The organism is Burkholderia sp. Se-20373 (genome assembly GCF_017104705.1).
In the GTDB taxonomy this organism is placed as follows: Bacteria; Pseudomonadota; Gammaproteobacteria; order Burkholderiales; family Burkholderiaceae; genus Burkholderia.
This window is the reverse complement of record NZ_JAAGPH010000038.1, coordinates 1-57,671: the sequence shown is the minus strand read 5'-3', so window position 1 is coordinate 57,671 and position 57,671 is coordinate 1. Positions and strand designations below refer to the sequence as shown.

The window sequence follows — 57,671 nt, the reverse complement described above, 5'->3', positions numbered from 1 at the left end:
GCCGGCAAGCAGGTGGGCGGCACGTCGAGCCAGCCGCTCGTCGGCGACGTCGGTCAGCTCGTCACCGCGGTCGGCAACACCGTGACCAACGCGGGTGGCCTCGTCAACCCGAACGGCCCCAACGGCGCGGCGCCGATCCCCGGCCTGATCACGAGCCTCGTCGGCGGCTCGACGGCGACCGTACAGAACGGCACGTCGTCGGGTTCCGGCTCGACGAATCCGCTCGGCGGCCTGCTGTCGGGTCTCGGCTCGACGCCGCTCGGCTCGCTCACGGGCGCACTCGGCGGCGCGACCGGCGGATCGGGCAGCAGCCCGCTCGCGCCCGTCACCGGCCTCGTCTCCACCGTCACCGGTGCACTGAGCGGTGCGGCGGGCGGCAGCGGCGGCCCGCTCGCGCCCGTCACGAATCTCGTGTCGACGGTCACGGGCACGCTCGGCGGCGCAACAGGTGGCGCAGGCAGTGCAAACCCTCTCGCGCCTGTCACCGGTTTGCTGAATACTGTCACCGGAGCAGTGGGCGGCGCAGCAGGATCGGGCGGATCGAGCCCGCTCGCACCGGTCACGTCGCTGGTTGGCAGCGTCACGGGTACGGCAACGTCGGGCAGCGGCTCGACGGGGCTGCTGGCCCCGGTAACGGGGTTGCTGGGTACGCTGGGTAGCGTTGGCAAGTAAGGAGGACGGTCGCACCTTCGCAGCCGGAGCGAATGGCGCGGCCGTACAAACACAACCGGCATTGCGGCACGCGGCGCGCGGCACCCTGGTGTCGCGCGCCGGCATTACAAAGAAGACGAAGAGCAAGGCCAACGAGGAAGAACAATGAAATCCAGACTCGACAGATGGATGATGCTGCTCGCCATCGCGGCAGCAGGCACGGCACATGCACAAACGCGCGTCGGCGGTAACCCGCTCGACTCCCTGCCCCAGATCAACGCGCCGAAAACCGGCCCGAACGTGACCGTGCAGGTCGCACCGCAGGCGCCGCAATTGCAGGAGTTGCTGTCGCGTCACCTGACGCCGACCACATTCCAGGTCGAAGGCGTGAAGTCCATTCCGTTCGAGGAGATCTCGCGTCGCTTCACCCCGCTCGTCGGCAAGGACATCACGATCGGCGACCTGATCGAAACGGCCAACGGCGTGACGAAGCTGTACCAGGATCGCGGCTTCGCACTGTCGTTCGCGTTCGTTCCTGCGCAGACGTTCGAGAACGGCGTCGTGCGCATCACGGTTGTCGAAGGCTATGTGTCGGACGTCAAGGTCACCGGCAAGCCCGGTGCGATGGAATCGAAGATTCGTGCAATTGCCGCTCACATCACGGCCGACCGCCCCCTGCGCCGCGCGACGTTCGAGCGCTACGTGAACACGTTCGGGCTGCTGCCAGGCCTTACGGTGAAGGCGAACGTCCCGCCGCCGCAAACCACCGACGGCGCGACGACGCTCGAGCTCGCGGTGGATCGCAAGCCGTTCAACGTCAGCACGGGGATCGACTTCAACCACCCGGGCGTCCAGGGTCTCATCACCGCGACCGAAAACGGCCTTACATCGTTCGGCGAGCAGTTGAGCATCTCGGCGCTCGCGCCGCCGGGACGCGACAAGCAGACCTACTTCGCGTTCAGCGGCGCGCTGCCGGTCGGCAGCAGCGGCCTGATCACGCGCCTCGATGCCAGCACGTATCGCGGCAAGCCGACCGACAACCCGGGGTTGCCGTCGACCGTCGAGCGCACCGTGAAGAGCGAGAAACTGGGTCTTTCGGCATCCTATCCGATCTTGCTGAACAACCAGCGCAGCCTGCTCGGTACGGTGTCGGGATACGCAGCGCACAACGAAGACCGTTACCAGAGCAAGCTCAATGGCAACAGCATCGACACGCGTTCGCAAGTCCGCGTGCTGCAGATGCAGCTCGACTACACGAGCGTCCAGCCGAAACAGGTACAGAAGCTGAGCGTCAACGTCGCGAAGGGCTTCAACATCCTCGGCGCGTCGAAAGCGCAGGACATCACCGTCGGCACGACGACGACGTCGGTGGACAGCCCGATCTCGCTGACCTTCGTTCGCACCGGCGCGACCTTCACGCAGACGAACGAATGGCCGTTCCGGATCGGCACGTCGGTGTCGCTGACCGGGCAATACAGTCCCGACTCGCTGCCGACGTCCGAACAGATCTCGTTCGGCTCGACCCGTTACGCGCTCGGCTACCAGCCGGGCGAAACGTCGGGCGACTCGGGCTGGGGGATGTCGCTCGAAGTGAACCGCGGCTTCACGCCGGGCTGGACGTATCTGAAATCGATCACGCCGTACATCGCATACGACATGGCGCGCGTGTACCTGCACGCGGGCACGCCATCGCCGAACCGCATGTCGTCGGTCGGCATCGGCGTACGGCTCACCGACAGCCGCTTCTACAGCCTCGACCTGAACGTCGCGAAACCGGTGGGTGACGCACCCGTCGAAAGCGCGTCACGCAGCCCGCGCATCAACGCCGCATTCTCATATCAGCTCAACTGATCGGTCACCAAACAGCCCGCGCCACGCGGGCAGTTTCGATTAGAGTCCCCTCTATCAAACGTGGCGCACGGTTTCACGTATTCTGGCGAAGCTCGCAACATGCCCGCCCCATGCAGACGGTCGTGCGAGCGAATCGAACAGACATGCAAAACAAGGAGGAAGACAATGATTCAACTGACCCGCCCGTTTCGTGCCATCGCCGTCGCCGGCGTACTGCTCGCTTGCGCCGCTCCCACGTTCGCACAAGCAGACAGCCCCATCGGCATGTGGCAGACGATCGACGACAACACGCATCAGCCGAAGGCACTCGTGCAGATCGCCGAGGACGGTGATGGTGCGCTGACCGGGAAGGTCGTGAAGGGCCTCGGCGCGAACGATACGCCTGATCGCCGCTGCACCGCCTGCACGGACGAACGCAAGGATCAGCTCATCAAGGGCATGACGATCATCAAGGCCATGAAGAAGGAAGGCGACCACTGGGACGGCGGCAACATTCTCGACCCGGAGAACGGCAAGGTCTACAAGTGCAAGATGACGCTTGAAGACGGCGGCCAGAAACTCGTCGTGCGCGGTTACATCGGCGTGTCGCTGCTCGGTCGTTCGCAGACCTGGGTTCGCCAGCAATAATGCGACTCGCGCTTGAATGCGCGGCGCAATGAAAAAATCGGCCTGCGACGAAGTCGTCAGGCCGATTTTGTTTTGGTGCATGCGTGGCGGGAGCTGATGAACATCACGCTGCATGCTTCAGCGCGTCCGACGCGTAGCTGCCCGGTGCGCGATACGCGGGTGCCGCATTGCTGCGTGCTTCCGCCGCCTTCGATTGCGTGTGCTTGCGCATCCGCGTGGACAACTCGTTGCACAGATTCACGCCTGCGTCGCCATAGAGTTCACGCATGACACTCATCAACGTGCCCGTCTCGTGCCAGACCTTGAAGCGACGATGGCAAGTTTGATACGAAGGGTAACGACGCGGCATGGCCGACCACGTCGCGCCGCTGTAGATGACCCAGAGCACGCCGTTCAGGACGGCACGCGTATTGGCCAACGGGCGGCCGCGCAACTCGGTGCGCGGCTGCATTTCGGGCAGAAGCGACGCAACGCAGCGCCACTCTTGATCGGTCAGATCGCGATACGGTGTCATGGACATCTCCAGCCTTAGTAACCATGACACAACGATATCGGCTCACCTCAACAATGAATATAAGACAAATCCGAAATTACCCCGAGATTGCTTTAATTTGACCGGAATTGACGTTTGAATCCCGTCAATTGCCGGAAATCGCACTCAGGTCAGCGACGTATCGACGATGCGGCGCGGCGATTCGATGTATTCCTTCGACTGCATCTCGACGATTCGCGAGACCGTACGCGCAAACTCGTTGGCCATCGGGCCTTCGATGTACAACTGCTCCGCCGGCACCGCCGCGGACATCAGCAGCTTGACCTTGTGGTCGTACAGCACGTCGATGAGCCACGTGAAGCGCCGCGCCTCGGACGCCATGCGCGGCGACATCTGCGGTACTTCGGACAGCACGATCGCATGGAAGCGGCTCGCCAGCTCGAGATAGTCGTTCTGCGAGCGCGGGCCGCCGCACAGCGTCGCGAAGTCGAACCATACGACGCCGTCCGCCTTGCGCAGCGCCTTCAGTTCGCGCTTCTCGATATGCAGGAGCGGGCTTTCGTCGGGAACGGCAGCGAGCTTCTGAAACGCATGCCGCAATTCGCGATCGGCATCCGCGCCGAGCGGCGTGTGATACATCTTCACCTGCGCGAGCGTGCGCTGGCGATAATCGACGCCCGCGTCGACGTTGAGTACGTCGAGCTTGGACTTGATCAGCGCGATCGCCGGCAGCATGCGGTCGCGATGCAGGCCGTCCGGATACAGGTCGTCGGGATCATAGTTGGACGTCATCACGAACTGCACGCCGTTGTTGAACAGGCGGTCGAGCAGACGGTACAGAATCATCGCATCGGCAATGTCCGACACGTGGAACTCGTCGAAGCAGATCAACCGGTAGCGCTTCGCGATGCGCCGTGCGAGTTCGTCGAGCGGATCGGCCTGCCCTTTCAGCTCCTCGAGCTCGCGGTGCACTTCGCGCATGAATTCGTGGAAATGCAGGCGCGTCTTGCGCTGCACGGGCACGACCGCGAAGAAGCTGTCCATCAGGAAGCTCTTGCCGCGACCGACGCCGCCCCACATGTAGACGCCGCGCGGCAGGTCGGGATGATTGATGAGTTTCTTGAATGCGTTCGAGCGGCGTGCCTTGTACTCGACCCATTCGTCGAAACATTGCTGCAGGCGATCGACGGCCGCGCGCTGTGCGGGATCGGACTGATAGCCGCGCGTGGTCAGTTCGCGCGTGTAGTATTCGGTGACGTTCATCGGGCAAACCGGAAAAAACGAAGGCGGACGGGAAACCCCGCCCGCCCTCGTCATGAGACGGCTGCGCCGGCCGATAGCCGGTCGGCGCTACACCGCGCTCAGCTGTTCAGCGAGCGCTTGTCGACGGCGAGCGCCGCTTCGCGCATCACTTCCGACATCGACGGGTGCGGATGGCAGATGCGGGCGATGTCTTCCGACGCCGCCTTGAATTCCATCGCCACCACGGCTTCCGCGATCAGGTCCGACGCGTTCGCCGCGATCACGTGCACGCCGAGCAGTTCGTCGGTCTTCGCGTCCGCGATCATCTTCACAAAGCCGTCCGGCGCGTTCATGCCGAGCGCGCGGCCGTTGATCGAGAACGGGAACTTGCCCGACTTGATCTCGCGGCCTTCCGCCTTCAGCTGCTGCTCCGTCTTGCCGACCCATGCGATTTCCGGGTACGTGTAGATCACCCACGGAATGCAGTTGTAGTCGATGTGCGGCTTCTGGCCGTCGATCACTTCCGCGACCAGCACGCCTTCGTCTTCCGCCTTGTGCGCGAGCATCGGGCCACGCACCACGTCGCCGATCGCGTACACGTTCGGCACCGCCGTGCGGCAGTGGTCGTCCACATCGATGAAGCCGCGCTCGTTCGCCTTCAGGCCGATTGCCTCGAGGCCGAGGTTGTCGGTGTTCGGCACGCGGCCGACCGACACGATCAGGCGGTCGGCGTCGAGCGTCTGCGCGTTGCCGTCCTTGTCCGTGTAAGCGATCGACACGCCATCCGCGGTCGCCTTCACTTCGCCGATCTTCACGCCGAGGTTGATGTCGAGGCCCTGCTTCTTGAACAGCTTGGCCGCTTCCTTCGCGAGCGCTTCGTCAGCTGCACCGAGGAACGCCGGCAGCGCTTCGAGCACCGTCACTTCGGCACCGAGGCGACGCCACACCGAGCCGAGCTCGAGGCCAATCACGCCTGCGCCGATCACGGCGAGCTTCTTCGGCACCGAGTCGAACGTCAGCGCACCTTCGTTGTCCGACACGATCTTGTTGTCGACCGGAATGCCCGGCAGGTGACGCGCCTTCGAGCCCGTCGCGATGATCACGTTCTTCGCGGTGACGACTTCGGTTTCACCTTCGCCGCTCACTTCGATCTGCACGCCGGCGTCGGTCTTGCCGGTGAACTTGCCATGGCCCTTCAGCCAGGTGATCTTGTTCTTCTTGAACAGGAACTCGATCCCGCTCGTCATCTTTTCGACGATCGCGTCCTTGCGGCCGAGCATCTTCGCGACGTCGATCTTCACGCCGTCAACCGTGATGCCGTGGTCGGCCAGGTGGTGCGACGTGTTCTCGAACTCTTCCGACGATGCGAGCAGCGCCTTCGACGGGATGCAGCCGACATTCAGGCACGTGCCGCCGAGCTTCAGCGCGCCGGCCGGGTTCTTCCACTTTTCGATACAGGCAACCGTCTTGCCGAGCTGCGCGGCGCGGATCGCGGCGATGTAGCCGCCGGGGCCGGCGCCGATCACGACGACGTCAAATTCCTTGGACATGACAATCCTTTCTTCTTGTGCAACCGCACGGGCCGCGCGTGTCGCGCGCCCGTGCGGTGCGGGTCAATGCGGTGAAACTCGGCTTACAGGTCGAGCAGCAGGCGTGCCGGATCTTCCAGCGCATCCTTCATCGCGACGAGCGACAGCACGGCTTCGCGGCCGTCGATGATGCGGTGGTCGTACGACAGCGCGAGGTAGTTGATCGGACGGATCACGATCTGGCCGTTTTCGACGACCGGACGCTCCTTCGTCGCGTGCACGCCGAGGATTGCCGACTGCGGCGGGTTGATGATCGGGGTCGACAGCATCGAGCCGAACACGCCGCCGTTCGAGATCGAGAACGTACCGCCCGTCATTTCCTCGATCGACAGCTTGCCGTCCTTCGCCTTCTGGCCGAATTCGGCGATCTTCTTTTCGATCTCGGCGAGGCTCAGTTGATCCGCGTTGCGCAGGATCGGCACGACGAGGCCGCGCGGCGAGCCGACAGCGATACCGATGTCGAAGTAGCCGTGGTAGACGATGTCGTTACCGTCGATCGATGCGTTCACGAGCGGGAACTTCTTCAGCGCGTGGACGGCCGCCTTCACGAAGAACGACATGAAGCCGAGCTTCACGCCGTGTTCCTTCTCGAACTTGTCCTTGTACTTGTTGCGCAGTTCCATGACCGGGGCCATGTTCACTTCGTTGAACGTGGTCAGGATCGCGTTGGTCTGCTGCGACTCGAGCAGACGCTCGGCGATACGCGCGCGCAGGCGCGACATCGGCACGCGCTGTTCCGGACGGTCGTTCAGCCAGGTCGCGGCCGATGCCGGCACCTTCACTTCCGGCAGCGACGGCTTCGCAGCGGCCGCCTTGGCCGGTGCGGCGGCCGGAGCGGCCTTCGGTGCGCTGCCTGCTGCCAGCGCGTCGCCCTTCGTGACGCGGCCGTCGCGGCCCGAACCTGCGACGTCGCCCGCCGACAGGCCCTTCTCGGCCAGCAGCTTCGACGCGGCCGGCGATGCGGTGGCCGACGATGCCGCTGCGGCGACCGGCTGTGCTGCCGGTGCGGCTGCAGCAGGCGCTGCTGCCGGCTTGACTTCGGCGGCGCCTGCCGCGGCTTCGGCTGCACCTGCCTTCGCTTCGGTGTCGATCGTTGCGATCAGCTGATCGGCAACGACGGTGTCACCGTCGTTCTGCAGCACTTGCGCGAGCACGCCCGCGGCCGGTGCCGGCACTTCGAGCACGACCTTGTCGGTCTCGAGTTCGATCAGGATTTCGTCTTGAGCAACTGCTTCGCCCGGCTTCTTCTTCCACTGCAGCATGGTGGCTTCCGAAACCGACTCCGAAAGCTGGGGGACTTTGACTTCTACGATAGCCATGTGATTTTCCTGGATGCTTAATCTGGGGTGTGACGAGGTTCGTGCGATTCCTTCGGCCGGTGCGGCGCGCGACGCGCCCGGCGGGCCAAAAGAGACGGGAAAGCGCATGGCGCCTTCCCGTTTCGCTTCCGTCGGTTATTTCGCGATCGATGCGCTCTTCAGGCGACCGAAAGCACCTTCGATGAGGGCCTTCTGCTGCTCGTAGTGCTTCGCGTAGTAGCCAACCGCCGGCGAGGCCGAAGCCGGACGGCCGCTGTATGCCAGCTTCTGCCCTTCCTTCATGCCTTCCTTCAGATGGTGCTCGACGTAGAACCAGGGGCCCTGGTTCTGCGGCTCGTCCTGCACCCAGACCACTTCAGTCGCGTTCTCGTACTTCTTCATTTCGGCTTCGAACTGCTTGTGCGCGAACGGATACAGCTGCTCGATACGGATGATCGCGACGTCGTTCGCCTTCGCTTCGCGGCGATGGGCGACGAGGTCGTAATACACGCGGCCCGAGCATGCCAGCACGCGCTTGACCTTCTTCGCGTCGATGCCGCCGTCGGTTTCGCCCAGCACCGGCTGGAACGAACCCTTCGCGAGTTCCGACAGGTCCGACACCGCTTCCTTGTGACGCAGCAGCGACTTCGGCGTCGCGACGATCAGCGGCTTGCGGAACAGGCGGATCATCTGGCGACGCAGCAGGTGGAAAATCTGCGCCGGCGTCGTCGGTTGAACGACCTGCATGTTGTGATCCGCGCACAGTTGCAGGAAACGCTCGATACGCGTCGACGAGTGCTCCGGACCCTGGCCTTCGTAGCCGTGCGGCAGCAGCATCGTGAGACCCGACACGCGGCCCCACTTCACTTCGCCCGACGAGATGAACTGGTCGATCACGACCTGCGCGCCGTTGACGAAGTCGCCGAACTGCGCTTCCCACAGCACGAGCGTGTTCGGCTCGGCGGTCGAGTAACCGTATTCGAAGCCCAGCACCGCTTCTTCCGACAGCACCGAGTCGATCACCGTGAACTTCGCCTGGCCTTCAGCGATGTTCTGCAGCGGCACGTACGTGCCGTCGTTCCAGCGCTCGCGGTTCTGGTCGTGCAGCACCGCGTGACGGTGCGTGAACGTGCCGCGGCCCGAGTCCTGGCCGGTCAGGCGCACCGAGTAACCCGATGCGACGAGCGACGCGAACGCGAGGTGTTCGCCCATGCCCCAGTCGAGCGGCTGGTCGCCACGCGCCATGTTGCGACGGTCGTTGATCACGCGCTCGACGAGCGGGTGAACCTTGAAGTTTTCCGGGACTGTCGTGATGCGTTCGCCGAGGCGCTTCAGTTCCGCGAGCGGCACGGCCGTGTCGGCTGCATCCGTCCACTTACGGTTCAGGAACGGAACCCAGTCGACCGCGTACTTGCTCTTGTAGTTCGACAGGACCGGGTCGACCGTGTGGTGACCGTCGTCCATCGCCTTGCGGTACGCCTTCACGAAGTTGTCGGCGTCTTCCGCGGTGATCACGCCTTGCTGCACGAGCTTCTCGGCGTACAGCGCACGGGTGCCCGGGTGCTGCGCGATCTTCTTGTACATCAGCGGCTGCGTGACCGCCGGCGTGTCCTGCTCGTTGTGGCCCAGCTTGCGGAAGCAGACGATGTCGATCACGACATCCTTGTGGAACTGCATCCGGTAGTCGATCGCGATCTGGATCGCGAGCACGACAGCTTCCGGATCGTCGCCGTTCACGTGCAGCACCGGCGCTTCGATCATCTTGACGACGTCGGTACAGTACAGCGTCGAGCGCGCATCGCGCGGGTCGGACGTCGTGAAGCCGATCTGGTTGTTGATGACGATGTGCAGCGTGCCGTGCGTGCCGTAGCCGCGCGTCTGCGCGAGGTTCAGCGTTTCCATCACGACGCCCTGGCCAGCGAAGGCTGCGTCACCATGGATCTGCACCGGCAGCACTTGCAGGCCGTCTTCGTCGCCGCGACGGTCCATCCGTGCCTTCGCGGAACCTTCGACCACCGGGTTCACGATTTCGAGGTGCGACGGGTTGAACGCGAGCGACAGGTGGACCGGGCCGCCTTCCGTCGACACGTCCGACGAGAAGCCCTTGTGGTACTTCACGTCACCGGCCGGCAGGTCGTCGACGTGCTTGCCTTCGAATTCGGCGAACAGGTCGGCCGGCATCTTGCCCAGCGTGTTGACCAGCACGTTCAGACGGCCACGGTGGGCCATGCCGATGATGATTTCCTGCACGCCGCGCTTGCCCGCGTGCTGGACGACTTCGTCCATCGCCGCGATGAAGCTTTCGCCGCCTTCGAGCGAGAAGCGCTTCTGGCCGACGTACTTGGTATGCAGGTAACGCTCGAGGCCTTCAGCGGCCGTCAGGCGATTCAGGATGTGCTTCTTCTCGTCTGCCGAGAAGTTCGGCGTCGCGCGGGTCGACTCCAGGCGCTCCTGCCACCAGCGCTTCTGTTCCGGGTCGCTGATGTACATGTACTCGGCGCCGATCGTGCCGCAGTACGTGTCGCGCAGACCCTTGACGATGTCACGCAGCGAAGCCTGGTCGAAACCGAAGTACAGGTTGCTTGCGCTGTACGTCTGGTCGAGGTCGCCTTCGGAGAAATCGTAGAACGCGGGTTCGAGCTCGGGAATGGCGGGACGTTCGCGACGCTTCAGGGGATCCAGATTGGCCCATTGCGAGCCGAGGAAGCGATACGCGCTGATCAGGGACTGGACGTGCACCTGCTTGCGTGCCGCAGCCAGGTTGGTCGTGCTTTCGCGCGGGATGAAGGCATTGGCCTTCGCGCGCTCGGCGAACGATTCGACGATCGGAAAATGGGCGACGTCATTGGCATTCGAACCGTCCGTTGCAGGCACATTCTGCAGCGCGTCGAAATACTCTCGCCAGTTTTCCGGCACCGATGCCGGATTGTTGAGGTATGCATCGTACAGTTCTTCAACGTACGAAGCATTGCCGCCGAACAGATAGGAGTTCAGCTGAAACTGCTTCATTACATCTGACATTTTACGCTCACCTTTCTTCGAGCTTCTCGAGAAATAGCGGGTTACTCAACCTTCCGCGACACGGCCTGACCGTTTAGCGGATTGCGAATCAAGTCTTGCTTGGAAGGACCTAAAACTTGCGTGCGCGCAGCATATCACAGAACCGATACCGGAGTTCACGGCGAAATGTGCCTGAAAGCACCGCGCGACGGGGTTTTGCCGGATTGCCACGACCCGCGGGAACAGTGTTTTGCAGACAACCCGATTGCACACTGCGCAGATGCAAAAAAGGCTGCCCGCAGGCAGCCTTTTCCGTGATGCAGCGAACGGCCGGAACGCTTAGTCGACCGCGCCTTCGCGGCTCGCGCGGCGACGCTCGTGCTCCTTCAGGAAGCGCTTGCGCAGGCGGATCGATTGCGGCGTCACTTCGACGAGCTCGTCGTCGTCGATGAATTCGACCGCGTATTCCAGCGACATCTGGACCGGCGGCACGAGGCGTACGGCTTCGTCGGTACCCGACGCGCGCACGTTGGTCAGCTGCTTGCCCTTGATCGGGTTCACGACGAGGTCGTTGTCGCGGCTGTGGATACCGATGATCATGCCCTCATAGAGCGCGTCACCCGGCTTCACGAACATGCGGCCGCGATCCTGCAGCTTCCACAGTGCATAGGCCACGGCAGCACCGTCGTCCTGCGAGATCAGCACGCCGTTGCGGCGCTCGAACACCGAGCCGTCCTTGACCGGTGCGTACGAATCGAAGATGTGGCTCATCAGGCCCGTGCCGCGCGTGAGCGTCAGGAATTCGCTCTGGAAGCCGATCAGACCACGCGCCGAGATCTTGTACTCCAGACGCGTGCGGCCGCGGCCGTCCGACGCCATGTCGAGCATCTCGCCCTTGCGGCGGCCGAGCTCTTCCATCACGCCACCCTGATGTTCGTCCTCGACGTCGACAGTCAGCAGTTCGTACGGCTCGTGACGCACGCCGTCGATTTCCTGCATCACGACGCGCGGACGCGACACGGCCAGCTCGTAGCCTTCACGACGCATGTTCTCGACGAGAATCGTCAGGTGCAGCTCACCCCGGCCCGACACTTCGAACACCGTTTCGTCGCCGGTGTCCTTCACGCGCAGCGCGACGTTGTGGTTCAGCTCCTTCATCAGGCGGTCGCGGATCTGGCGGCTCGTGACGAACTTGCCTTCGCGGCCGGCGAGCGGCGACGAGTTGACGAGGAAGTTCATCGTCAGCGTCGGCTCGTCGACGGTGATCATCGGCAGCGCTTCCGGCGTATCCACCGCGCAGATCGTTGCGCCGATGCCGACGTCTTCAATACCGTTGATCAGCACGATGTCGCCCGCTTCGGCCGATTCGACCTGCACGCGCTCGAGACCCGTGAACGACAGCACCTGGTTGATCTTGCGGTTCAGCACATCGCCTTCCGGGCCAAAGCGCATCGCAACCGGCTGGCCCGGCTTGATGCGACCGCGCGTGATGCGGCCGACGCCGATCCGGCCGACGTACGTCGAATAGTCGAGCGACGTGATCTGCAGCTGCAGCGGCGCGTCCGGATCCGCCGGGCGGACCGGCACGTGCTCGAGGACTGCCTCGAACAGCGGGCGCATGTCGCCTTCGCGCGCGGCCGGGTCGAGCGACGCATAGCCGTTCAGGCCCGATGCGTAGACGATCGGGAAATCGAGCTGCTCTTCGGTTGCGCCGAGCTTGTCGAACAGGTCGAAGGTCTGGTTGATGACCCAGTCGATCCGCGCACCCGGACGGTCGATCTTGTTGACGATGACGATCGGCTTCAGGCCGAGCGCGAGCGCCTTCTTCGTGACGAAGCGGGTCTGCGGCATCGGGCCCTCGACCGCGTCGACGAGCAGCAGCACCGAGTCGACCATCGACAGCACGCGCTCCACCTCGCCACCGAAGTCCGCGTGCCCCGGCGTGTCGACGATGTTGATGTGCGTGCCTTCATACTCGACCGCGCAGTTCTTCGCGAGAATCGTGATCCCGCGCTCTTTTTCGATGTCGTTCGAGTCCATCACCCGCTCCGCAATCTGCTGGTTCTCGCGGAAGGTGCCGGACTGGCGAAGCAGTTGGTCGACGAGCGTAGTCTTGCCGTGGTCGACGTGGGCGATGATGGCGATATTGCGAAGGGCGCGGGTCATAGAAACCTGGAAATCGTTTGAACGCGCAAAAGCGCCCGCTCGTTTTTCACGGGCGCGCGCATTGCAGCTTGGAAAGCCACAAATTATAGCACGTGCGGATGTCGGGAGCTGACGGGCACGTTGCGACGCAACACCAGACGACCGGCACCCCCTCCCCTGGAACCCGCCGGTCGGCCGAAACCCGCGCCGTTGGCAAGCCCAAAAACCTTATTGCAATAGTGGATTTATGGGACCCAAAGCGCGCCCTTTGCCGTTCGATTAACATTTGCCGCGGCAAGCAACTGTGCCTATACTGCTGCCTAGTCAACTATTGCAGCTTCAGGGTTTTATGTCGGATTCTTCTACCCAACCGCCCGTCTCGCAGCTGTCTTCATATCAGATGAACGACAGCGTCGGCTATCTGATGTCGCGCGTGAAATCGGTGATGACCAACCTCGTCACGCAACGCACGCAGGAAGAGCTAGGCATCACTGGCACGCAGGCGAGCATGCTGTTCATGATCGCGGTCGGCAAATGCTCGACGGCCGCCGAGCTCGCGCGCGAGTACGGGATCGACGCGAGCGCGGTCACGCGCCTGCTCGACCGGGTCGAGAAACGCGGCCTGCTGTCCCGCGTTCGCAGCATCGAGGATCGGCGCGTCGTGCGCCTCGAGCTGACCGACGAAGGCCGTGCGCTCGCCGAACGGCTGCCGCCGATTTTCCGCAGTGTGCTCGACCAGGTACTGGACGGGTTTACGCCGGAGGAAGTCGGGTTCCTGAAGAGCATGCTGCGCCGCATTCTCAGCAACTACTGCGAAACCGCCGGCGGCAGCATCACGTAATAGTTGCCATAACAATTACTTTTGACAGATTAATGTAAGGAAATCCTTGCAGTGTCCATCATTCATTCCGAGTCAGGGATCAGCGCGATGAAATCCTCCCCGTTGTCCGTGCGCGCCGGGTCGTGCCGCGCCGCCGTCGCCGCTGCGGTCGCCGCACTGGCGCTGGCAGGCTGCGCGAACTACATCGGCATCAAGAGCGACAAGCAGATCGCTCCCGCGTCGCAATTCGCATCCGCCCAGAGCCTGCCGGCCCAGGGCGGCCAGTGGCCGGCGCTCGACTGGGCCAGCCAGTTCGGCGATCCGCAGTTGCCGAGGCTGATCGACGAGGCCCTGCAGGGCAATCCGTCGATCGCGCAGGCGCAGGCGCGCATCGCAAAGGCGTCGTCGTACATCGAATCGTCGCGTTCGAGCCTGATGCCCAAGGCGGAAGCCAGCTATTCGTGGACGCGCGAGCTGTATTCGGGGAACGCGCTGTTTCCGCCCCCGTACGGCGGTCAGTGGTACAGCGAGAACAACGCGCTCGCGAGCGCGTCGTGGGAACTCGACCTGTGGGGCAAGAACCGCGAACGCCTGCACACCGCCGTGTCGCAGGAAAAGGCGGCCGAAGCCGACATGCAGCAGGCACGCATCACGCTCGCGTCGTCGGTCGCACGCAGCTACAACTCGCTCGCGCAACTCTATGCGCTGCGCGATATCGCGCAGCGCGAGATCACCAACCGCGAGACGGTCGGCAAGATCACCGACGGCCGTGTGTCCGCCGGTCTCGACACCAACGTCGAACGCCAGACTGCGCGCGGCAATATCGCGACGACCCAGGCTTCGCTGTCCGATCTCGATGGCCAGATCACGACAGTGCGCTACCAGCTCGCCGCGCTGCTCGGCAAGGGCCCGGATCGCGGGTTGCAGATCGCCGCGCCCGTGCTGAACCCGAGCGGCGAAGTCGCGCTGCCCGGCAACCTGCCGGCCGATCTCGTGTCGCGCCGCCCCGACATCGTCGCCGCGCGCTGGCAGGTCGAAGCCGCGATGCACGACGTGAAGGAAGCGAAGGCTGAGTTCTATCCCGACGTGAACCTCGCGGCCGGCTTCGGCTTCGATGCGTTCGGCTGGGGCAAATTCCTGAACTTCGCGAGCCGCCAGGCGCAATTCGGCCCGGCGATCCACCTGCCGATTTTCGACGCCGGCGCGCTGCGCGCACAGCTCAAGGGCCGCTACGCGGACTTCGACCTGTCGGTGGCGAACTACAACCAGACGCTGATCAGTGCGCTGAACGACGTCGCGACGCAGGTTGCATCGATCCGCGCGGTCGATCGCCAGATGGGCGATGCGCAACGCGCACTCGACGCATCGACGCGCGCCTATGACCTCGCGGTCATCCGCTACAAGGCCGGCCTGTCGCCGCAGCTGCAGGTGCTGACCGCGGACAGCAACCGCCTCGCCTCGGAGCAGACGGTGACCAACCTGAAGATGCGCCGCCGCGACATGCAGCTCGCGCTGATCAAGGCACTGGGTGGCGGGTTCGACGCGACCGGCACGCCGCTCGCCGCACCCGATGCCGACAAGCCGACAAAACAGGCCGCCAACTGATCCGGCGCCACCACTACGCAGACACTCGAAATAACGGACGGAGAAAATCGCCATGAGCGACCAACAAAACGCCGCCAGCGCGCAGCCGCAGAACAACGGCAAGCGCAAGCGAATGATGACGCTGCTCGTCGCGGTCATCGTGATCGCGGCCATTGCGTACGGCCTGTATTACTTCCTCGTCGCGCGCTTCCATGAAGGAACCGACGACGCGTACGTGAACGGCAACGTCGTGCAGATCACGCCGCAAGTCACCGGTACCGTGATCGCGGTGAAGGCCGACGATACGCAGACCGTCAAGGCCGGCGATCCGCTCGTCGTGCTCGACCCGGCCGACTCGCAAGTCGCGCTGCAGCAGGCCGAAGCCAATCTCGCGCAAACGGTGCGCCAGGTGCGCGGCCTGTTCGTCAACGACGACCAGTACCGCGCGCAAGTCGCGCTGCGCCAGTCCGACCTGTCGAAGGCCGAGGACGACCTCCGTCGCCGCGTGGCCGTCGCGCAGACGGGCGCCGTGTCGCAGGAAGAAATCTCGCACGCTCGCGACGCCGTTCGTGCCGCCCAGGCATCGCTTGATGCCTCGCAGCAACAGCTCGCATCGAACCGCGCGCTGACCGCGAACACGACCATCGCCTCGCACCCGAACGTGATGGCCGCGGCCGCGAAGGTTCGCGACGCGTACCTGGCGAATGCTCGTAACGTGCTCCCCGCGCCGGTCACCGGCTATGTCGCGAAGCGCTCGGTGCAGGTCGGCCAGCGCGTGTCGCCGGGCACGCCGCTGATGTCGGTGGTGCCGCTGAACGCAGTGTGGGTCGATGCGAACTTCAAGGAAGTCCAGCTCAAGCACATGCGCATCGGCCAGCCGGTCGAACTGACGGCCGACATCTACGGCTCGTCGGCGGTCTACCACGGCAAGGTGGTCGGCTTCTCGGCCGGTACGGGCTCGGCGTTCTCGCTGCTGCCGGCGCAGAACGCGACGGGTAACTGGATCAAGGTCGTGCAGCGCCTGCCGGTGCGGATCGAACTCGATCCGAAGGATCTCGACAAGCATCCGCTGCGCATCGGCCTGTCGATGCAGGTCGACGTGGACATCAAGGACGAACGCGGCGACCAGCTCGTGAACGCGCCGAACACCGTCTACGAGACCAACGTGTTCGCGAAATACGGCGATGAAGCCGACGCCGAAATCGCCCGCATCGTCGCCGAGAACGCAGGCGGCAACGCATCGGCGCCGGCCGCGTCGAAGTCGAATGCCGTCGCGAAGATGATGTAACCGTTCCGACTCCGGAAAAACAACCGACATGGCACAGGCTCCTGTCTCTCACCCGCCCTTGCAGGGCGGGCAACTCGTGATCGGGACGATCGCGGTATCGCTCGCGGTGTTCATGAACGTGCTCGACACGTCCATCGCGAACGTCGCGATCCCGACCATCTCGGGCGACCTCGGCGTGTCGTCCGACCAGGGCACGTGGGTCATCACGTCGTTCGCGGTCGCGAACGCGATCTCGGTGCCGCTGACCGGCTGGCTGACCGACCGCTTCGGGCAGGTGCGCCTGTTCCTCGCGTCGATCATCCTGTTCGTGATTTCGTCGTGGATGTGCGGTCTCTCGCCCAACCTGCCGTTCCTGCTCGGGTCGCGCGTGCTGCAAGGCGCGGTGGCCGGCCCGATGATTCCGCTGTCGCAAGCGCTCCTGCTGTCGAGCTACCCACGCGCCAAGGCACCGATGGCGCTCGCGCTATGGGCGATGACGACGCTGATCGCGCCCGTCGCCGGCCCGATCCTCGGCGGCTGGATCTCGGACAACTACTCGTGGCCGTGGATCTTCTATGTCAACATCCCGGTCGGCATCGCCGCCGCCGCCGCGACGTGGGCGATCTACCGCAACCGGGAGTCGGCCGTGCGCCGCGCGCCGATCGACGGCGTGGGCCTCGCGCTGCTGGTCATCTGGGTCGGATCGCTGCAGATCATGCTCGACAAGGGCAAGGATCTCGACTGGTTCGCGTCGACGACCATCATCGTGCTCGCGCTGACCGCCGTCATTGCGTTCGCGTTCTTCGTCATCTGGGAATTGACTGCCGAGCATCCGGTCGTCGACCTGTCGCTGTTCCGCATGCGGAACTTCACCGGCGGTACGGTTGCGCTGTCGATCGGGTACGGCCTGTACTTCGGCAACCTCGTGCTGTTGCCGCTGTGGCTGCAGACGCAGATCGGCTACACCGCGACCGATGCCGGTCTCGTGATGGCGCCGGTCGGGCTGTTCGCGATCCTGCTGTCTCCGCTCACCGGGAAGTATCTGCCACGCACCGATCCGCGCTTCATCTCGACGGCGTCGTTCCTGACGTTTGCGCTGTGCTTCTGGATGCGCTCGCGCTACACGACGGGCGTCGACGAATGGTCGCTGACGCTGCCGACGCTCGTGCAGGGCATCGCGATGGCCGGCTTCTTCATCCCGCTGGTGTCGATCACGCTGTCCGGCCTGCCCGGCCACCGCATCCCTGCGGCATCGGGCCTGTCGAACTTCGTGCGGATCATGTGCGGCGGTATCGGTACGTCGATCTTTCAGACCGCTTGGGACCATCGCAACAACTTCCATCACGCGCAACTGGTCGAGCAGACGAACGTCTACAATCCGACGTTCAACCAGGCCGTCACCCAGATGGGCAACCTTGGGCTGACACAGGACCAGGCGCACGGGCTGATCAACAACATGGCCACGCAGCAGGCCGCGCAGCTCGGCGTGAATGACCTGTTCTACATCTCGGCGGCGATCTTCGTGCTGCTGATCGGGCTGATCTGGATCACGAAGCCCGAGCGCTCGGGTGGTGGCGATGCAGGTGCCGCGGCATCGGCTGCACACTGAACACGCAGCCTGGACGCAAACAAAAAGCCCGGTCGACATCGACCGGGCTTTCTTATTCCAATGGGCGCGCGTTCGCGCAGCGCGCGTCAGACCGCCGTGACGACGAGCCGTTCCGGCGCCAGCACACCATTCGCCTTGCGCGCCACGCCGAGCAGCCGCGTGGCGTCATAGACGCGCACACGCTCGCCTTCGGCCGCATCGATCGGATCGAGCGCCGACAGCGGCAGACGCTGGCCGTGCAGGAACCGTTTCGCGCTGGTTTCATCGAGACGAACCAGTGGAAACGTCGATAGCAACGCGTCGACCGGCTGGAGCCACGCATCGCGCGACGCTTCGTCCGCATCGGACAGCGCATCGAGCGTCACCGCATGCTCGAGCGTCAGCGCGCCGACGCCCGTGCGACGCAGCATCGTCAGATGCGCGCCGCAACCGAGCGCCTCGCCGATATCCTCGGCCAGCGTACGCACGTAAGTGCCCTTGCTGCAGGTCACGCGAAACGTCACGTCAGGCAGGTCGCACGCGAGCAGCTCGAGTGCGAGGATCGTCACGTTGCGGCCCTCGCGCTCGACGGTCTGCCCCGCCCGCGCATATTCGTACAGCGGCTTGCCATCGCGCTTGAGCGCCGAATACATCGGCGGCACCTGCACGATCTCGCCGGTGAAGCGCACGAGCGCGGCCTCCACCGCCGCGCGGTCGCATTCGACGGGCCGCGTCTCGATCACTTCGCCTTCCGCGTCGCCGGTGGCCGTACGCTGGCCGAGACGCATCGTCGCCTCGTAGGTCTTGTCCGCTTCGAGCAGATCCTGCGAGAACTTCGTCGCCTCGCCGAAGCACAGCGGCAGCAGGCCCGAAGCCAGCGGATCGAGCGTACCGGTGTGACCGGCTTTCTTCGCGAGCAGCAGACGCTTCGCGCGAATCAGCGCATCGTTGCTCGACAGGCCGACCGGCTTGTCGAGCAGGAGGACACCGTCCAGCACGCGCCGGGGCACGCGCGGACGTTGGGGTGCTGCAGTCGTCATAGGCCGGTCGAGCTCAGTCGTCCTTGGCGGCCGAATCGGCCTCGTCGTCGTCCTTCGCGCGCGTCGAGTTCGCTTCCTTGATCAGGCGCGACATTTCCACGGCCTTCTCGATCGTCTGGTCGTAGTGGAAATGCAGCGTCGGCACCGTATGGATGTGCAGGCGCTTGAACAACAGGTTGTGCAAGTGACCCGACGCGTGGTTCAGCGCTTCCTGCGTCTTGTCCGGATCGCCGGTCAACGCGGTGAAGTAGACCTTCGCGTGTGCGTAATCCGGTGTGAGCTCCACGCTCTGGATGGTCACGATGCCGATGCGCGGGTCTTTGACCTCGCGCATGATGAGTTCGGACAGATCGCGCTGAATCTGGTCAGCGATCTGCACGTTGCGATTGGGGGAAGTACGTTTCCTGGACATGATCGATCCGTGATCCGTTTATCAGGATAAAGCGACGGCCGGTGTTGGCACGCCACCATGAAAATGGGCGGGACAGGCCCAAAGCCTGCCCCGCCCATGAGCCGATGCGCGAGGGTTACAGCGTACGCGCGACTTCGGTCACTTCGAAGACTTCGAACTGGTCGCCTTCGACGATGTCGTTGAAGTTCTTCACCGACATACCGCACTCGAAGCCTTGCTTCACTTCCTTCACGTCGTCCTTGAAGCGCTTCAGCGATTCGAGTTCGCCCGTGAAGATCACGACGTTGTTGCGCAGCACGCGCACCGACGACGAGCGCTTGACGATACCGTCCGTCACCATACAGCCGGCGACTGCACCGATCTTCGGTACCTTGAAGACCTGGCGCACCTCGACCATGCCGGTGATGACTTCGCGCTTCTCCGGCGCCAGCATGCCCGACATCGCCGCCTTCACCTCATCCACTGCGTCATAGATGATGTTGTAGTAACGGATGTCGATGCCGTTCGACTCAGCCAGCTTGCGCGCCTGTGCATCTGCACGCGTGTTGAAGCCGATGATGACCGCCTTCGATGCCGTTGCGAGGTTGACGTCGTTTTCGCTGATGCCACCCACCGCGCTGTGCACGATCTGCACGCGCACTTCGTCGGTCGACAGCTTGAGCAGCGATTGCACGAGTGCTTCCTGCGAGCCTTGCACGTCTGCCTTGATGATGAGCGGCAGGTTCTGCACTTCGCCTTCGCCCATCTGCTCGAGCATGCTTTCCAGCTTCGCGGCCTGCTGCTTCGCAAGCTTGACGTCGCGGAACTTGCCCTGACGGAACAGCGCGATTTCACGCGCCTTGCGCTCGTCCGGCAGCACAATCACTTCTTCGCCGGCACCCGGCACTTCCGACAGACCCTGGATTTCGACCGGGATCGACGGGCCGGCTTCCTTCGTCGGCTTGCCGTTTTCGTCGAGCATCGCGCGCACGCGGCCATAGGCCGTACCCGCCAGCACGACGTCGCCTCGGTTCAGCGTACCGGACTGCACCAGGATCGTCGCGACCGGGCCCTTGCCCTTGTCGAGCTTCGCTTCGATCACGATGCCCTTGGCCGGCGCCTCGACCGGTGCCTTCAGCTCCAGCACTTCGGCTTGCAGCAGCACGTTCTCGAGCAGATCGTCGATACCCGCGCCCGTCTTCGCCGAAACCGGCACGAACGGCGAATCGCCGCCGTACTCTTCCGGTACGACGCCTTCCGCGACCAGCTCCTGCTTGACGCGATCGAGATTCGCATCCGGCTTGTCGATCTTGTTGATCGCGACGACGATCGGCACACCGCCTGCCTTCGCGTGGGCGATGGCTTCCTTCGTCTGCGGCATCACACCGTCGTCGGCTGCCACCACCAGCACCACGATGTCGGTTGCCTTCGCGCCACGTGCACGCATTGCCGTGAACGCTTCGTGACCCGGCGTATCGAGGAACGTGATGACGCCGCGCGGCGTTTCGACGTGGTATGCGCCGATGTGCTGCGTAATGCCGCCCGCTTCGCCCGCTGCAACCTTCGCGCGGCGGATGTGGTCGAGCAGCGAGGTCTTGCCGTGGTCGACGTGACCCATGACCGTGACGACCGGCGGACGCGGCAGTTGCTCCGCATCGGTACCGGTTTCGCCTTCGACGAGCAGCGCTTCCGGATCGTCCAGCTTCGCGGCAACCGCGCGGTGGCCCAGTTCTTCGACGATGATCATCGCCGTTTCCTGGTCCAGCACCTGGTTGATCGTGACCATCTGGCCCATCTTCATCATCACCTTGATGACTTCGGAGGCCTTGACCGACATCTTGTGCGCGAGGTCGGCAACCGACACGGTTTCCGGCACGTGCACTTCACGAACGATCGGTTCGGTCGGCGCCTGGAACGTCGAGCTGTCCTGGTGACGGCCGCGACCCTTCGGGCCGCCGCGCCAGCCGCGGTCGACGCCGCCGCTCGAATCGCCGCGCGTCTTGATGCCGCGACGCTTCGACGCGTCGTCCTGCCAGCCGCCCTTGCCTGCGCCCGGCTTCTTGTTACGGTCGCCCGCACCTGCCGGCGCAGTCGTAGCCGGCGCCGCCGCACCGGCCGGCTTCTTCACTGCCGGACGCGCCTGCGCACCTTCCGGTTTTGCCGGCTTGTGCAGCGTGCCCTTCGCTTCGGCCGGCTTCGGCGGCTCGACCGGCTTCGGCGGCTCGACTGCCTTGACCACGGCCTTGCGCGGCGTGTTCATCATTTCGCGGATCGCACGCGCTTCGGCTTCTGCCGCTGCGCGACGCTTGCTGATCTCTTCCTGCTCGGCACGCGCCTTGTCCGCCGCCTCACGGGCAGCGTCTTCAGCCTTCTTCGCCGCTTCGCGCTGAGCCGCACGTTCGGCGGCTGCGCGTGCTTCGTCCTGCGCGGACTGCGTGCTCGCCGCTTCCTGCTGCTCAACTGCAGCAGCCTGCTGTGCGGCCGCCTGCTGCTGTGCCGCCGCAGCTTCGGCCGCGGCACGCTTCACTGCGGCCTCTTCCTCGGCGCGACGACGCTCGGCTTCCGCCGCTTCCTCGCGGGCGCGGCGATCTGCTTCCTCGCGCTCGAGGCGTTCCTGGCGCTCGCGAAGCTCCTGCGCCTGCTTCTCGAGCAGCTCGGCCTCACGGCGCGCTTCTTCTTCGCGACGCTTCAGTTCCGCATCGTCGTCCGCCTCGGCAACCTGCGCCTGACCCTGTTCCGCACCCTCGCTCACGTCGTCGCGCTTGACGAACGTGCGCTTCTTGCGGACCTCGACCTGAATGGTGCGAGCCTTGCCCGTCGCGTCAGATTGCTTGATCTCCGACGTATGCTTGCGGGTCAGCGTGATCTTGCGCTTGTCGCCGTCGGTTGCGCCGTGCGACTTGCGCAAATGATCGAGCAGACGCGCCTTGTCCGTCTCGGACAGCGCATCGTCTTCACTCGCTTTCTGGACGCCCGCTGCCTGCAGCTGTTCGAGCAGCACACCAGCAGGCATTTTCAGTTCCGCGGCAAATTGGGCTACGTTGTTACTCGCCATTCATTCCTCTTAGTGCAAGGACCGATTCCTTGCGGTTAGCATCGGGTCAGGCCATACGGCCGCCATCAAATCAGTGCGCCATGGTCATTTCTCACTGGAACCAATGTTCACGTGCTTTCATGATCAACGCCTTAGCGGCATCCTCTTCCATCCCGGTCATGTCGACCAGTTCATCAACAGCCAACTCGGCGAGATCGTCGCGCGTCTGCACGCCGTGTTCGGCCAGCTTCGCGAGCAACTCCGGCGTGATGCCGTCGAGGCTCTTGAGATCCAGCGCTGCGTTCTCGACCTTTTCTTCGTTCGCGATGGCCATCGTCAACAGCGCGTCGCGTGCACGGTTGCGCAGTTCGTGCACGGTGTCCTCGTCGAACGCCTCGATTTCGAGCATTTCGTTGAGCGGCACGTACGCAATCTCTTCCAGGCTCGTGAAGCCTTCGTCGATCAGGATGTCGGCAACTTCTTCGTCGACGTCGAGACGCGCCATGAACAGTGCACGCAGCCGGTCGCGCTCTTCACCCTGCTTCAGGGCGGATTCGTCCGGCGTCATGATGTTGATCTGCCAGCCGGTCAGTTCGCCTGCAAGACGAACGTTCTGACCGCTGCGGCCGATCGCGACAGCCAGCTCGTTCTCGTCGACGACGACGTCCATCGAGTGCTTTTCTTCATCGACGACAATCGACTGGACAGCTGCCGGCGCGAGCGCGCCGATCACGAACTGGGCGGGATCCTCCGACCATAGCACGATGTCGATGTTTTCGCCACCGAGCTCGTTGCGCACGGCCTGCACGCGGGAACCGCGGATGCCGACGCAGGTGCCGATCGGATCGATCCGCTTGTCGTACGCGATGACGCCGATCTTCGCGCGCACGCCCGGGTCGCGGGCAGCCGCCTTGATCTCGAGCAGGCCTTGCTCGATTTCCGGCACTTCCATCTCGAACAGCTTCATCAGGAACTCGGGCGCCGTACGCGACAGCTCGATCTGCGGGCCGCGCGCGGTGCGGTCGACCTTCGCGATGTAAGCGCGCACGCGGTCACCCACGCGCAGGTTTTCCTTCGGGATCAGCTGATCGCGGCGCAGCAGCGCCTCGACACGGCCCGATTCGACGATGAAGTTGCCCTTGTCGAGGCGCTTCACCGTACCCGTCATGATCTTTTCACCACGCTCGAGGTAGTCGTTCAGGATCTGCTCGCGCTCTGCGTCGCGCACCTTCTGCAGGATCACCTGCTTCGCGGCCTGCGCGCCGATGCGACCGAATTCGATCGACGGAACGGGTTCCTCGACATACTCGCCGACTTCGACGTCGGGCTTCTGCTCACGTGCCTCGAACAGCAGGATCTCGCGATCCGGCTCCTGCAAGCCTGCCTCGTCGGGAACGACGAGCCAGCGACGGAAGGTTTCGTGCTCGCCGCTTTCGCGATCGATATGGACGCGGATTTCGGCGCCTTCGTCGAACAGCTTCTTGGAAGCGGACGCGAGCGCAGCCTCGAGGGCGCCCAGCACCACATCCTTGTCGACGTTTTTCTCGCGCGCCAGCGCATCCACCAGCATCAACACTTCGCGACTCATTATTTGCGGCTCCTAAAGTCAACTTGCGGAATCAGGCGGGCTTTGTCGATATCGGCCAGCGTGAAATCCAGCATGGCCGCCTCGCCCTTCTTCCTCTCAAATTCCAAACCGATCGTTTCGCCATTCGGCGCGTGCAGAATGCCCCGGTACGTCTTGCGCCCGTCCAGCGGCTTTTTCAAGGTCACGGAAACTTCGCTGCCAGCGAAGCGCTCGAAGTCGGCCAGCTTCTTCAACGGGCGGTCGAGCCCCGGGGACGAGACTTCGAGCCGTTCGTAATCGATGTTTTCGACCGTCAAGACGTGCTGGAGCTGACGCGTGACCTTTTCGCAATCTTCGAGCGAGATGCCGGCAGGCTGATCGATATAGATGCAAAGCATGCCGCGCCCGGTGCGCTCGAGATCCACCAGCTCGTAGCCGAGCCCGGTGACCGTGGTTTCTATCAGTTCCGTCAGTTGCACTGTGTCCTCTCAGGTGTTCGCGCCCGCCGCTCGCGATTACACCCGCGGGCGCGCGCCTTAGCCGGCGCAGGAAGCGCTACCCGAGATGCCTAACCGTTTCAGCAAAAAAAAATGGGCGGAACGCCCATCTTCTTACTGGTGGTCGCACCTGAGCCGCACATTGAATCCGTACGCCCAGCGACTCCGCGATTATAGCGATTTTTGGCGCAAACGCCAAGCCAGCCGGTAAAAGCAGCGTGTCGCCTGCCTTTACGGGCCCAAAAATGCGAAATCGGGCTGCACGATCAACCGGCGCCATGAAGGCAGGCCGGAGATCGGTCATGCCAGCGGCCATCCAGCACCGCGTGACATATATACAGTCGAAAGCAATAAACGCAATGCCTCGCACCGACAGGACCCGCCGGATGCCGATCCGGCCGGCACATCGCCGACCTTGCGCCGCATGCCTGAATGCTCAGCGACTGCGGGCGCGGCTGCGCTGCGGACGCTGACCACCGCGCGGGCCGCCGCCGTTGCCGGCACCCTCGGCACGATTGCCGTTCGGGTTGCGGTTACCGCCCTTGCTGCCGCCACGCTTAGGGCCGGCGCCGTCGCGCTTGGGGCCTGCGCCATACGACGCACGGTTGCCATCGACATCGCCACGGCCACCGCCAGCGCGATTGCCATCGCGTCCGCCTCCGCCCGCACGGTTGCCATCCCGGCCGCCGCCGGCGCGATTGCCGTAGCCCGACGGTGCGACCGGCAGGCTGCCGTAGCCGCTCAGACCCGGCAGGCCCGGCCCGCCGCGACGACCGCCGCCGCGACGCGGCTGATCCAGCTGCCCGTGCGTCGTCAGCACCGGCTCACGACCGATGAAGCCCATCGACGTCTGCATCGGATCGGGCTGGCGACGCTCTGCCTGGCCGGCACCGCCGCGCTTGCCCTTCTCCTCGGTCGGCGCCTTCAGTCCGACGGTCGCCATCAGCTTGCGCACCTGCGCGTCGTCGAGCTCTTCCCAGCGACCGCGCTTCAGGCCGCGCGGCAGCGGAATCGGGCCGTGACGCGTACGGATCAGGCGGCTCACCATCAGGCCGACCGCCTCGAACATCCGGCGCACTTCGCGGTTGCGGCCTTCGGCCAGCGCAACGTGATACCAGTGGTTCGTGCCTTCGCCGCCGCCGTCGCGGATGCGCAGGAAGTTCGCCGGGCCGTCATCGAGCTCGACGCCGTGCAGCAGCTTCTGCCGCATGCCTTCGGCCAGCTCGCCGACGACGCGCACCGCGTACTCGCGCTCGACGCTGTAGCGCGGGTGCATGAAGCGGTTGGCGAGGTCACCCGAAGTCGTCAGCATCAGCAGACCTTCGGTATTGAAGTCGAGGCGGCCCACCGCAAGCCATTTCGCCGTCTTCATCGGCGGCAGGCGGTCGAACACGGACGGACGGCCTTCCGGATCCGCGTGGCTGACGATCTCGCCCGTCGGCTTGTGGTACAGCAGCACGCGCGGCGGCTTGTTCGGCAGCTTGCGCTTGACCGGCTTGCCGTTGATCCGCACCTGGTCGGTCGGCATGATGCGCTGACCGATGTGCGCGGGCTCGCCGTTCACCGACACGCGGCCGGCGACGATCAGCTCTTCCATTTCGCGGCGCGAGCCCATGCCCGCTTCCGCCAGCACCTTGTGAAGCTTCGGCGCGTCGTCGTCCGGCGACAGCACGCGCTTGTTCGCCGGCTGGCTACGGCCGCGACGCAGCATCGGCGCACGCACGCCACTGCCGCCCGCGGAGTTGTCCGCATCGAATGCCGGCGACGTCACGTAGGCGAACAGTTCGTCCTGGGACGCATCGCCCTCCGCCTTTGCCGCGCCGCCTTCAGCCTTCGGCGCGCTGCCGCGACGACCCTGGCCGCCTTGGCCGCCCTGAGCCTTGGCCGCGCCCTCGCGCTTGGCTGCCGGCTTGCGAGCACCCTTGGCCGCACCTTCCTTGCGCGGCGCACGCGTCGGCGGCTGCGCTTCGGCGGCCTCGGCCGGCTGCGCGTCAGCGCCTTCGCCGTCCTGAGGCTCGCCTTCGGCGCCCTTCGACTTGGCCGCCGCGCGACGCCGCGCGATCAGGCTGCGCGGGCCTCGCCGCAGACCGCGGCGGGGACGCTCGTCGCCGCCCTCGGCCGAAGCACCCTGCTCCGGTGCATCGTCGGCACGCGCTGCCTGCACGGCAGGCGCGGACGATTCAATATCGTGGATATCTGTCAAAACAACCTCAAAATGTCAGGTCTCGCGCCCGGCGCGGGCGCGGCAAGAAGTTGGCCGCGATCAGGCGCGACGCTGTTCAGGTTCTGCTTCGTCGTCCGGCAGCGCATCGGCACCGATGGGTGCACTGGCGCTTCGTACGGCATCGGCGAGACTGTCGGACGTGTCGTCCAGCATCTCGTCGTCCGCAGGACGGGAACGGGGGGCGTCGGCCTGACCAGCCTCGCCGGGCATGTCGCCGGCCGCTTCCGCTCCGTCTCCGGCAACCGCATCGGCAGCCGGCTTGCGATCTTCCTCGCTCCAATCCGCGCGCGGCGGCTCGGGCTGCACACCGGCTGGCACTGCTTCGGCGCCAGCCTGTTCCATTCGTTCCGTTTGCCCGCGAACAGCATCGAGCGTATCGCGGCTCGCGATTTCATGCGTCGACGCGACGTCCGCCGCAGGATCATCCGGCAATCCTGCCGATTGACCGGCGGATGCCTCGTCTGTTTGCGGCACGTCGCCCGTTGCGTCGCCGGCAACCGGCATGCCCTCGTCGAAATCCATCGCCTGCTGCGCCAGCAGCGCGGCCTCGATGTTCGCGGCCGGCTCTTCGAGTGCAGGCAGATCATCGAGCGCCTTCAGGCCGAGGTCGTCGAGGAATTGCTTGGTCGTCGCATACAGCGCCGGGCGCCCCGGCACGTCGCGATGACCGATCACCTCGATCCAGCCGCGATCCTCGAGTTGCTTGACCACCTGCGTATTGACCGTCACGCCGCGAATCTCTTCGATGTCGCCGCGCGTGACAGGTTGCCGATACGCGATGATCGCGAGCGTTTCGAGCACCGCACGCGAATATTTCGGCGGCTTCTCCGGATGCAGGCGATCCAGATAGTGGCGCATCGCCGGCTTGCTCTGGAAGCGCCATCCGGTTGCCAGCGCCACCAGTTCGACGCCGCGGCCGGACCATTCCTGTTTCAGATCTTCGAGCAACGTGCGGACCGTGTCAGCCGACACGCCGTCGGCAAAGAGCTTGCGCAAATCGCCGAGCTTCAGCGGTTCCTGCGCGCAGATCAAAGCAGTCTCGAGGACGATCTTCGCCTCTTGGGTATTCATGCAGCTAGGCCAGACCCTGTGGTCAAACGAACCGGATCAACAAACAGACGAAAGGAACGGAAGACGCGCTCGCCCGATTCTGATCGGTCATATTGATGGGAGCACGAACCGGGGGCGGCGAACCAACTTCAGGCCAGGCCCAAACCGGACGGAACAGCACGGCTCAACGACGGAACCGCGTGACTGAGCGCCATATTACGCAAAATTGCCCGGTGCGTAAAGATGAGCCGAACGGGGTGCCGCCAGCACGCCTTGCCCGCTCCGGCCCCGCTTCAGCGGTCGACCACGCCCCGTGCAAGGAACCGCCGCAACCGCTCGACACCCGCGTCGAGACGTGCCGGATCGCACGCGTAGCACCAGCGCACAAACCCTTCCCCCTCCGGGCCGAATGCACGCCCAGGCGCGAGGCCGAGCCCCGCCTCGCGCACCAGCGTCTTGCAGAACGCCAGGCTGTCTGACGCGCCCGGCAGGCGCAGAAACAGGTACATCGCGCCCGGCGGAGGCGGCACCTCGACACCCGGCAGCGTGCGCAGCGCGGCGACCAGGTGATCGCGCGCATCGCGCAGCGCCGCGACGAACGACCGCACGAACGGCTCGCCATCATGCAGCGCGACCTCACCCGCCGCCTGCACGAAGCCCGGAGCACACGACGTGTTGTATTCGACGAGCTTCGACAGGTCAGCCATCACCGCTGCCGGCGCGATGAGCCACCCCAGGCGCCAGCCCGTCATCGCCCATGCCTTGGAAAACGAATTCACGACCACGACCCGCTCGTCGCGTGACGCGATGTCGAGGAACGATGGCGCGCCGTCCGCGCCGCCTGCGTCGAAAGCGAGCCGCTCGTACACCTCGTCGGCGACCAGCCAGATGCCGTGGCGGCGGCAATGGGCGAGCACGGCTTGCTGGTCGTCGTGCGACATCGTCCAGCCGGTCGGATTGTTCGGCGAGTTGATCAGCAGCATCCGCGTATCGGACGTCAGCGCCGCCAGCAACCGCTCGACATCGAGCTGCCAGCCCGCATCGCCATAGCCGAGCGGTACGCATTCGACCTGCGCCCCAAGGATCTTCGGAATCTCGACGAGATTCGGCCACAGCGGCGTGACCGCGACGACGCGCTCGCCCGGACCGACCAGCATCTGCGCGGCCAGCATCAGCGCGCTCACGCCCGAACTCGTCACGGCCACGGTGTCGGCCGCCGTCGCACCGTGACGGGCGCTGACGTAGGAGGCGATCGCGTCGCGCAGCGGTGCAGTGCCGAGGTTGTGCGTGTAGAAGGTCGCACCATCGCGCAGCGCCGCCGCGGCGGCGTCCCGGATGAAGTCCGGCGTCACGCGATCGGATTCGCCAAACCAGAACGGCAGCATGTCCGGCACGTCAAAGCCGGCGTTTGCGACTTCCCGGATCAGCGACGGACGCAACGCGTGCACGGCGTCGCGGGTCGCCGGCGAACCGGCCACCGAAAGAAAATCTGCGGAATGCACCATCGAGAACCACCTTCGAGGAACACGATCCGCGTAGTGTACCGGCCCACAAGTAAAGCCGGCGCACGTCGATCCGCGTCAGTCGAGGTCCTCTGCCCTCGCCGGCATCTGCCGCACGAGTTCCCAGATCGCCTGCGCAGCAGGCGACAACGACCGGTCGCGGCGGCGCACGAGTTCGACCGTGCGCTCGGTGCGCGGCGTGAGCGGCCGCGCGACGAGCGTCGAGCCGGCTGGTAGCGGCAGCGACAGCCACGGCTGCACGCTCACGCCGACGCCGGCCTCGACGAGTCCGAACACGGTCGCCGAATGCCCGAGTTCCTGCATGACCGTCGCGTTGACGTGATGAGCGGCCAGCGCGGCGTCGATCAACGGCCGGCTTCCCGATGCATGATCGAGGAGTACGAGGCGCTCGCCGTCCAGCGCCGTCCAGGGCACCTCGGCACGCGCCGCGAGCGGATGGTCCGCGCGTGCGACCAGGCAGAACGAATCGGTCATCAACGATTCGCAGACGAGATCGGCCACCGTGAGCGGACCGATCACGACGCCGAAATCGACCTCGCTCGACTTCACCTTGCGCAACACGTCGCTCTGCACGTCGTCGCGCAAGCCCAGCGTCACGAACGGAAACTGGCGCTCGCACGACGCAACCACGCGCGGCATCAGCCGGCATGCGATCGTCGGACTGGCCGCGACGATCACGCGCCCGCGGCGCTGCTCGCCGATCTCGCGAATCTCGCGCAGCGTGTCGTCGAGATCGTCGAGCAGACGGGACACGCTCGCGATCAGGTTCGCACCGACATCGGTCAACTGCACGTCGCGCGTCGTGCGATCGATCAGCTTCAGCCCGAGCTCGGCCTCGAGCTCGCGCACGCAGCGACTGACCGCGGACTGCGTGAGCCCGATCTCGTCGCCCGCGCGGCTGAAGCTCTTGAGCCGCGCGACCTCGATGAAGACGCGAAGCTGGCGCAGCGTGACGTTCATCTCCTGACCTCATCAATCGTCGGTATCGATGCGCGATTTTAATGCGCGAATCCGGCTTCGAGGTGGGAATCAGGCACCTGCCCCACATGTTTCGCTGCGGTGCAATACATCCGCGAACGCACGTGGTGCGGGCGAACTGCACAAGATTGGTGATTGTCCCGATTTGCTGGCGGGTTATTTTGGCGTCTTATACGCCCCTAGCTGACTTAGCCGTTAGCTCGCTGCCAAGCGGCTCTCGAGGGAATTACCTCCGACATGGCACGCTTCGTGCATTACCTGGCGCACAGGGCGCAGGTTCGTCGGACGGAAGAGCAGAAACGCCGCTGCCGGCCAACCGGACGCCCCCACCCGGCACTCGACGATCGAGTGCCTGAAGAGTGCGCGGCGCAGGGCAGCGCACCGGAGTTAGCTTCGCTGAGGTGAGGACATGATGCTGTTCGACGATTTGAGAGATAACGAGTGGGCGCTGGTCGAGGGTCTGTTTTGCTCTGAACCCGCGCGGAGTGAGCGGCGTGGCCGCCCCCGCGTGGAAGCCCGCTCGGTGGTGAACGCCGTGCTGTGGGTGCTGTCGACGGGTGAAGGCTGGTCGAAGCTGCCGGGCCGCTATCCGTCGCCGCCGACTTGCCGTCGTCGCTTCGACGAATGGCAGGCGGACGGCACGCTCGCCGAAATCGTGAAGCGACTCGGCACGAGCGGCCGGCAGATTTCCCTGCGCGGGCGCATCGGCGCAAGCGCCGCGAAACCGCCCGCACCGCCGAGCCGCGACCGGTTGCGTGGCGCCTTCTGGACCAATCCGGAATCCTGGCGCGCGCCCGTCAAGATGGCGTAACGAATGCTCGATCGGGCGGCTTCGGCCGCCCGGTTTCTTTCAGCGACGCGACCTGTTCGCGACGCCCGCGTTGCCGTCGATTACCGTTGTCGTGCCGCGATACATCTATTTACCAATATTTACAGCAAGCCTGCACTCCCACGCTTACCTTAGCGAAATATCAACAGGCCGCGTCGACGGCTTGAAGGGAGCCCCGCCATGAAACCAATGTCACTGCTCGTTGCATGCGGCATTGTCATTTCCGTGGCGTTGTCGGCCCCAGCCCACGCCGACGATCGCGTGAAGCCGCCCCATCGCCAGCAGGATCACCGGAACACCCTCCGCCAGCCGCCGTCCGCCAGTCCATCCAGCCGGCAAACCGTGCCGCGTGGCGACCTGCGCGGCGACATCGCCAGCAATGCACGAGCGCGCATCGGCTCGCAGCCGGCCGACGTACCGCGTCATCCGTAGTCCTGCCAATTTCGGGATTTCGCCAAAGAAAATGCCCGCGGTCGGGAACTGCGCCGCATGCGACGAGTCACAACGTTGCCATGAGCACAGCGTGGCAACAGCAAAAGTATCCGGTACGCCCGTATCCTCGCGATACGGGCTTTTTTTTGGCGCATCGCCAGCCGCACGGCGTTGCGCGCGACGGGATGATCGACCGCTACAGGCGGCTTTCGAGAATCGCCACGGCACTCGCTTCGCTCAACGCGTAGTCGGCCATGCGGCGATCGGTCCAGGAAAGTAATTTCTCGTCGCGCTCGAGGCGCGAGAATTCGGCTCGACCGCTTTCGGTCAGCACGGCAATGTCGACCGGCGCATGGAAGCCCGGTGCGGGGGCAACGGTTTTCTGCCTGACCGTGTCCATCAGCCCGAGCGAACGGAGATACTCGAACACGCCCGGGCGGCGTGCCCACGGTACCTGGCGGTACTGCACTCGTCTCAATGCGTCGAGCACCGCTTCGTTGGAATACGTGGCCATCTCGATTCTTTCTTAAAGTGCAGCGACAATGCGAAGCGGCGCGCCGGGCGGTGTCTCCGCCCGCCGATACCGCCACCGATTCTGGACGCCGACGTTCGGCGTCGCGTCAGGGCCGGATCGTCAGCCGTCCATAAAAAGACACCATACCCCAATCAAATTGATTCTGTTCGATTCATTTGTACTTCTCTTCATCGGTTTCATGCTCTGCCGCAAGCGGCGACGAATCATCTCGATCGTCGCCGTTGCGCTGTTCTGGCTGCTCGCGACAGGCTGGCTCGCCGCGCCGCTGATCGCCTGGACCGAGGCGGGCGTCGCACCCGTCGAGCACCCGGACATGCATGGACGGACCACACTGATTCTCATCGGCGCAGGGACGAAGCACACCGACTCCGGGCTGCGGCCGCCACTTGACGGAACCGCCCGCATCCACAAGGTCGCAGCGCTCTACCGCACCTGCCGGCAGCAAGCCGAGCGCTGCACCGTGGTGATGTCGGGCGGCGACCCGCAGCATCACGGCGAAACCGAGGCTGCCGTATACGGGCGCCAACTCGTCGCCGAAGGCGTCGCGCCCGCGGACCTCGTTCTGGAACCGGATAGCCGCACAACCTACGAAAACGCGAAATTCACTGCGTCTATACTACGCTCACAGTATGACGACGCACGCATTCTCGTCACTTCCTCATACCAGATGCGCCGCGCGTTGCTCGATTTCCACCGTTTCGGGATCGATCCGCAGCCCGTTTATGCGAATCGCCGGCATGCGCAAACAGGCTGGCTGCCACGCTGGCGCAATGTAGTCAACGCCGAGCAGGCACTGCACGAACTGGTCGGCATCGCGCAGTTCCATGTCTATCGATGGCTCGGGTGGTTCTGACGGTTCCGGGGAACCCGGAGCGGAAATGACGGCGGCGACGACGATGGCAGCCGCGTGACGAAGCGTGTGAAGTGTTGCGCGACTTCAACGAGGCCTTGCGTCGCGCCACGATCCGGTGCACATTGATCCGTCACTTTTGTTACACTCGACACGCACTCGATTGCAGTCGCCAGACAAAACGGCAACACTCGGGTTCATCACCACTTAGCGGAGGTAAAGCAATGAAGAAGACGTCCCTGGCTATCCTGGTAGCGATGTCGGCGCTGACTGGCGCAGCGTATGCGCAAGAGAGCACGGAAATCAAGACGATTACCGATCCGGCCAAGATCTCCGAGATCGAGCAACGCGCACAGGCGCTGCAGCAGCAGCAAGCGGCTGAAGCCGCTCAGCCGGCGATGCAAGAAGAGCATCACCACGGCAAGAAGGCTGCTCACCACAAGGCAGCTGCGAAGAAGGCCGGCAAGAAGGCTGCCAAGGCCGCAGACGCTGCCAGCCAGTAAGTTCGGCGGCACCGCACAAGCGAAAAGCCGAATCCGGGCAACCGGGTTCGGCTTTTTTGGTTGCGGTGCCCGTGCGCTGTGCTAAAGTCGCGCACCGAAATTTTCCACCCGTGCGCACCCCGGTGCGGAGGACAGCATGAGCAACATTCAACTCGACATCGAGTGGACCGAAGCCGCCACTCGCCAGATCAAGCAACTGATGCCCCGCGGCTCGGCTGACGCGTTCCTCGCGCTGCCGCCGATCGAGTGCCTGCCGATGGAGGGCGACGTACTTTTCCTCGGTCCGCAAGGCAAGCAGCAACCGTTCATCGTCGCCGAGCGCCAGTACCATCATGACGGCGATGCCGACTGGACGATCATCCTGATCCTCGACGTACCCAACACGTCGCACTGACGCACCCCGCGACCGGACACGTCCGGTCGCCCCGCCCGTCTCAGACGAGCTTCGACAGCACGCGGATTTCTGAACGCTCGATCCAGTCCGCGGCCGCTTCCCGATAAGCGAGAATGTGCGCGGAACGCGCATGAGCAGCCAGTGCCTCCTCGCTTTCCCAGCGCTCGACGAATACGAATCGCGCCGGCTCCTTCAGATCCCGATGCAGGTCATACTGCAATGCACCGGCTTCGTTGCGGGTCGGCTCGACGATCGCCTCGAGCTTGGCACGCAAATTCTCCTCGGCGCCCGGCTTCGCCACGATCAGCGCCACGACTGCAATTTCCGCCATTCCCGCCCCCTCTCTATCTGGAAAAGTCCGAGAATACGCGAATCGTGCAGCGGCTGCGCCAGCACGGCGTCATGCGACGGCACCAAAAAAATAGCCCGCGCTTCAGAGAAGCGCGGGCGAAACCGTCGCCCTACGAGGATAGGCGACGGGGCCATCGAGATCCGCACGCTGGCGCGGATCGTCATCCGTTGCGCCGACGCTTGTCGCGTCGACATTCGAATACGTCGATACCGTTGATCGGGCGCTCGCGGCGCACCCCCGGCATCTGACGCTATCCTCCCTGTTTCAACAATTCCAACATATAAAGCAGGTTGCGTGCCAACTACCATAAACCAATCACCTCATTGATTTATAAGGATAAATTTTTGGCTTTCGACGATGGGACATGGGTTTTGCCGCCGTAACGCGCGGATGTTACGTAACGTCACGAGGAGGGACCGAACCTCCGGCACACATGTGCACCGGCGAGCGGCAATGAAAAAAGCCCGCCATGTGGCGGGCTTTTCATTGATGCGGAGAAACGCCGAGATCAGCGAAGCTGATTCACGAGCAGCCCCATGATCTGGCGAGCCGGCGACGAAGTATCGATCGCACCCGCATCGTCGACGACCGCGATGCGCGTCTGGTCGGCCGTGAGTGCCTTCACGTTGACACGGTACTGCTTCGCCTGCTTTTCCTTCTTGCCGTGGAACAACTGGCTCCAGAAGCCCTGTTCGGCCGAGGTCAGATCCTTCGGATCGACATAGCGCACGAAATACAGGCCCTTCGTGCGATCACGATCGTCGACGGTGAAGTTCGCACGATCGAGCGCGAGACCGACGTGCAGCCACGACCGATCGTACGGCTCGCCGAGCGTGACTTCCGACGGGACGGCAGCATCAGCCGCATCGTTGCCTTGCGCCGACGTGCGGGAGACGTTTTGCGCGGCAATCGCTGCAGCAGCCTTCGACGATGCGTCGTCGGCCTTCTTGTCCTTGGCCACCGGTACCGTGTTGTCCTTGATGTTCGCGATTGGCGGCTCGCCGTTCTTCGCGCGCTGCTCGTTCTGTGCGAGCACCGCCATCAATCGCTTCAGGTATTCGGTCTCCAGCGCCGGATCATTCGGCTTCGGTTCCCACTTGCTCGAATCGTTGTTCGAGCCCGTGATCGCTTCGCGCATCCCCTTCTGGCTGATGAAGACGTAGGTGCCGCCATTCGGTGCCGAATCGAGACGCGTACGGTACTTGTTGCGCTCGGCCGTCACGTACGAGTTGCCCATCGCCTTCGAGATCACGCTACGGATCAGGCCGTCATTGATCTGCGGATGGGTTTCGTTCCAGTCGGTTTCCATCACGCCCTTGTCGCGCTGGTCGACGACGAGCAGGAAGCCCTGCTCCTGCCAGAAGCGGCGAACCTGCGGCCAGACCGAGGCGGGCTGCTTGCCGTCGATCACGAGCCAGCTCTCGGTGCCGTCGCGCTGGATATGCATGCCGGCGACGGCCGGAGCAACGGTGTCCAGCGCAGGCGCCGCCTGCTGGACCTGCTGAAGCGCGGACAGGGAAGTCGCGCCGCCCTGGGGCGGCAGCGAACGCTGATCGGCCGTCTCGTCGAGCATGTTGGGCGGCACTGCGAGCGACGCTTCCTTCGATTTCGAATCGCTCTTGTAGTCCACTTTCGTGGGCGACGACGTACCGCAACCGGCGACGAGCGCGCCGGTGGCGAGCACTGCAGCGAACCGCATGGTAAGACGAAGATCAGTCATGTTCGGGGAATCCTCTTCCGCTAAATCACGGCGCTTTCCGTGGATCAACCTTGCATTTTACCGGGGCCGCGCCGCGATGTGCAAAAAAGCGACCGGCAAGAAAAAACCCGCGTCAGCTTGAGCTGACGCGGGTTCTTTGTCTGGTCGGGGCGAGAGGATTTGAACCTCCGACCACCTGCACCCCATGCAGGTACGCTACCAGGCTGCGCTACGCCCCGAGAGAAAAAAATTATAACAGACAGTTTTCCGATTTAGAACGGGGCGCATGCATTTTGTGGATATTCTTGTGAAATTTTTTGGCGTGAAGGCGCCAATGCGAGCAACGACGCGCGTGGCATCGACGAATTGCGCACCAACCACACGACTCCGCCTCGCATTCACCGCTTGCGCGCCACACAGATGACCGTCAGCCCGGCGACGCGGTTGAATCGGAATATCGGTAACTCGATCCGACAGATCGACTTGAGCAGGCCGTTGACGAACGGATGGTGACGACGCAATTGCGACGCCGGCTCACTCGGCTGCCGACGCACCCGCTCGCCGAGCCGCAACGCTGCTGCAAGCGGAAACGTGAGACCGAAATAATAGGCGCCGTGCTCGACGTCGAGCCCCGAGCGACGCACCACGTCCTCCAGACTGCCGAGCGTATATCGGCGCTTGTGCTCGAGAAAATCGTCATGACCGCTCCAGAGAAACTGGAACGCGGGAACCGTGATCAGAAAGCGGCTACCCGAAGGCGCACCCTTTACATACTGCGTGAGCAGACCGACATCGTCGTCGACATGCTCGAGCACGTCCATCAGCAACACGAGATCGGCGTCGAATCGGTCAACGGATCGCCGAAAATGGATGGGCTTGCCGGACGCTTCGCCGTCGGTATCGTCCGCATAGCTCGTATCGACACACCACGCCTCCGTCGCCTGCGTACGCTCCAGCAAGTGCTTCGAGAAAAAGCCTGAGCCCGCACCGACATCGAGTATCCGGTTTGCACCTGGCACCCCCAGGAACCGACGGATCGCACTCGCCTTCGACGCGTAGTACCAGTGGTCGCCCACGCCCGCACCCAATACGTCGACTTCCTTGAGATCCATGACGTTTCCCCGTGATGGCTACTGTGCTTTGGTCGATACAGCCACTGATGCCGATCTTACCTCGCTGCTGCCGCCGATCCTACCTGTCGACAACGCGCAGCCGACCCCGGCAACCCGCATTCCGACCTAATCGAAAAGGACGATGGCCGGCTCGCCGCAAATCGCTACCGTGCGGTTACCCGGCGCGAGATTGATGCGCACGGGCGAACCGTCCGACTGCATACCGATCGATCCGGCCCGCCCCGGCTTTGCCGCGTCGCACGTGATACAGGAGGCAACCTCGGTCACCACCGCAGTCGCGACCCCTTGTAACCGTCTCCGACACAGGGCATTGAATGCATCAGAAAAACGAAATTTCCCGTCGACAGTTTCTCCGGCTGGGCGCCGGCACGATAGGCATAGCGCTGGGAAGCGCATCGATTCTGTCGGCATGCGGAGGCGACTCGATTTCGGTCGCGCCGGTCACGACACCGCGGTTGAGTTCCGCATCGAATTTTCGCGACACGGCCGGGCCGGACGGAACCGGCTACGTGACAACGAGCGGCGCGAAGATGAAAAAAGGCATGATCTATCGTTCATCGGCGCTCGCGTTGTCGGCCGCGGACATCGCCATCGTCGGCACGCTCGGCATCAGGCAAGTCTACGACCTGCGCACACCCGCCGAGATCAAGACTCAACCGGATGTGCCGCTGGCCGGCGCCACCTGGCAAAACCTCAACGTGCTCGGGGCTGCCAGCATCGAGCCGATCCCGACCACCGGCGCCACCGCGACGGCATTCATGTTGAGCATGTACCGCGCGTTCGTCACGTCGGACACCGCGCATTCCAGCTATCACGCGCTCTTCACCGGCTTTGCTGGCTCAGGCGAAAACCTGGTGTTCCACTGCACGGCCGGCAAGGATCGCACGGGCTGGGCCACCGCGATCCTGCACACGATCCTCGGCGCGTCCGAACAGACGATACTCGCCGACTATCTGCTGACGAACGTCTACAGTGCATCGGAAATCGCGACTTCGGTCGCCCAGGCGCAGAGAGCCGGCGGGCAAAATGCGGCAGACATGATGACCGCGCTGCAAGGCGCACACACCGACTATCTGCAGGCGGCATTCGACCAGGTCACCGCGTCGTACGGCTCGATGACGTCGTATATCGCGAACGGGCTGCAACTCGACCAGGCGACGCTGAACGCAATCCGGCGGCACATGCTGGTCTGACCGGCCGCGGGCTGCTGCGACGGGGTCGGGTCGCCTCCCCGCTTCGACCGCTGCGGTCGCTGCCCGTGCATCGGGCGGAACCCGCATCGGCCAATGCTGCGGCGGATTTTCGCGGTCGCAGCAACGTACGCCGACGACGGGCCGCGCAAACCAAACGACCGTTTGACCCGGCCGCCCAACCACCCCGAATCCATTGTCCCGCAGCCCGCCGGTCGGCCGCACCCCGGCGCCCGTTGTTTGGTAACGCCGCTCTAGCGCGCTATGCCACACTGCACGGCATCGACGCTCGCGCCGTGCAGGGCGCGCGCCGCCGTCGATCACGACAAGACATGGAGACAGACGATGCGGAATGCGGTCCGGCGCGGCCATCGCTCGCCTTTGGCAATTTTCGACTGGATTTCCGGCCCGCCACGCGCGGCCCGCCCCCTCGCGCCCACGACGTTCCGCGGGTTCGGCTGCGGTGTGCTGGCGCTCGCGCTGCTGTGCGCCGGTTGCGCGGAATCATCCGCGCAGCGTGACGGCAACACGTCGGTCGCGTCGACGAAGATCGAACGCACCAAGGCCGAACGCCTCGCCCGCGAGCAACAGGTCGCACGCACCGTGCCGTCGCTCGCATCGATCAGCCTCACGCAACCGCGCCCGTTCACGCTGCGCGACTCGGGCCAGAACGGCGCGATGACGTTCTTGCGTGACGTCGATTTCCGCATCGTCAACAACCTCGGCTTCTTCATCCATCAGCTGTCGGCCACGCTCGTGCCGACGCAAGCCGGCGCGCCGATCGTGTTCGACGATCCGACCAGCTTCCAGATCGACGTGCATGAAGGCACGGTCACGCTCGACGACGCGAAGCTCACCGCCCTCTTCAACACGTACATCTTCGGCTACCGCAACGCGCCGCTGCGCAAGCTCGCCGTGTCGGCCGGCGACGGCGTGATCCACTTGCAAGGCGAGATGCAGCGCGACGGCTGGGTGCCGTTCTCGCTGACCGGTACCCTCGCGATCCGTGACGGCAGCCAGCTCGTGTTCCATCCGACGGGCGTGCGCGTATCGGGCATCAACGCGCAGCCGGTGATGCGCGCGGCCAACGTGAAAATGGCCGACCTGCTGAAAGTCCAGACGCCGATCGCGCAACTCGCCGGCGACGATCTCGTGATGTCGGTCGACAAGCTGATGCCGCCGCCGCGCCTGAAGCTCACGATCACCGCGCTGCGCGTGACGCCGGCCGGGCTCGACCTGAAGCTCGACGACGGCACGCATGCCGGCTTCGCGATGCCCGCGAACGCGCCGCAGCAAGCGATGTACATTCGCGGCGGCGACGTGAAGTTCATGCGCTCGATGCCGATGAACGCGGACATCCTGATCGGTCCGGTCGATTCCACGAAACGTGACCAGATTTTCGTGTTCGACCTGTATCACTATCGCGACCAGGTGTCGGCCGGCTACTTCAATTTCGACGAAAGCGGCGCGATGGCGATCCGGATGCCGTCGTATGCGGGCCCGGCCAGCGGTGCGTTGCTCGGCAACGCGACCGCGCGCCTGAACGACAGCTTCCTCGCCGCGCAACAGAGTGCGTTGCGCGACATACGCCAGCACTGGGAAGCCTACGCACTCGCGGCGAGCCCCGCCCGCCCCGGCATGCAGAAGGTCGCAATGCGGCGCACGTCGACCACGCCGTTCAACGAACGGCACGTGTCGAACCGCAACCCGACGATCCATCTGCGCAACGTCGACTTCAACCTGTCCGGGGATATCGGCTTTCACGTCGAGGATCTCGACGTGGAACTCGTATCGAAGCGGCCCGGCGAACCCGTCGATCTCGACGATCCGAACCAGTACGACATCCGCATTCTCGGCGGCACCGTCGTCGAGTCGTGGAAGGCGATGTCGGCGCTCTTCAACAACTATCTGCTCGACTACTCACCGCGCTCGCTCAACGATCTGCAACTGAGCGCGGACGGCACGAACCTGCGCGTCCAGGGCGGCATCAAGCTGTGGAACCACGTGCCGGGCGTCTGGCTGCCGACCGACATGAAGGGCACGCTGTCCGTGCTCGACGACCGGCATCTCGCATTCAAACCGTCCCAGGTGTCGGTGCTCGGCATCCCGCAGGCGAAGCTGCTGCGTTCGCTCGGCATCGAGCTCGCTTCACTGACGCCTTTGCAGCGGCGCGGCGCGGAACTGCGCGGCGACACGCTCGTGCTCGACCAGTACACCGTGTTCCCGCCCCCCGTGCTGAACGGCAAGCTCGGACAGGCAACGGTCGAGCGCGACGGCCTACGCCTCACGTTCAGGCGCATGGCAGGCGCGCCCGCGCCGCAACGGCCCCAGATCGATGCACCGAGCTACATGTGGATGGAAGGCGGCGACATGAAGATGTTCAACGTGCTCGAACTGAACGTGCGTGCGCTGATCCGCAATTCGGCCGAGGCCGGCCCGATGCGTTTCGACCTGTACGGCTACCGCAACCAGGTTGCACAAGGCTCGGTGCGGATGCTGCCGGACGGCACGCTGGTCGTCGACATGGGACAGAAGAACCCGCTCGCGTCACGCTGAAACGCACCCGGCACGCATATAAAAAGCCCGGCGGCACGCTGCCAACCGGGCTCTTCATTTCATTCTTCGCGCTTCGCACTCAGTCGTGCTTCAGTCCGTCGAGCACGTCGAGCAGCGCCTGCCGTAATGCAATGACGTCGACGGTCGCGCCTGGCTTGCCCGGTGTGCGAGCATCGGCGGCCTGCGCCTCCGGCTCGACGGGTGTTGCCGCGGCCCGCTCGCCGGCCGGCGAATCGAGCCGGTTGCGCGCGCCGTTGATCGTGAATCCCTGCTCGTACAGCAACTCGCGAATCCGCCGGATCAGCAGCACTTCGTGGTGCTGGTAATACCGACGATTGCCACGCCGCTTCACCGGCCGCAGTTGAGTGAATTCCTGTTCCCAATAACGCAGCACGTGCGGCTTGACCCCGCACAGTTCGCTGACTTCACCGATCGTGAAGTAGCGCTTCGCGGGAATCGGAGGCAAGACGACTTTCTCAACCGTGGTGGTCATCGTCGGTTAACCGTCGGTAAAGGGTGCGCGGCGGCCGCGCGGAGACGTCAGCGCGCGGGGCTTACTCCGCGCCGTTTTCGACCAGCGCCTTCAGCTTCTGGCTCGCGTGGAAGGTTACCACCCGGCGGGCCGCGATCGGAATCGCCTCGCCCGTCTTCGGATTGCGGCCCGGGCGCTGCGGCTTGTCGCGCAACTGGAAATTGCCGAACCCCGACAGCTTGACGCTCTCGCCGTTTTCGAGCGCGTCACGGATCACCTCGAAAAACGCCTCGACCATGTCCTTCGCTTCACGCTTGTTCAGCCCGACGCTGTCGAACAGCAGCTCCGCCAGTTCCGCCTTCGTCAGCGTGGGCGTCTCGGTGGACGCCGGCGCCGAAGCGTCGCGGTTCATGGCGCTGCGTTGCGCCGTCAGGAGGGCTTCGAATTCACTCGAGGTCATGTCGTTCATATCTGCCATACAGCGCGTTAAATCAAAACTTACGATCGGAAAAGGCCGCCCGCGAGCGGGCGGACCTCCTCCTTAGCCGCGCAGGCGCGCACCGGCGCGAGCCATCCGCTCGACCAGCGTCTGGATCGCCTGATCGACGACCTCATCCTGCAGCGTGCCAGCCGCGTCCTGCAGCGTCACGCGGAAGGCAAGGCTCTTCTCGTGCGCGGCAAGACCACCGGAAGTATTTGATTTTGCACGAAATTCGTCGAAGAGTACAACCTTCTGAACGAATCGGCAGGCCTCTTCGGCAAGCGCCTTCTTCATTTCGTCGAAAAGTGCCTGAACCTCGACCGCCTGATCGACGACAACGGCGATATCGCGACGAACCGGCGGGAATTTCGATACGTCGGTCGGCACGGGCAACGCACGTGCAATCAGCGCGTCCGCGTCGACCTCGAACATCACCGGCGCGTGCGGCAGCTCGTACTTCTGCATCAAGCGCGGGTGCAGTTCGCCGATCCAGCCGACCGCACGGCCATCGACTTCGATGCGCGCGCTGCGGCCCGGATGAAGGGCCGGATGCTCTGCCTTCACGAAGCGTGCGGTTGCGGGCGCGAGCAGTGCCTCGAGATCGCCCTTCACGTCGAAGAAATCGACCGCGCGGGTTGCCGTGCCCCATTGCTCGTCGAGCGCCGGACCGTAGGCAAGCGCACCGACGCGCTTCGGCTGCACGTAGCCCTCGACCGTCAGCTCGCCGCCCTTCGCCGCCGCATCCGTGAGGAACACGCGGCCGGCCTCGAACACGCGCACACGATCCGCGCGGCGGTTCAGGTTGTGGCGCAGCACGGAAATCAGGCTGCCGAACAGCGTCGTGCGCATCACCGACAGCTGGCTCGCGATCGGGTTCAGCAGACGGATGGGTTGGTCGTTACCCGCGAAATCCTGCTCCCACTCCGCATCGACGAAGCTGAAGTTGACGGTTTCCGCGTAGTCGCGCGCGGCGAGCGCGTGACGGATGTCGTGGATCGAACGCCGCGTCTCGTTGGTCGCGCGCATTTCGCTCGTCGCGACCGGCGGACGCGCCGGGATCTTTTCGAAGCCGTAGATGCGCGCCACTTCCTCGATCAGGTCTTCCTCGATCTCGATGTCGAAGCGATGCGACGGCGGCGTGACGAGGAATGCGTCGTCTTCACGCTCGAACGGCAGCCCGAGACGCGTGAAGATGCTGGCGATCTCGTCGGCGCCGATCTGCACGCCGATGATGCGGTTCGCGCGCGACACGCGCATCTTCACCGGCGCGCGCTGCGGCAGGTTCACGGACTGATCGTCGACCGGGCCGGCCTTGCCACCGCAGATCTCGAGAATCAGTTGCGTGATGCGCTCGACGTGCTCGACGGTCGTCGCGTAGTCGACGCCGCGCTCGAAGCGATGCGCCGCATCGGTCGAGAAGTTGTACTTGCGCGCGCGGCCGCGGATGCTGTCCGGCCACCAGAATGCCGCTTCCAGGTAGATGTTGGTCGTATCGAGCGTGACGGCCGTGCTGTCACCGCCCATGATGCCGGCCAGGCTTTCGACCTGACGGTCGTCCGAAATCACGCCGACCGCTTCGTCGAGTTCGACCGTGTTGCCGTTGAGCAGCTTCAGCGATTCGCCGCGCTTGCCCCAGCGCACCTCGATGCCGCCGTGGATCTTGTCGAGATCGAACACGTGCGACGGACGGCCGAGCTCGAACATCACGTAGTTCGAGATGTCGACGAGCGCCGACACGCTGCGCTGGCCGGAACGCTCGAGGCGCTCGACCATCCACTGCGGGGTCTTCGCATGCGCGTTCACGCCGCGGATCACGCGGCCCGAGAAGCGGCCACACAGATCGGGCGCGGCAATGCGCACCGGCAGCGTTTCGTCGAGTTCGACGCGCACCGGGAGGATGTCGACCGGCGTCAGCGGTGCGCCGGTGATCGCGGCCGTCTCGCGGGCGATGCCGAACACGGACAGGCAGTCGGCCTTGTTCGGCGTCAGCTTGATTTCGAAGATCGTGTCGTCGAGATTGAGCGTCTCGCGGATGTCCTGACCAACCGGCGTGTCTTCCGGCAGGATCAGCAGGCCGCTGTGATCCTCGGACAGCTTCAGCTCGCGCGCCGAGCACAGCATCCCCTGGCTCTCCACGCCGCGCAGCTTCGACAGCTTGATCGCGAACGGCTTGCCGCCCTCTTCCGCCGGCGGCAGTTCCGCGCCGACCAGCGCGACCGGTACCTTGATGCCGGGCGCGACGTTCGGTGCGCCGCAGACGATATTCAGCGTCGCGCCGGTGCCGGCGTCGACCTGGCAGACATTGAGCTTGTCCGCATCCGGATGCTTGACGACTTCGAGCACGCGACCGACGACGATCTTCGACGTCGGCGGCGCAGCCTTGCTCAGCGATTCGACTTCGAGCCCCGCCATCGTCAGCGCGTGCGACAGTTCGTCGGTCGTCAGCTGCGGGTCGACAAAGGTTCTCAACCAGGATTCAGGGAATTGCATGGATGTCTACGTTCGAAACAGGTTAGATCGACGCCCGGGGCCCCTCGGAAACGTCCGTCGGGGCGTGCACGGGCACAGGTCGGCGCGGCGCGCGGCGTTACGCGAACTGGCGCAGGAAACGCAGGTCGTTCTCGAAGAACAGCCGGAGATCCTGGACGCCGTAGCGCAGCATCGTCAGGCGCTCGAGGCCGCTGCCGAACGCAAAGCCGATGTAGCGCTCGGGATCGAGGCCCATGTTGCGAATCACGGTCGGATGCACCTGCCCCGAACCGGAGATCTCGAGCCACTTGCCGGCGTTCTTGCCTTGCTCGAACATCATGTCGATCTCGGCCGACGGTTCCGTGAACGGGAAATACGACGGACGGAAGCGCACGAGAATGTCGTCGCGCTCGAAGAATTTTTTCAGGAAGTCGGTATAGACGCCCTTGAGGTCGGCGAAGCTGATGTTTTCGTCGATCCAAAGCCCCTCGACCTGATTGAACATCGGCGAGTGGGTCGCATCGCTGTCGACGCGATACGTGCGGCCCGGCGCGATCACCTTGATCGGCGGACGGTTCATGCGCGCGTAACGCACCTGCATCGGGCTCGTGTGCGTGCGCAGCAGCAGCTGGCGGCCGTCGGCATCCTTGCCTTCGACGTAGAAGGTGTCCTGCATCGAACGCGCCGGATGGTTCTCCGGGCTGTTCAGCGACGTGAAGTTGTACCAGTCGGTCTCGATTTCGGGGCCGTCGGCCACATCGAAACCGATCGAGCCGAAAATCTGTTCGACACGCTCCCACGTGCGCATCACGGGGTGCAGGCTGCCTGCACCGGCGCCGCGGCCCGGCAACGTCACGTCGATCGCTTCGGCGGTGAGGCGCTGATTCAGCAGCGCGTCGGCCAGTGACTGGCGACGGGCGGTCAGCGCGGCTTCAACCTGCTGCTTCGCGACGTTGATGCGTGCGCCTTCGGTCTTGCGTGCTTCGGGATCGAGCTTGCCGAGGCCCTTCAGCAACTCGGTCAGCGCACCCGACTTGCCGAGAAATCGTGCTTTCTCGTTTTCGAGCGTGGTGATGTCGGCAGCCTGTTCGAAGGACTGCTGCGCGTCGGCGACAATCTGGTCCAGATCCATAGATCCCATCATTTCCAACGTCATTCGGTCTTGGCGAGCGAAATCGCCCACCAAACAAAAAAGGGGCTCGGAAGAGCCCCGTTTTCGCTGCAGCGGCCGAGACTACCGGAACCTCGCTGCAACTAACCACGCAGTGCTAATTTCGCAATTAGGCTGCAACGGCGGCTTTCACCTGCTTGACGATCGCAGCAAAAGCAGCCTTGTCGAACACCGCCATGTCGGCCAGAACCTTACGGTCGAGTTCGATCGACGCCTTCTTCAGGCCGTTGATGAACACGCTGTAGGTCATGTCGTGCTGGCGAACTGCCGCGTTGATACGCGTGATCCACAGTGCGCGGAACACACGCTTCTTGTTGCGGCGATCGCGGTACGCGTACTGACCAGCGCGCATCACCGCCTGCTTGGCGATGCGGTAGACGTTATTGCGGCGGCCGCGATAACCCTTGGCCAGGTTGATGATCTTCTTGTGGCGGGCCCGTGCGGTTACCCCACGTTTGACTCGAGGCATGTTTCTCTCCTTAGAGTATCAGTTAGGGGTTACGCGAACGGCAGCATCGCGCGGACGGAGTTCAGATCGGAATCATGAACTGCCGTTGCGCCGCGCAGGTGACGCTTGTTCTTCGTGGTTTTCTTGGTCAGGATGTGACGCTTGAAGGCTTGACCGCGCTTGACGGTACCGCCCGGACGCACCACGAAGCGCTTTGCAGCACTCTTCTTGGTCTTCATCTTAGGCATGACGAACAACTCCAGTTTATTAGATGGCGATGGGTGTGCGGTTGGCTTGCGCCCTTGACCCGCCCTTCGAAACCCAGTCCACTTGTGTACGGCGAACCGCTTGCGCAGCCGCCGTCATTGCTGGCGCGCCGCCCTGACCGGGCAACGCGCCGAACCTCTGCGAACCTGCGCGCGACGCGCGCGGGCCCGTTACTTCTTTTTCTTCGGCGAGAGCACCATGATCATCTGGCGCCCTTCCATCTTCGGCATCTGCTCGACCTGGCCGACTTCCTCGAGATCCGTGCGCAGACGCTCAAGCATCCGCATACCGATTTCCTGGTGAGCCATTTCGCGGCCGCGGAAACGCAACGTGATCTTCGTCTTGTCGCCTTCTTCGAGGAAGCGCACGAGATTGCGGAGCTTGACGTTGTAGTCACCGTCATCGGTACCCGGGCGGAACTTGACTTCCTTGACCTGGATGACCTTCTGCTTCAGCTTCGCTTCGTGCTGCTTCTTCGATTCCTGGTACTTGAACTTGCCGTAATCCATCAGACGGCAAACCGGGGGAACCGCTTGCGGCGCGATTTCCACCAGGTCAACATCCAGTTCTTCCGATTTACGGAAAGCATCAGCGAGTTTTACGATACCGAGCGGTTCGTTCTCGATCCCGACCAGGCGCACTTCCGGCGCAGTGATTTCACCGTTGATGCGGTGCGACGACTTATCAGTAGCGATGTTACGTTTCCTCTAAAAATTAAAAAAACGAGCCGCGCTGCCAGGGCGGTTACTTGAACGAGCGCAGGTCTTCCTGCAGACGCTCAACGAAGGCTTCGACCGGCATCACGCCAAGATCGACGCCGCCACGGGCACGCACGGCTACCGTTTGCGCATCACGCTCCTTGTCCCCCACGACGAGGAGATAAGGCACCTTTTCCAGCGTGTGCTCGCGTATTTTATAGCTAATCTTCTCATTGCGCAAATCGGCCGTCACTCTAACCCCTTGTTTTTGCAACGATTGGGCCAGAGATTGCGCATATTCGGCCTGACTTTCGGCGATATTGAGCACAACTGCCTGGAACGGCGCGAGCCAGGCCGGCATCGCACCAGCGTGGTGCTCGATCAAAATGCCGAGGAAACGCTCCATCGAACCGACGATCGCACGGTGCAGCATCACCGGACGGCGACGGCTGCTGTCATCCGCGACATACTCGGCGCCGAGGCGCTCCGGCAGCACCATGTCGAGCTGCAGCGTGCCGCACTGCCACGAACGGCCGAGCGCATCCTTGATGTGGTACTCGATCTTCGGACCGTAGAACGCGCCTTCACCCGGCAGCTCTTCCCACGTGAGGCCGCAAGCCGTCAGCGCGTCGCGCAGGCCCTGCTCGGCACGATCCCAGGTTTCGTCCGTACCCGCGCGCTGCTCCGGGCGCAGCGACAGCTTGATGTCGATGTGATCGAAACCGAAGTCCTTGTACACGCTCATCGCCAGCGTGTTGAACGCGATCGATTCCGAGATGAACTGGTCTTCCGTACAGAAGATGTGCGCATCGTCCTGCACGAAGCCGCGCACGCGCATCAGGCCGTGCAGCGCGCCCGACGCCTCGTTGCGGTGGCACGAACCGAATTCCGCGTAACGCAGCGGCAGGTCGCGGTACGAGCGCAGGCCGTGCTTGAACACCTGGACGTGGCCCGGGCAGTTCATCGGCTTGATCGCGTAGTCGCGCTTCTCGGACTCCGTCGTGAACATGTTCTCGCGGTAGTTCTGCCAGTGACCCGACGCTTCCCACAGCGAGCGGTCCATGATCATCGGCGTCTTGATCTCGAGGTAGCCGGCTTCGTTCACGCGGCGGCGCATGTACTGCTCGACCTGCTGCCACAGTGCCCAGCCCTTCGGATGCCAGAACACCATGCCCGGCGACTCTTCCTGCATGTGGAACAGGTCGAGCTGCTTGCCGAGCTTGCGGTGGTCGCGCTTTTCCGCTTCCTCGAGCATGTGCAGGTACTGGTCCTGGTCTTCCTTTTTCGTCCAGGCCGTACCGTAGATGCGCTGCAGCTGCTCGTTCTTCGAATCGCCGCGCCAGTACGCGCCGGCGACCTTCATCAGCTTGAACACCTTCAGCTTGCCGGTGGACGGCACGTGCGGGCCGCGGCACAGGTCGGTAAAGCCGCCGTGCGAATACAGCTTGATTTCGTCGCTTTGCGGAATCGACTCGATGATCTCGGCCTTGTACTTCTCGCCGATGCTGCGGAAGTAGCCCGCCGCTTCGTCGCGCGACACGACCCGGCGCGTCACGGGCTCGTCCTTCTTCACGAGCTCTTGCATGCGCTTTTCGATCTTTTCCAGATCTTCGGGCGTAAACGGGCGGTTGTACGAGAAGTCGTAATAGAAACCGTTGTCGATCACCGGGCCGATCGTCACCTGCGCGTCCGGATACAGCTCCTTCACCGCGTACGCGAGCAAGTGCGCCGTCGAGTGACGGATGATGTCGAGGCCGTCGGCGTCCTTGTCGGTCACGATCGCGAGCGACGCGTCGCGGTCGATCACGGCCGACGTATCGACGAGCTCGCCATCGAGCTTGCCACCAAGCGCAGCCTTCGCAAGGCCGGGACCGATCGAGGCCGCAACCTCGGCAACTGTCACCGGATGCTCGTATTGTCGAACTGAGCCGTCAGGCAAGCGTATCGAAACCATAGCAATCTCCGTGATGCCGACAGTGGGCGGCAGACCAGGTACGCGATATGAAAATCACGCGGGAAAATTTCGCGACAAAAAAAATGCGGCCCCGCTTTCGAGGGGCCGCATTCGATACTTCACTCAAACTGAAAGGGCGAAAGGGTTCCTCGACTAGCGTCGCTCCGAAAAGGTTTCGGTCAACGTTCGCGGTGTCATAACCGTATTCGCCTTGTTCGCGTTGAGTTATTTGCTGCATCGAACACCCGGAAACCGGGCATTCTCAATTCGTTGGTAGGCTCGATTGGACTCGAACCAACGACCCCCACCATGTCAAGGTGGTGCTCTAACCAGCTGAGCTACGAGCCTAGTGAAGCTAAGATTATATGGAGCCGCTACCCGCTTGGCAAGTATTTTTATGCGGTCGCAGCAAAATAACGGTGTTCGAACCCCGCATCAAGCCTTCCGCCCCGCCCGCACGACGCCCTGCACCTCGCCGAGCAGCGTGCACGCGCGTTGCACCTGCGCCGAGTTCGACACCTCGACCGTGAACTGCATGAATGCCGCATTGCGGCGGCTCTGCGTCTTCACGCCGACCACGTTCATCTTCTCGCGCGCAAACACTTCGGAGATGTCGCGCAGCAACCCTTGCCGGTCACTCGCCTCGATCATCAGGTCGACCGGATAGACGGACGCACCGCGCCCGCCGAGCACGTCGGCCGACCAGGTCGTCTGCAGCACGCGCTCCGGCGCGCGCTCGACCATCCGGCGGAACGTCGGGCAATCGGTGCGGTGGATCGACATCCCCTTGCCGCGCGTGACGAAACCGCTGATCGGATCGGGCGGCGCCGGACGGCAGCAGCGCGCGAGCTGGGTCAGCAGCGCGTCGACGCCCACGACCAGCACACCGGTCGACGCGCCATGCGCCACGCTCGCGCCGCTGCTGCGCTTCTCGAAATCGGCAGGCGCTTCGGGCGCCGGTTCGGGCGGCGGCGCATCGGACAGCGCGTGTTCGACATTGCGCAGGCTGAACTCTTCCTTGCCGACGACCGAGAACAACTCCTCGGGCGACTTGAAACCGAGCTTCGCGGCGAGATTGTCCAGGCTGACCGACGTCTTGCCCTCGCGTTGCAGCGTCTTTTCGACGAGCGCGCGGCCATGCGCGACGTTTTCTTCCTGCTCGATCGAGTTGAACCACGCCCGCACTTTCTGACGCGCGCGCGGGCTCTTCATATAGCCGAGCTGCAGGTTCAGCCAGTCGCGGGACGGCCCGCCCTCCTTCACTGCGACGATCTCGACCGTCTGGCCGTTTGCGAGCGGCGTATTGAGCGGCACCATCGCGCCGTCGACGCGGGCGCCACGGCAGCGATGGCCAAGCTCGCTGTGCAGGTGGTATGCGAAATCGACCGGCGTCGCGCCCTGCGGCAACGCGATCACGCGCGCCTGCGGCGTCAGCACGTAGATGTGATCGTCGTCGAGCGACGTCTCGCGCAATTGCGCCCACGCCTTGTCGCCCGACTTTTCCGCGCCGTCCTCGACGTCATCCTTCCACGCGAGCAGCTGGCGCAGCCATGCAATCTTCTCGTCGTACTTGTCGCTTGCCGAGAACTGGCCGCCGTAGCCGCGCGCGCCGGCTTCCTTGTAGCGCCAGTGGGCGGCGACGCCGTACTCGGCGAAGCGGTGCATCTCCTGCGTGCGGATCTGCACTTCGAACGCGCGGCCATCGTCGCCGATCACGACCGTGTGCAGCGACTTGTAGCCGTTCGGCTTCGGCCGCGAGATGTAGTCGTCGAATTCCTTCGGTACCGGCTGCCACAGGTGATGCACGATGCCGAGCACCGCGTAGCAATCCTTGATGTCCGGCACGATCACGCGAAACGCGCGCACGTCGTACAGCTCGGAGAAGTCGAGCTCCTTGCCGCGCATCTTGCGCCAGATGCTGTAGATATGCTTCGGCCGGCCGCTCACGTCGGCCTGGATGTGCGCATCCGCCAGCTCTTGCTGCAACCGGTCGATCGCCTGCGTGACGTACGCTTCGCGTTCGATGCGCTTCTCGTCGAGCAGCTTCGCGATCCGCTTGTAGGTGACGGGATCCTCGAAGCGGAACGCGAGATCCTCGAGCTCCCACTTCAATTGCCAGATGCCGAGACGGTTCGCGAGCGGCGCGTAGATCTCGAGCGTCTCGCGCGCGACGTCGGGCGGCGGGTCGGTCTTCGCGGCCGCGTAGTAGCGCAGCGACTGCAAGCGCGACGCGAGCCGGATCAGCACGACGCGGATGTCCTGTGCGAACGCCAGCAGCATCTTGCGCAGCGCCTCGATCTGCGTGCGCCGCTCTTCGGCCGCATCGCGCCCCGCGTCGGCCCCTGCGTTCTGCGCGGCACGCAGGCTGACGGTACCGAGCCGCAACAGCTTGCGCACGTCGGACACGAGCCGCGCCACTTCGTCGCCGAAACGCTCGGTGAGCTCGCGCTCGGGGTCGCTCAGGTGCGGCGTCAGCACGAACAGCGCGGCCGCCTGCATCGCGGAGGGATCGACGTTCAGCGTGCGCATGATCGACGCCGTGCCGGCCGAGTGATCGGCGAGCAGTTCGCCCGACGACAGGCGCACGTCGCCGGCCCGCTCGCGCACGAACGCGAGCACGTCGTCGAACGACGGCGCCGCGACGGGGAAGGCGGAAACGGACTCGGTCATGGCTCGGCCTGGCGAAATGCGATCATCGTCGGGTTACGTTCAGCTCCGCTGCGCAGCGACGACCACGATCTCGACGAGCAGCGCGGGATCCGCGAGCTTTGCCTCGACGGTGGCGCGCGGCGGCGTGTTGCCCTGCGCGACCCACGCATCCCACTCCGCATTCATGCCTTCGAAGTTCGCCAGATCCGAGATGTAGATCTGAACCGACAGCAGATGCGCCTTGTCGCTGTTCGCTTCGGCGAGCAGGCGATCGATGTGGCCGAGCACTTCGCGCGTCTGGCCCTTGATGTCCTGTGTGGTGTCTTCGGCGATCTGACCAGCCAGATACACGGTACCGTTGTGGATCGCGGTTTCGGAGAGACGGGCCCCGACGTGGTGACGAATGACTGCCATGGAATGTTCCGGTCGTGAGTGGATGGAGATTCGGGCGGCGGCACGGCCCGCGTGCCGCCGAACCGCATATTATGACGCGTTTATGCGCCGCCTTCGACGAAAAACCGCCGCGCGAGCGCAATCTGGCTTGCGTCGACGAACGCAGGCGCGTGGCCCACCCCTGGAATCTCGGCATGCGTCACATGCCGGCCGCGACGCTCCATGTCGGCCACCGTCTCGCGCGACAGCAGGTCGGACGTCTCGCCGCGCACGACGAGCAGCGACGCGTTCGTCATCTCGATCGCGCGCCACAGCGCGGCCTCGCCGAGCGCCGCCAATTCAGGCGTCGTCGCCTTGAACGGTTCGGCGATGCGCGGATCGTAGCGAACCGTCCAGCCCCCTTCGGGCAGCTCGCGCAGCAGCGGCCCGTTGATCTCGCGCCATTCGTCGGCGGTCAGCGCCCCGAACGGCAGTGACAGCGACGTCAGATAGTCGATGCCCTCCTGCCGGGTCGCAAAGCGCGGCTGCACGCCGAGATATTCGCCGATGCGCGTGAGCGACTCGGGTTCGATGCGCGGGCCGACGTCGTTGACGATCATCCGGCGCAGCGGCGAACCCGGCAGCCCCGCGAACGCCATGCCGATCAACCCGCCCATCGACGTGCCGAACCAGTCGACCGATTCGACGTCGAGCCGCGCGATCAGCGTCACCATGTCGGACACGTATTGCGGGATCGCATAGAGCCGCGGATCGGCCAGCCAGTCCGACTGGCCGCGCCCGACGACATCGGGGCAGACGACGCGATACGTATCGGACAGCGCCGCGGCGAGCCGGTCGAAATCGCGCCCGGAACGGGTCAGCCCATGCACGCACACCAGCACGCGCGGGTTGACGGGATCGCCCCACTCGGTATACGCGACGTGGTGAAGGCCGGCAGCGCTCGCGCACTGCACGCGCCGCTGGCGAGGAACCTGGGAATTCGCTGGGGTCGTTGGCATCGTTGGCATCCTGTCGAACGGGGGCGACGCGCAGGGCAACGCTTGCGACGCCCGATGCAAACGATTGTAAACCGCTTCAGCCGCACGGGTCCGCTCGTCGGGCACCCGACGATCGGCCTGACGGAGGACACCATGACAAACGCCCCACATGCCGTCGTCCGGCATGCGGGGCGTCGAAGCTGCGCGTACGCGCGGAACCTTATGCGACCGCGCTGATGTCGAGCGGCGCGCCCGTCTTCGCCTGGATCTCGTCGGCGCTCACGCCGTCGGCGAGTTCAAGCACCTTCAAGCCGGACGGCGTCACTTCGATCACGCCGAGATCGGTGATGATCAGGTCGACCACGCCGACGCCCGTCAGCGGCAGGTTGCATTCCTCGAGGATCTTGTGCTGGTCGCCCTTCGCGACATGCTCCATCAGCACGACGACGCGCTTCACGCCGGCAACGAGATCCATCGCGCCGCCCATCCCCTTGATCATCTTGCCGGGGATCATCCAGTTCGCGAGGTCGCCCTGCTTGCTGACCTGCATTGCGCCGAGGATCGCCAGGTTGATGTGGCCGCCGCGGATCATCGCGAACGAATCGGCCGACGAGAAGATCGACGAACCCGGCAGCGTCGTGACGGTCTGCTTGCCGGCGTTGATGAGATCGGCGTCGACTTCGTCTTCGGTCGGCGACGGGCCGATGCCGAGCAGGCCGTTCTCCGACTGCAGCCACACCTCGACACCTTCCGGCACGTGGTTCGCAACGAGCGTCGGCAAGCCGATGCCGAGGTTCACGTAGAAGCCGTCCTGCAATTCCTTCGCCGCGCGCGCGGCCATCTGGTCACGATTCCAGGCCATGTCAGTCTCCTTTCGCGCGTACGACGCGTTGTTCGATGCGTTTTTCGGGCGTCGCGTTCAGCACGATGCGCTGCACGAAAATCCCCGGCGTGTGGATGTGGTCCGGATCGAGCTCGCCGTTCTCGACGATCTCCTCGACCTCGGCGACGGTGATCTTGCCGGCCATCGCGCACATCGGGTTGAAATTGCGCGCGGTGCGGCGAAAGATCAGGTTGCCCGACTTGTCGGCCTTCCAGGCCTTCACGAGCGCGACATCGGCCGTCAGCGACGGCTCGAGCACGTAGTGGCGATCGCCGAACTGGCGCGTTTCCTTGCCTTCCGCGATCACGGTGCCGTAGCCCGTGTTCGTGAAGAACGCCGGGATGCCCGCACCGCCTGCGCGCAGCTTTTCGGCGAGCGTGCCTTGCGGCGTGAATTCGAGCTCGAGTTCGCCGGCCAGGTACTGGCGCTCGAACTCCTTGTTCTCGCCGACGTACGACGAGATCATCTTCTTGATCTGGCGCGTTTCCAGCAGCAGGCCGAGCCCGAAACCGTCGACGCCCGCGTTGTTGCTGATGCAGGTGATGCCCTTGACGGCCGTATCGCGCAACGCCGCGATCAGCGCCTCGGGAATCCCGCACAGGCCGAAGCCGCCCACCGCGAAGGTCTGTCCGTCGCGGACGATCCCTTCCAGCGCGGCGGCCGCGCTTGGATAGACTTTGTTCATCAGTTGTCCCTTCCTCTATGGAAACCAGCGAAACCGGTTCACGCGCCCACGTGGCCCGCAAGCCCGCCGCATCATTCTATGCATGCACGGCGATGCCTGCGTCGAGGCGCGCTGTTTTTATACCGCGGCAAACCGCCACGAGATGCCTGAAAGGGTACGATGCGGCGCGGATGCGGCACAATACGCAAAAATACATAAGCGTTTGCCTCCGCTTGCCCGCGCCATGCCCGCTCTCGATTACCAGACTGCCTTCCACCTCGCGCCGCTCGGCCTCGTGCTGTCGCGCGACCGCGTGATCGAGGACTGCAACGACGCACTCGCGTCGATCTTCCGCTGCGCACGGGCCGACCTGATCGGGAAATCGTACGAGGTGCTCTACCCGTCGACGGACGAATTCCAGCGCATCGGCGAGCGCATCGCGCGCGTGATGGCCGCGAACGGCATCTACTCGGATGACAGAATCATGAAACGGGCGGACGGCGAGCTGTTCTGGTGCCACGTCACCGGCCGCGCGATCGACCGCACCGCCCCGCTTGCGGCGGGCGTGTGGACCTTCGAGGACTTGAGCGCGACGCGCCGGGTCGCCGTCGAACTGACCCCGCGCGAGCGAGAGATCGCCGCGCAACTCGCGACCGGCAAGACCAGCAAGCAGATCGGGCGCGTGCTCGACATCAGCTCGCGCACGGTCGACATCTACCGCGCACGGCTGATGCGCAAGTACGGGACCAACAATACGCCGGAGCTGCTGCAGCGCCTGCTCGGGCAGTGAGTGACGGCGCCCGGATGACAATCGGCCGCACAGGGCGGCCGATTCGGGAAACAACGGGTATGGCGTGCCGCCCCGGCGACCTTGTGCCGGCCCGGACTCGCCGACTCGACGCTCAGCCGACCTTCGCCGCGAGCGCGCGCTCGATCGTGTCGCGCAGCAACTGTGGCAGCGGCACCGACTTGCCGAGCGCGTAGTCGACCCACACGCAGCGTGCATTGCCGCGCGCATAAACATGCTGCGGATCGTCGGCGCGCGTCAGCTCGAAACCCGTGTCGAAGCTGCTGCGGCCGGGTTTCGCAGCCGACATCTTCGCGATCACGTCGCCCGGATAGTGCAGCTGCTTGAGAAATTCCATCGACGCCGTGACGATGACGGGCCCCTGCCCCTCGCCGTTGCCGCCGGCAATGCCGAGTTCCTCGAACCACGAGATCCGTGCCTGCTCCATGTAGCGGAAATAGACCGTGTTGTTCACATGGCCGAACGCGTCCATGTCGCCCCAGCGGATCGGCATCGACATCTCAAAAACGGGGGAATAATCACTCATTGCAGTCTTCTTTGTGGCTGTATGTCGTCCGCTCAGGCGAGGCCGAAGCCGTCGTCGGCGGAGATAATCGAGCCATTGATGAACTGCGACTCGTCGGCCGCGAGCAGCAACAACAGCCCGTCGAGATCCTGCGGCTTGCCGACGCGCCGGCGCGGCAGTATCGACTGCAGCTTCTGGCCCTGCTCGGTTTCCCACAGATAATGATTGATTTCGGTATCGATATAGCCCGGACAGATCGCGTTGACGTTGATCCCGTGGCGCCCCCACTCGAGCGCCATCGCGCGCGTCATCTGCACGACCGCGGCCTTGCTCATCGCGAACAGCCCGATCTGCGGAAACACGCGCAACCCGGCCACCGATGCGATGTTGATGATCCGGCACGGCGGCTTGCCGTTGCCGCTTCCGTTCGCGCGCATGATCATCCGCTTCGCGACTTCCTGCGCGACGAAAAACGCGCCGCGCGTGTTGGTGTCGAATACGAACTCGAAATCCGCCGGCGTCACGTCGACGAGCTTCTGCATCGTCGAGACGCCCGAATTGTTCACGAGGATGTCGATCGTACCGGCTTCCGTCTCCGCATGCGCGACCGCCGCCTTGATGCTCTGGACGTCGGTGACGTCGAGCGACACGACGTGCGCGGCGCCACCCGCCGCCTCGATCTCGGCACGCAGCTCCTTCAGGCGCTCGACCCGACGGCTCGCGAGCACGACCTTCGCACCGGCCTGCGACAGCACCTGCGCAAAGCGCTGCCCAAGGCCGCTCGACGCGCCCGTGACCAGCGCAACCTTGCCTTCCAGATTGATCGACCGACCCATTTGCACTTCCCCTTTCAATGTCGTTTCGCCGCTACGGACAGCGCAGCCCGAGCGGCATTACCTTAGCACCAAAATAGAACGATCGTGCTAATCTAGCCGCATGCTGTTGCGGCAAGCGTTTCGTTTCGCAGACAATACGCTCCCGAATAAAAGCATTCTAACGGTTAGAGGAACGCCAATGACCCCCGCAAGCCTCATCGAGCAATATGGCCCGCGCGAATCGATGGAATACGACGTCGTGATCGTCGGCGGCGGCCCCGCCGGGCTGTCGGCGGCGATCCGGCTCAAGCAGTTGGCCGCCGAGAAAGGCACCGAGATCGGCGTGTGCGTGCTCGAGAAGGGTTCCGAGATCGGCGCGCACATCCTGTCGGGCGCGGTGATGGACCCGCGCGCGATCAACGAACTGTTCCCTGACTGGAAGGAACGCGGCGCGCCGCTCGATGTCGAGGTGACGGAAGACCGCTTCCTGTTCCTGTCCGAGAAGAGCGCGGTCACGACGCCCAACTGGGCGCTGCCCGCCAACTTCCAGAACCACGGCAACTACGTGATTTCGCTGGGCAACGTCACGCGCTGGCTTGGGGCACAGGCCGAAGCGCTGGGCGTCGAGATCTTCCCCGGCTTCCCCGCTGCCGAGATTCTCTATAACGACGACGGCTCCGTGAAGGGTGTCGCGACCGGCAACATGGGCGTGGGCAAGGACGGCGAGCCGACCGAGAACTTCCAGCTCGGCATGGAGCTGCACGCGAAGTACACGCTGTTCGCCGAAGGCTGCCGCGGTCACCTTGGCCGCCAGCTGATCTCGAAGTTCAAGCTCGACGCGAACGCGGATCCGCAGGCCTACGGGATCGGCATCAAGGAGCTGTGGGAGATCGATCCGGCCAAGCACAAGCCGGGCCTCGTGATCCACACGGCCGGCTGGCCGCTGAAGTCGGATACGTACGGCGGCTCGTTCCTGTATCACATGGACAACAACCAGGTCGTGGTCGGCTTCGTGGTGGGCCTCGGCTACACGAACCCGTACCTGTCGCCGTTCGAGGAATTCCAGCGCTACAAGACGCATCCGT

50 protein-coding genes and 2 tRNA genes (1 of these 52 running past the window's edge) are annotated in these 57,671 nt (G+C 64.3%); 16 read left to right on the top strand and 36 right to left on the bottom strand.

Translation table 11 applies throughout. The annotated features are described in order from the left end of the window. The 3 genes from G3N96_RS15450 to G3N96_RS15440 all read left to right on the top strand — a co-directional run. Positions 1 to 672: the 3' end of a collagen-like triple helix repeat-containing protein gene (locus G3N96_RS15450; protein WP_206137709.1), read on the top strand. The gene continues 753 nt to the left of window position 1, outside the view; only the last 672 of its 1,425 coding nucleotides appear in the window; the start codon falls outside the window, past its left edge; it ends in the stop codon at positions 670 to 672. 144 nt (positions 673 to 816) lie between these two features. After that, positions 817 to 2,502 (top strand): ShlB/FhaC/HecB family hemolysin secretion/activation protein, encoded by a 1,686-nt coding sequence (locus G3N96_RS15445; protein WP_206137708.1) that lies wholly within the window; start codon positions 817 to 819, stop codon positions 2,500 to 2,502. Between the two features lie 165 nt (positions 2,503 to 2,667). Next, the gene (locus G3N96_RS15440) at positions 2,668 to 3,129 is read left to right on the top strand and encodes a DUF2147 domain-containing protein (RefSeq protein WP_046545504.1); all 462 of its coding nucleotides are present in this window, start codon (positions 2,668 to 2,670) and stop codon (positions 3,127 to 3,129) included. Positions 3,130 to 3,232: 103 nt separating this feature from the next. On the opposite strand, the gene G3N96_RS15435 is transcribed toward G3N96_RS15440, so the two are convergent. The 6 genes from G3N96_RS15435 to typA form a co-directional block, all read right to left on the bottom strand. Next, positions 3,233 to 3,643 (bottom strand): transposase, encoded by a 411-nt coding sequence (locus G3N96_RS15435; protein WP_089425221.1) that lies wholly within the window; start codon positions 3,641 to 3,643, stop codon positions 3,233 to 3,235. 144 nt (positions 3,644 to 3,787) lie between these two features. After that, positions 3,788 to 4,885, bottom strand: coding sequence for a cell division protein ZapE (gene zapE, locus G3N96_RS15430; RefSeq protein WP_124575702.1), 1,098 nt, complete (start codon positions 4,883 to 4,885; stop codon positions 3,788 to 3,790). Positions 4,886 to 4,983: 98 nt separating this feature from the next. Next, positions 4,984 to 6,414, bottom strand: a complete 1,431-nt coding sequence (lpdA, locus tag G3N96_RS15425; RefSeq protein WP_124575703.1) for a dihydrolipoyl dehydrogenase — start codon at positions 6,412 to 6,414, stop codon at positions 4,984 to 4,986. A gap of 83 nt (positions 6,415 to 6,497) precedes the next feature. Continuing rightward, positions 6,498 to 7,772: a 2-oxoglutarate dehydrogenase complex dihydrolipoyllysine-residue succinyltransferase gene (gene odhB / locus G3N96_RS15420; RefSeq protein WP_206137707.1), complete on the bottom strand. Its 1,275-nt coding sequence runs from the start codon at positions 7,770 to 7,772 to the stop codon at positions 6,498 to 6,500. Positions 7,773 to 7,907: 135 nt separating this feature from the next. Beyond that, positions 7,908 to 10,772 (bottom strand): 2-oxoglutarate dehydrogenase E1 component, encoded by a 2,865-nt coding sequence (locus G3N96_RS15415; RefSeq protein WP_046545499.1) that lies wholly within the window; start codon positions 10,770 to 10,772, stop codon positions 7,908 to 7,910. Positions 10,773 to 11,090: 318 nt separating this feature from the next. After that, a complete protein-coding gene (gene typA, locus G3N96_RS15410) occupies positions 11,091 to 12,917 on the bottom strand; it encodes a translational GTPase TypA (RefSeq protein WP_039358989.1) in 1,827 nt (608 codons plus the stop codon). Positions 12,918 to 13,245: 328 nt separating this feature from the next. Between typA and G3N96_RS15405 the strand changes: the two genes are divergently transcribed. The 4 genes from G3N96_RS15405 (at position 13,246) to G3N96_RS15390 (ending at position 18,176) form a co-directional block, all read left to right on the top strand. Then, the gene (locus tag G3N96_RS15405) at positions 13,246 to 13,737 is read left to right on the top strand and encodes a MarR family transcriptional regulator (protein ID WP_089494717.1); all 492 of its coding nucleotides are present in this window, start codon (positions 13,246 to 13,248) and stop codon (positions 13,735 to 13,737) included. Positions 13,738 to 13,824: 87 nt separating this feature from the next. Beyond that, positions 13,825 to 15,321, top strand: a complete 1,497-nt coding sequence (locus tag G3N96_RS15400) for an efflux transporter outer membrane subunit (protein ID WP_206137706.1) — start codon at positions 13,825 to 13,827, stop codon at positions 15,319 to 15,321. A gap of 52 nt (positions 15,322 to 15,373) precedes the next feature. Beyond that, the gene (locus G3N96_RS15395; RefSeq protein WP_124575705.1) at positions 15,374 to 16,588 is read left to right on the top strand and encodes an HlyD family efflux transporter periplasmic adaptor subunit; all 1,215 of its coding nucleotides are present in this window, start codon (positions 15,374 to 15,376) and stop codon (positions 16,586 to 16,588) included. Between the two features lie 28 nt (positions 16,589 to 16,616). Further along, positions 16,617 to 18,176, top strand: coding sequence for a DHA2 family efflux MFS transporter permease subunit (locus G3N96_RS15390; protein ID WP_011351801.1), 1,560 nt, complete (start codon positions 16,617 to 16,619; stop codon positions 18,174 to 18,176). 86 nt (positions 18,177 to 18,262) lie between these two features. Here the strand turns inward: G3N96_RS15390 and truB are convergent, their stop codons facing one another. From truB to G3N96_RS15345, 9 genes are all read right to left on the bottom strand, one after another. After that, complete coding sequence (gene truB, locus G3N96_RS15385; protein WP_124575706.1) at positions 18,263 to 19,195, bottom strand: tRNA pseudouridine(55) synthase TruB; 933 nt, start codon at positions 19,193 to 19,195, stop codon at positions 18,263 to 18,265. 13 nt (positions 19,196 to 19,208) lie between these two features. Beyond that, positions 19,209 to 19,607, bottom strand: a complete 399-nt coding sequence (gene rbfA / locus G3N96_RS15380) for a 30S ribosome-binding factor RbfA (RefSeq protein WP_089425212.1) — start codon at positions 19,605 to 19,607, stop codon at positions 19,209 to 19,211. A gap of 115 nt (positions 19,608 to 19,722) precedes the next feature. Continuing rightward, a complete protein-coding gene (gene infB, locus G3N96_RS15375; protein ID WP_124575707.1) occupies positions 19,723 to 22,641 on the bottom strand; it encodes a translation initiation factor IF-2 in 2,919 nt (972 codons plus the stop codon). Between the two features lie 91 nt (positions 22,642 to 22,732). Then, the gene (gene nusA / locus G3N96_RS15370) at positions 22,733 to 24,208 is read right to left on the bottom strand and encodes a transcription termination factor NusA (protein WP_006476166.1); all 1,476 of its coding nucleotides are present in this window, start codon (positions 24,206 to 24,208) and stop codon (positions 22,733 to 22,735) included. Next, entirely contained in the window at positions 24,208 to 24,666 is a 459-nt protein-coding gene (gene rimP / locus G3N96_RS15365) for a ribosome maturation factor RimP (protein ID WP_014897219.1), read from the bottom strand. Before rimP ends, nusA begins: the two co-directional genes overlap by 1 nt. A gap of 454 nt (positions 24,667 to 25,120) precedes the next feature. After that, on the bottom strand, positions 25,121 to 26,887 hold the full coding sequence (rluB, locus tag G3N96_RS15360; RefSeq protein WP_206137705.1) for a 23S rRNA pseudouridine(2605) synthase RluB: 1,767 nt from the start codon (positions 26,885 to 26,887) through the stop codon (positions 25,121 to 25,123). Between the two features lie 60 nt (positions 26,888 to 26,947). Beyond that, positions 26,948 to 27,979: an SMC-Scp complex subunit ScpB gene (gene scpB / locus G3N96_RS15355; protein ID WP_206137704.1), complete on the bottom strand. Its 1,032-nt coding sequence runs from the start codon at positions 27,977 to 27,979 to the stop codon at positions 26,948 to 26,950. A 272-nt stretch (positions 27,980 to 28,251) separates the two neighbouring features. After that, entirely contained in the window at positions 28,252 to 29,463 is a 1,212-nt protein-coding gene (locus tag G3N96_RS15350; protein ID WP_206137703.1) for a pyridoxal phosphate-dependent aminotransferase, read from the bottom strand. Between the two features lie 75 nt (positions 29,464 to 29,538). Then, positions 29,539 to 30,441 (bottom strand): LysR family transcriptional regulator, encoded by a 903-nt coding sequence (locus tag G3N96_RS15345; protein ID WP_071334368.1) that lies wholly within the window; start codon positions 30,439 to 30,441, stop codon positions 29,539 to 29,541. Positions 30,442 to 30,868: 427 nt separating this feature from the next. Between G3N96_RS15345 and G3N96_RS15340 the strand changes: the two genes are divergently transcribed. Together G3N96_RS15340 and G3N96_RS39210 are read left to right on the top strand one after the other, a co-directional pair. Then, positions 30,869 to 31,270 carry a transposase gene (locus G3N96_RS15340; protein WP_006409263.1) on the top strand — a complete coding sequence of 134 codons (402 nt, stop codon included), beginning with the start codon at positions 30,869 to 30,871 and terminating at the stop codon, positions 31,268 to 31,270. A gap of 198 nt (positions 31,271 to 31,468) precedes the next feature. Then, positions 31,469 to 31,720 (top strand): hypothetical protein, encoded by a 252-nt coding sequence (locus tag G3N96_RS39210; RefSeq protein ID WP_241022654.1) that lies wholly within the window; start codon positions 31,469 to 31,471, stop codon positions 31,718 to 31,720. A gap of 196 nt (positions 31,721 to 31,916) precedes the next feature. Here G3N96_RS39210 and G3N96_RS15330 read toward each other — a convergent pair whose 3' ends face one another. Next, positions 31,917 to 32,234 carry a hypothetical protein gene (locus tag G3N96_RS15330; protein WP_011351791.1) on the bottom strand — a complete coding sequence of 106 codons (318 nt, stop codon included), beginning with the start codon at positions 32,232 to 32,234 and terminating at the stop codon, positions 31,917 to 31,919. A 157-nt stretch (positions 32,235 to 32,391) separates the two neighbouring features. Between G3N96_RS15330 and G3N96_RS15325 the strand changes: the two genes are divergently transcribed. The 3 genes from G3N96_RS15325 to G3N96_RS15315 all read left to right on the top strand — a co-directional run bounded on the left by G3N96_RS15325 (position 32,392) and on the right by G3N96_RS15315 (position 34,002). Beyond that, positions 32,392 to 33,108 carry a YdcF family protein gene (locus G3N96_RS15325; RefSeq protein WP_206137701.1) on the top strand — a complete coding sequence of 239 codons (717 nt, stop codon included), beginning with the start codon at positions 32,392 to 32,394 and terminating at the stop codon, positions 33,106 to 33,108. Between the two features lie 221 nt (positions 33,109 to 33,329). Continuing rightward, positions 33,330 to 33,608 carry a hypothetical protein gene (locus tag G3N96_RS15320; protein WP_011351789.1) on the top strand — a complete coding sequence of 93 codons (279 nt, stop codon included), beginning with the start codon at positions 33,330 to 33,332 and terminating at the stop codon, positions 33,606 to 33,608. A gap of 136 nt (positions 33,609 to 33,744) precedes the next feature. Continuing rightward, positions 33,745 to 34,002, top strand: a complete 258-nt coding sequence (locus tag G3N96_RS15315) for a hypothetical protein (RefSeq protein ID WP_021162409.1) — start codon at positions 33,745 to 33,747, stop codon at positions 34,000 to 34,002. Positions 34,003 to 34,042: 40 nt separating this feature from the next. Here G3N96_RS15315 and G3N96_RS15310 read toward each other — a convergent pair whose 3' ends face one another. The 4 genes from G3N96_RS15310 to G3N96_RS15295 form a co-directional block, all read right to left on the bottom strand. Then, the gene (locus G3N96_RS15310; protein ID WP_206137700.1) at positions 34,043 to 34,333 is read right to left on the bottom strand and encodes a putative quinol monooxygenase; all 291 of its coding nucleotides are present in this window, start codon (positions 34,331 to 34,333) and stop codon (positions 34,043 to 34,045) included. 529 nt (positions 34,334 to 34,862) lie between these two features. After that, the gene (bamC, locus tag G3N96_RS15305) at positions 34,863 to 36,074 is read right to left on the bottom strand and encodes an outer membrane protein assembly factor BamC (RefSeq protein WP_206137699.1); all 1,212 of its coding nucleotides are present in this window, start codon (positions 36,072 to 36,074) and stop codon (positions 34,863 to 34,865) included. A gap of 141 nt (positions 36,075 to 36,215) precedes the next feature. Beyond that, a tRNA-Pro gene (locus G3N96_RS15300) sits at positions 36,216 to 36,292 on the bottom strand. A gap of 159 nt (positions 36,293 to 36,451) precedes the next feature. Further along, a complete protein-coding gene (locus G3N96_RS15295; RefSeq protein WP_089456089.1) occupies positions 36,452 to 37,165 on the bottom strand; it encodes a methyltransferase domain-containing protein in 714 nt (237 codons plus the stop codon). 335 nt (positions 37,166 to 37,500) lie between these two features. Between G3N96_RS15295 and G3N96_RS15290 the strand changes: the two genes are divergently transcribed. After that, the gene (locus G3N96_RS15290) at positions 37,501 to 38,379 is read left to right on the top strand and encodes a tyrosine-protein phosphatase (protein WP_206137698.1); all 879 of its coding nucleotides are present in this window, start codon (positions 37,501 to 37,503) and stop codon (positions 38,377 to 38,379) included. 342 nt (positions 38,380 to 38,721) lie between these two features. Further along, on the top strand, positions 38,722 to 40,932 hold the full coding sequence (locus G3N96_RS15285; RefSeq protein WP_206137697.1) for a hypothetical protein: 2,211 nt from the start codon (positions 38,722 to 38,724) through the stop codon (positions 40,930 to 40,932). 79 nt (positions 40,933 to 41,011) lie between these two features. On the opposite strand, the gene G3N96_RS15280 is transcribed toward G3N96_RS15285, so the two are convergent. From G3N96_RS15280 to G3N96_RS15215, 14 genes are all read right to left on the bottom strand, one after another. Beyond that, complete coding sequence (locus G3N96_RS15280) at positions 41,012 to 41,425, bottom strand: MerR family transcriptional regulator (RefSeq protein ID WP_124575718.1); 414 nt, start codon at positions 41,423 to 41,425, stop codon at positions 41,012 to 41,014. Between the two features lie 61 nt (positions 41,426 to 41,486). Beyond that, positions 41,487 to 41,873, bottom strand: coding sequence for an integration host factor subunit alpha (locus G3N96_RS15275; RefSeq protein ID WP_006486093.1), 387 nt, complete (start codon positions 41,871 to 41,873; stop codon positions 41,487 to 41,489). A gap of 72 nt (positions 41,874 to 41,945) precedes the next feature. After that, positions 41,946 to 44,375, bottom strand: coding sequence for a phenylalanine--tRNA ligase subunit beta (pheT, locus tag G3N96_RS15270; protein ID WP_206137696.1), 2,430 nt, complete (start codon positions 44,373 to 44,375; stop codon positions 41,946 to 41,948). Between the two features lie 97 nt (positions 44,376 to 44,472). Further along, positions 44,473 to 45,486 carry a phenylalanine--tRNA ligase subunit alpha gene (gene pheS / locus G3N96_RS15265; RefSeq protein ID WP_206137695.1) on the bottom strand — a complete coding sequence of 338 codons (1,014 nt, stop codon included), beginning with the start codon at positions 45,484 to 45,486 and terminating at the stop codon, positions 44,473 to 44,475. Positions 45,487 to 45,634: 148 nt separating this feature from the next. Next, on the bottom strand, positions 45,635 to 45,994 hold the full coding sequence (gene rplT, locus G3N96_RS15260) for a 50S ribosomal protein L20 (RefSeq protein WP_004192938.1): 360 nt from the start codon (positions 45,992 to 45,994) through the stop codon (positions 45,635 to 45,637). 29 nt (positions 45,995 to 46,023) lie between these two features. Beyond that, entirely contained in the window at positions 46,024 to 46,221 is a 198-nt protein-coding gene (rpmI, locus tag G3N96_RS15255) for a 50S ribosomal protein L35 (RefSeq protein WP_004191477.1), read from the bottom strand. A 189-nt stretch (positions 46,222 to 46,410) separates the two neighbouring features. Beyond that, on the bottom strand, positions 46,411 to 46,935 hold the full coding sequence (gene infC, locus G3N96_RS15250; RefSeq protein ID WP_071734130.1) for a translation initiation factor IF-3: 525 nt from the start codon (positions 46,933 to 46,935) through the stop codon (positions 46,411 to 46,413). Positions 46,936 to 46,984: 49 nt separating this feature from the next. After that, positions 46,985 to 48,892: a threonine--tRNA ligase gene (gene thrS / locus G3N96_RS15245; RefSeq protein ID WP_069247806.1), complete on the bottom strand. Its 1,908-nt coding sequence runs from the start codon at positions 48,890 to 48,892 to the stop codon at positions 46,985 to 46,987. Positions 48,893 to 49,163: 271 nt separating this feature from the next. Next, positions 49,164 to 49,240: transfer RNA gene (locus tag G3N96_RS15240), tRNA-Val, on the bottom strand. Positions 49,241 to 49,327: 87 nt separating this feature from the next. Continuing rightward, positions 49,328 to 51,562 (bottom strand): bifunctional (p)ppGpp synthetase/guanosine-3',5'-bis(diphosphate) 3'-pyrophosphohydrolase, encoded by a 2,235-nt coding sequence (locus G3N96_RS15235; RefSeq protein WP_124575721.1) that lies wholly within the window; start codon positions 51,560 to 51,562, stop codon positions 49,328 to 49,330. 39 nt (positions 51,563 to 51,601) lie between these two features. Further along, on the bottom strand, positions 51,602 to 51,955 hold the full coding sequence (locus tag G3N96_RS15230; protein WP_014897238.1) for a RidA family protein: 354 nt from the start codon (positions 51,953 to 51,955) through the stop codon (positions 51,602 to 51,604). An 80-nt stretch (positions 51,956 to 52,035) separates the two neighbouring features. After that, on the bottom strand, positions 52,036 to 52,932 hold the full coding sequence (locus G3N96_RS15225; protein WP_124575722.1) for an alpha/beta hydrolase: 897 nt from the start codon (positions 52,930 to 52,932) through the stop codon (positions 52,036 to 52,038). A gap of 199 nt (positions 52,933 to 53,131) precedes the next feature. Further along, positions 53,132 to 53,773 carry a CoA transferase subunit B gene (locus G3N96_RS15220; protein WP_011351774.1) on the bottom strand — a complete coding sequence of 214 codons (642 nt, stop codon included), beginning with the start codon at positions 53,771 to 53,773 and terminating at the stop codon, positions 53,132 to 53,134. Between the two features lies 1 nt (position 53,774). Continuing rightward, complete coding sequence (locus G3N96_RS15215; RefSeq protein WP_085038865.1) at positions 53,775 to 54,479, bottom strand: CoA transferase subunit A; 705 nt, start codon at positions 54,477 to 54,479, stop codon at positions 53,775 to 53,777. A gap of 223 nt (positions 54,480 to 54,702) precedes the next feature. On the opposite strand from G3N96_RS15215, the gene G3N96_RS15210 reads away from it, so the two are divergent. Then, positions 54,703 to 55,248: a LuxR C-terminal-related transcriptional regulator gene (locus tag G3N96_RS15210; RefSeq protein ID WP_089425197.1), complete on the top strand. Its 546-nt coding sequence runs from the start codon at positions 54,703 to 54,705 to the stop codon at positions 55,246 to 55,248. Between the two features lie 112 nt (positions 55,249 to 55,360). Here the strand turns inward: G3N96_RS15210 and G3N96_RS15205 are convergent, their stop codons facing one another. Beyond that, on the bottom strand, positions 55,361 to 55,792 hold the full coding sequence (locus G3N96_RS15205) for a thioesterase family protein (protein WP_069247799.1): 432 nt from the start codon (positions 55,790 to 55,792) through the stop codon (positions 55,361 to 55,363). Between the two features lie 32 nt (positions 55,793 to 55,824). Beyond that, the gene (locus tag G3N96_RS15200) at positions 55,825 to 56,607 is read right to left on the bottom strand and encodes an SDR family oxidoreductase (RefSeq protein WP_124575723.1); all 783 of its coding nucleotides are present in this window, start codon (positions 56,605 to 56,607) and stop codon (positions 55,825 to 55,827) included. A 178-nt stretch (positions 56,608 to 56,785) separates the two neighbouring features. Here G3N96_RS15200 and G3N96_RS15195 point away from each other — a divergent pair. Beyond that, positions 56,786 to 57,671: NAD(P)/FAD-dependent oxidoreductase (locus G3N96_RS15195; protein WP_206137694.1), on the top strand; the 886-nt coding region annotated here is incomplete at its 3' end.

Bases quoted from the DNA above. Each gene is read 5' to 3' on its own strand.
- G3N96_RS15445 (WP_206137708.1), top strand. From the start codon at position 817: ATGAAATCCAGACTCGACAGATGGATGATGCTGCTCGCCATCGCGGCA.
- G3N96_RS15440 (WP_046545504.1), top strand. From the start codon at position 2,668: ATGATTCAACTGACCCGCCCGTTTCGTGCCATCGCCGTCGCCGGCGTA.
- G3N96_RS15435 (WP_089425221.1), bottom strand. From the start codon at position 3,643: ATGACACCGTATCGCGATCTGACCGATCAAGAGTGGCGCTGCGTTGCG.
- zapE (WP_124575702.1), bottom strand. From the start codon at position 4,885: ATGAACGTCACCGAATACTACACGCGCGAACTGACCACGCGCGGCTAT.
- lpdA (WP_124575703.1), bottom strand. From the start codon at position 6,414: ATGTCCAAGGAATTTGACGTCGTCGTGATCGGCGCCGGCCCCGGCGGC.
- odhB (WP_206137707.1), bottom strand. From the start codon at position 7,772: ATGGCTATCGTAGAAGTCAAAGTCCCCCAGCTTTCGGAGTCGGTTTCG.
- G3N96_RS15415 (WP_046545499.1), bottom strand. From the start codon at position 10,772: ATGTCAGATGTAATGAAGCAGTTTCAGCTGAACTCCTATCTGTTCGGC.
- typA (WP_039358989.1), bottom strand. From the start codon at position 12,917: ATGACCCGCGCCCTTCGCAATATCGCCATCATCGCCCACGTCGACCAC.
- G3N96_RS15405 (WP_089494717.1), top strand. From the start codon at position 13,246: ATGTCGGATTCTTCTACCCAACCGCCCGTCTCGCAGCTGTCTTCATAT.
- G3N96_RS15400 (WP_206137706.1), top strand. From the start codon at position 13,825: ATGAAATCCTCCCCGTTGTCCGTGCGCGCCGGGTCGTGCCGCGCCGCC.
- G3N96_RS15395 (WP_124575705.1), top strand. From the start codon at position 15,374: ATGAGCGACCAACAAAACGCCGCCAGCGCGCAGCCGCAGAACAACGGC.
- G3N96_RS15390 (WP_011351801.1), top strand. From the start codon at position 16,617: ATGGCACAGGCTCCTGTCTCTCACCCGCCCTTGCAGGGCGGGCAACTC.
- truB (WP_124575706.1), bottom strand. From the start codon at position 19,195: ATGACGACTGCAGCACCCCAACGTCCGCGCGTGCCCCGGCGCGTGCTG.
- rbfA (WP_089425212.1), bottom strand. From the start codon at position 19,607: ATGTCCAGGAAACGTACTTCCCCCAATCGCAACGTGCAGATCGCTGAC.
- infB (WP_124575707.1), bottom strand. From the start codon at position 22,641: ATGGCGAGTAACAACGTAGCCCAATTTGCCGCGGAACTGAAAATGCCT.
- nusA (WP_006476166.1), bottom strand. From the start codon at position 24,208: ATGAGTCGCGAAGTGTTGATGCTGGTGGATGCGCTGGCGCGCGAGAAA.
- scpB (WP_206137704.1), bottom strand. From the start codon at position 27,979: ATGAATACCCAAGAGGCGAAGATCGTCCTCGAGACTGCTTTGATCTGC.
- G3N96_RS15350 (WP_206137703.1), bottom strand. From the start codon at position 29,463: ATGGTGCATTCCGCAGATTTTCTTTCGGTGGCCGGTTCGCCGGCGACC.
- G3N96_RS15345 (WP_071334368.1), bottom strand. From the start codon at position 30,441: ATGAACGTCACGCTGCGCCAGCTTCGCGTCTTCATCGAGGTCGCGCGG.
- G3N96_RS15340 (WP_006409263.1), top strand. From the start codon at position 30,869: ATGATGCTGTTCGACGATTTGAGAGATAACGAGTGGGCGCTGGTCGAG.
- G3N96_RS39210 (WP_241022654.1), top strand. From the start codon at position 31,469: ATGAAACCAATGTCACTGCTCGTTGCATGCGGCATTGTCATTTCCGTG.
- G3N96_RS15330 (WP_011351791.1), bottom strand. From the start codon at position 32,234: ATGGCCACGTATTCCAACGAAGCGGTGCTCGACGCATTGAGACGAGTG.
- G3N96_RS15320 (WP_011351789.1), top strand. From the start codon at position 33,330: ATGAAGAAGACGTCCCTGGCTATCCTGGTAGCGATGTCGGCGCTGACT.
- G3N96_RS15315 (WP_021162409.1), top strand. From the start codon at position 33,745: ATGAGCAACATTCAACTCGACATCGAGTGGACCGAAGCCGCCACTCGC.
- G3N96_RS15310 (WP_206137700.1), bottom strand. From the start codon at position 34,333: ATGGCGGAAATTGCAGTCGTGGCGCTGATCGTGGCGAAGCCGGGCGCC.
- bamC (WP_206137699.1), bottom strand. From the start codon at position 36,074: ATGACTGATCTTCGTCTTACCATGCGGTTCGCTGCAGTGCTCGCCACC.
- G3N96_RS15295 (WP_089456089.1), bottom strand. From the start codon at position 37,165: ATGGATCTCAAGGAAGTCGACGTATTGGGTGCGGGCGTGGGCGACCAC.
- G3N96_RS15290 (WP_206137698.1), top strand. From the start codon at position 37,501: ATGCATCAGAAAAACGAAATTTCCCGTCGACAGTTTCTCCGGCTGGGC.
- G3N96_RS15285 (WP_206137697.1), top strand. From the start codon at position 38,722: ATGCGGAATGCGGTCCGGCGCGGCCATCGCTCGCCTTTGGCAATTTTC.
- G3N96_RS15280 (WP_124575718.1), bottom strand. From the start codon at position 41,425: ATGACCACCACGGTTGAGAAAGTCGTCTTGCCTCCGATTCCCGCGAAG.
- G3N96_RS15275 (WP_006486093.1), bottom strand. From the start codon at position 41,873: ATGAACGACATGACCTCGAGTGAATTCGAAGCCCTCCTGACGGCGCAA.
- pheT (WP_206137696.1), bottom strand. From the start codon at position 44,375: ATGCAATTCCCTGAATCCTGGTTGAGAACCTTTGTCGACCCGCAGCTG.
- pheS (WP_206137695.1), bottom strand. From the start codon at position 45,486: ATGGATCTGGACCAGATTGTCGCCGACGCGCAGCAGTCCTTCGAACAG.
- rplT (WP_004192938.1), bottom strand. From the start codon at position 45,994: ATGCCTCGAGTCAAACGTGGGGTAACCGCACGGGCCCGCCACAAGAAG.
- rpmI (WP_004191477.1), bottom strand. From the start codon at position 46,221: ATGCCTAAGATGAAGACCAAGAAGAGTGCTGCAAAGCGCTTCGTGGTG.
- thrS (WP_069247806.1), bottom strand. From the start codon at position 48,892: ATGGTTTCGATACGCTTGCCTGACGGCTCAGTTCGACAATACGAGCAT.
- G3N96_RS15235 (WP_124575721.1), bottom strand. From the start codon at position 51,562: ATGACCGAGTCCGTTTCCGCCTTCCCCGTCGCGGCGCCGTCGTTCGAC.
- G3N96_RS15230 (WP_014897238.1), bottom strand. From the start codon at position 51,955: ATGGCAGTCATTCGTCACCACGTCGGGGCCCGTCTCTCCGAAACCGCG.
- G3N96_RS15225 (WP_124575722.1), bottom strand. From the start codon at position 52,932: ATGCCAACGACCCCAGCGAATTCCCAGGTTCCTCGCCAGCGGCGCGTG.
- G3N96_RS15220 (WP_011351774.1), bottom strand. From the start codon at position 53,773: ATGGCCTGGAATCGTGACCAGATGGCCGCGCGCGCGGCGAAGGAATTG.
- G3N96_RS15215 (WP_085038865.1), bottom strand. From the start codon at position 54,479: ATGAACAAAGTCTATCCAAGCGCGGCCGCCGCGCTGGAAGGGATCGTC.
- G3N96_RS15210 (WP_089425197.1), top strand. From the start codon at position 54,703: ATGCCCGCTCTCGATTACCAGACTGCCTTCCACCTCGCGCCGCTCGGC.
- G3N96_RS15205 (WP_069247799.1), bottom strand. From the start codon at position 55,792: ATGAGTGATTATTCCCCCGTTTTTGAGATGTCGATGCCGATCCGCTGG.
- G3N96_RS15200 (WP_124575723.1), bottom strand. From the start codon at position 56,607: ATGGGTCGGTCGATCAATCTGGAAGGCAAGGTTGCGCTGGTCACGGGC.